This is a genomic window from Microbulbifer halophilus (genome assembly GCF_026183675.1).
Taxonomy (GTDB): domain Bacteria; phylum Pseudomonadota; class Gammaproteobacteria; order Pseudomonadales; family Cellvibrionaceae; genus Microbulbifer; species Microbulbifer halophilus.
In genome coordinates this window covers 1-54480 of record NZ_JAPIVK010000023.1, presented here as the reverse complement: position 1 = coordinate 54480, position 54480 = coordinate 1, and the positions used below count along the sequence as shown (strand labels likewise).

The 54480-nt window shown below is 62.5% G+C and carries 67 protein-coding genes (1 of these 67 only partly in view); 14 read left to right on the top strand and 53 right to left on the bottom strand.

Features of this window, described 5'->3' with window-relative positions:
• The 8 genes from pilV to murJ all read right to left on the bottom strand — a co-directional run.
• On the bottom strand, positions 1 to 397 hold the 5' portion of the coding sequence (pilV, locus tag OQE62_RS12965) for a type IV pilus modification protein PilV (protein ID WP_265722467.1). Its footprint begins 71 nt before the window's first position; 397 of the gene's 468 nt are visible here — the first part of the coding sequence; it begins with the start codon at positions 395 to 397; its stop codon lies off the left edge, out of view.
• An 11-nt stretch (positions 398 to 408) separates the two neighbouring features.
• Positions 409 to 936, bottom strand: coding sequence for a GspH/FimT family pseudopilin (locus OQE62_RS12960; RefSeq protein WP_265722466.1), 528 nt, complete (start codon positions 934 to 936; stop codon positions 409 to 411).
• 146 nt (positions 937 to 1082) lie between these two features.
• Positions 1083 to 2015: a 4-hydroxy-3-methylbut-2-enyl diphosphate reductase gene (ispH, locus tag OQE62_RS12955; RefSeq protein ID WP_265722465.1), complete on the bottom strand. Its 933-nt coding sequence runs from the start codon at positions 2013 to 2015 to the stop codon at positions 1083 to 1085.
• 73 nt (positions 2016 to 2088) lie between these two features.
• The gene (gene fkpB, locus OQE62_RS12950) at positions 2089 to 2529 is read right to left on the bottom strand and encodes an FKBP-type peptidyl-prolyl cis-trans isomerase (protein WP_265722464.1); all 441 of its coding nucleotides are present in this window, start codon (positions 2527 to 2529) and stop codon (positions 2089 to 2091) included.
• Positions 2530 to 2534: 5 nt separating this feature from the next.
• Complete coding sequence (gene lspA, locus OQE62_RS12945) at positions 2535 to 3092, bottom strand: signal peptidase II (protein WP_265722463.1); 558 nt, start codon at positions 3090 to 3092, stop codon at positions 2535 to 2537.
• Positions 3085 to 5889, bottom strand: coding sequence for an isoleucine--tRNA ligase (gene ileS, locus OQE62_RS12940; protein WP_265722462.1), 2805 nt, complete (start codon positions 5887 to 5889; stop codon positions 3085 to 3087). The genes lspA and ileS overlap by 8 nt, the downstream gene beginning before the upstream one ends.
• A 57-nt stretch (positions 5890 to 5946) precedes the next feature.
• Positions 5947 to 6918: a bifunctional riboflavin kinase/FAD synthetase gene (gene ribF, locus OQE62_RS12935; protein WP_265722461.1), complete on the bottom strand. Its 972-nt coding sequence runs from the start codon at positions 6916 to 6918 to the stop codon at positions 5947 to 5949.
• 289 nt (positions 6919 to 7207) lie between these two features.
• Positions 7208 to 8833 carry a murein biosynthesis integral membrane protein MurJ gene (gene murJ / locus OQE62_RS12930; protein ID WP_377558692.1) on the bottom strand — a complete coding sequence of 542 codons (1626 nt, stop codon included), beginning with the start codon at positions 8831 to 8833 and terminating at the stop codon, positions 7208 to 7210.
• A 149-nt stretch (positions 8834 to 8982) separates the two neighbouring features.
• On the opposite strand from murJ, the gene OQE62_RS12925 reads away from it, so the two are divergent.
• The 5 genes from OQE62_RS12925 to rpsT all read left to right on the top strand — a co-directional run bounded on the left by OQE62_RS12925 (position 8983) and on the right by rpsT (position 13517).
• A complete protein-coding gene (locus OQE62_RS12925) occupies positions 8983 to 9123 on the top strand; it encodes a hypothetical protein (RefSeq protein WP_265722460.1) in 141 nt (46 codons plus the stop codon).
• Positions 9124 to 9295: 172 nt separating this feature from the next.
• Positions 9296 to 9991 (top strand): OmpA family protein, encoded by a 696-nt coding sequence (locus OQE62_RS12920; protein WP_265722459.1) that lies wholly within the window; start codon positions 9296 to 9298, stop codon positions 9989 to 9991.
• A 244-nt stretch (positions 9992 to 10235) separates the two neighbouring features.
• A complete protein-coding gene (gene pdsR / locus OQE62_RS12915) occupies positions 10236 to 10925 on the top strand; it encodes a proteobacterial dedicated sortase system response regulator (RefSeq protein WP_265722458.1) in 690 nt (229 codons plus the stop codon).
• A gap of 31 nt (positions 10926 to 10956) precedes the next feature.
• The gene (locus OQE62_RS12910) at positions 10957 to 13014 is read left to right on the top strand and encodes an ATP-binding protein (protein ID WP_265722457.1); all 2058 of its coding nucleotides are present in this window, start codon (positions 10957 to 10959) and stop codon (positions 13012 to 13014) included.
• A 236-nt stretch (positions 13015 to 13250) separates the two neighbouring features.
• Positions 13251 to 13517 (top strand): 30S ribosomal protein S20, encoded by a 267-nt coding sequence (gene rpsT, locus OQE62_RS12905; protein ID WP_265722456.1) that lies wholly within the window; start codon positions 13251 to 13253, stop codon positions 13515 to 13517.
• A 66-nt stretch (positions 13518 to 13583) separates the two neighbouring features.
• Here rpsT and OQE62_RS12900 read toward each other — a convergent pair whose 3' ends face one another.
• From OQE62_RS12900 to rplU, 8 genes are all read right to left on the bottom strand, one after another.
• On the bottom strand, positions 13584 to 14321 hold the full coding sequence (locus tag OQE62_RS12900) for an SDR family oxidoreductase (RefSeq protein ID WP_265722455.1): 738 nt from the start codon (positions 14319 to 14321) through the stop codon (positions 13584 to 13586).
• Positions 14322 to 14360: 39 nt separating this feature from the next.
• Entirely contained in the window at positions 14361 to 14981 is a 621-nt protein-coding gene (locus OQE62_RS12895) for a Crp/Fnr family transcriptional regulator (RefSeq protein WP_265722454.1), read from the bottom strand.
• A gap of 17 nt (positions 14982 to 14998) precedes the next feature.
• Positions 14999 to 15595 carry a DUF899 family protein gene (locus tag OQE62_RS12890; protein WP_265722453.1) on the bottom strand — a complete coding sequence of 199 codons (597 nt, stop codon included), beginning with the start codon at positions 15593 to 15595 and terminating at the stop codon, positions 14999 to 15001.
• Between the two features lie 139 nt (positions 15596 to 15734).
• Positions 15735 to 16355 carry a hypothetical protein gene (locus OQE62_RS12885; RefSeq protein WP_265722452.1) on the bottom strand — a complete coding sequence of 207 codons (621 nt, stop codon included), beginning with the start codon at positions 16353 to 16355 and terminating at the stop codon, positions 15735 to 15737.
• A gap of 46 nt (positions 16356 to 16401) precedes the next feature.
• Complete coding sequence (gene proB / locus OQE62_RS12880; RefSeq protein ID WP_265722451.1) at positions 16402 to 17535, bottom strand: glutamate 5-kinase; 1134 nt, start codon at positions 17533 to 17535, stop codon at positions 16402 to 16404.
• A gap of 52 nt (positions 17536 to 17587) precedes the next feature.
• Positions 17588 to 18787 (bottom strand): Obg family GTPase CgtA, encoded by a 1200-nt coding sequence (gene cgtA, locus OQE62_RS12875; protein WP_265722450.1) that lies wholly within the window; start codon positions 18785 to 18787, stop codon positions 17588 to 17590.
• A gap of 169 nt (positions 18788 to 18956) precedes the next feature.
• A complete protein-coding gene (rpmA, locus tag OQE62_RS12870) occupies positions 18957 to 19214 on the bottom strand; it encodes a 50S ribosomal protein L27 (RefSeq protein WP_265722449.1) in 258 nt (85 codons plus the stop codon).
• A gap of 18 nt (positions 19215 to 19232) precedes the next feature.
• Positions 19233 to 19544 carry a 50S ribosomal protein L21 gene (rplU, locus tag OQE62_RS12865; RefSeq protein ID WP_265722448.1) on the bottom strand — a complete coding sequence of 104 codons (312 nt, stop codon included), beginning with the start codon at positions 19542 to 19544 and terminating at the stop codon, positions 19233 to 19235.
• Between the two features lie 275 nt (positions 19545 to 19819).
• On the opposite strand from rplU, the gene ispB reads away from it, so the two are divergent.
• Positions 19820 to 20782 (top strand): octaprenyl diphosphate synthase, encoded by a 963-nt coding sequence (ispB, locus tag OQE62_RS12860; RefSeq protein ID WP_265722447.1) that lies wholly within the window; start codon positions 19820 to 19822, stop codon positions 20780 to 20782.
• A gap of 127 nt (positions 20783 to 20909) precedes the next feature.
• Here the strand turns inward: ispB and OQE62_RS12855 are convergent, their stop codons facing one another.
• Together OQE62_RS12855 and galU are read right to left on the bottom strand one after the other, a co-directional pair.
• Positions 20910 to 22274 (bottom strand): phosphohexomutase domain-containing protein, encoded by a 1365-nt coding sequence (locus OQE62_RS12855; RefSeq protein WP_265722446.1) that lies wholly within the window; start codon positions 22272 to 22274, stop codon positions 20910 to 20912.
• Complete coding sequence (gene galU, locus OQE62_RS12850) at positions 22275 to 23123, bottom strand: UTP--glucose-1-phosphate uridylyltransferase GalU (protein ID WP_265722445.1); 849 nt, start codon at positions 23121 to 23123, stop codon at positions 22275 to 22277.
• 367 nt (positions 23124 to 23490) lie between these two features.
• On the opposite strand from galU, the gene fabA reads away from it, so the two are divergent.
• Both fabA and fabB read left to right on the top strand, forming a co-directional pair.
• On the top strand, positions 23491 to 24015 hold the full coding sequence (gene fabA / locus OQE62_RS12845; RefSeq protein ID WP_265722444.1) for a 3-hydroxyacyl-[acyl-carrier-protein] dehydratase FabA: 525 nt from the start codon (positions 23491 to 23493) through the stop codon (positions 24013 to 24015).
• Positions 24016 to 24071: 56 nt separating this feature from the next.
• Positions 24072 to 25295: a beta-ketoacyl-ACP synthase I gene (fabB, locus tag OQE62_RS12840; RefSeq protein WP_265722443.1), complete on the top strand. Its 1224-nt coding sequence runs from the start codon at positions 24072 to 24074 to the stop codon at positions 25293 to 25295.
• Between the two features lie 75 nt (positions 25296 to 25370).
• Here the strand turns inward: fabB and OQE62_RS12835 are convergent, their stop codons facing one another.
• From OQE62_RS12835 to OQE62_RS12820, 4 genes are all read right to left on the bottom strand, one after another.
• Positions 25371 to 26231: a sugar nucleotide-binding protein gene (locus OQE62_RS12835; RefSeq protein WP_265722442.1), complete on the bottom strand. Its 861-nt coding sequence runs from the start codon at positions 26229 to 26231 to the stop codon at positions 25371 to 25373.
• Between the two features lie 18 nt (positions 26232 to 26249).
• On the bottom strand, positions 26250 to 26831 hold the full coding sequence (gene ssb, locus OQE62_RS12830) for a single-stranded DNA-binding protein (RefSeq protein ID WP_265722441.1): 582 nt from the start codon (positions 26829 to 26831) through the stop codon (positions 26250 to 26252).
• 107 nt (positions 26832 to 26938) lie between these two features.
• Complete coding sequence (locus tag OQE62_RS12825) at positions 26939 to 28102, bottom strand: MFS transporter (RefSeq protein ID WP_265722440.1); 1164 nt, start codon at positions 28100 to 28102, stop codon at positions 26939 to 26941.
• 239 nt (positions 28103 to 28341) lie between these two features.
• Positions 28342 to 29748 (bottom strand): mannose-1-phosphate guanylyltransferase/mannose-6-phosphate isomerase, encoded by a 1407-nt coding sequence (locus OQE62_RS12820; protein WP_265722439.1) that lies wholly within the window; start codon positions 29746 to 29748, stop codon positions 28342 to 28344.
• A gap of 350 nt (positions 29749 to 30098) precedes the next feature.
• Between OQE62_RS12820 and uvrA the strand changes: the two genes are divergently transcribed.
• From uvrA to OQE62_RS12800, 4 genes are all read left to right on the top strand, one after another.
• Positions 30099 to 32924 (top strand): excinuclease ABC subunit UvrA, encoded by a 2826-nt coding sequence (gene uvrA / locus OQE62_RS12815; protein WP_265722438.1) that lies wholly within the window; start codon positions 30099 to 30101, stop codon positions 32922 to 32924.
• A gap of 358 nt (positions 32925 to 33282) precedes the next feature.
• A complete protein-coding gene (locus tag OQE62_RS12810; RefSeq protein WP_265722484.1) occupies positions 33283 to 34047 on the top strand; it encodes a helix-turn-helix domain-containing protein in 765 nt (254 codons plus the stop codon).
• Between the two features lie 53 nt (positions 34048 to 34100).
• Positions 34101 to 35576 carry a serine hydrolase gene (locus tag OQE62_RS12805; RefSeq protein ID WP_265722437.1) on the top strand — a complete coding sequence of 492 codons (1476 nt, stop codon included), beginning with the start codon at positions 34101 to 34103 and terminating at the stop codon, positions 35574 to 35576.
• 370 nt (positions 35577 to 35946) lie between these two features.
• Positions 35947 to 37401, top strand: a complete 1455-nt coding sequence (locus OQE62_RS12800) for a pectin acetylesterase-family hydrolase (protein ID WP_265722436.1) — start codon at positions 35947 to 35949, stop codon at positions 37399 to 37401.
• Between the two features lie 140 nt (positions 37402 to 37541).
• Here OQE62_RS12800 and OQE62_RS12795 read toward each other — a convergent pair whose 3' ends face one another.
• The 30 genes from OQE62_RS12795 to rpsJ form a co-directional block, all read right to left on the bottom strand.
• The gene (locus OQE62_RS12795; RefSeq protein ID WP_265722435.1) at positions 37542 to 38168 is read right to left on the bottom strand and encodes a hypothetical protein; all 627 of its coding nucleotides are present in this window, start codon (positions 38166 to 38168) and stop codon (positions 37542 to 37544) included.
• A gap of 132 nt (positions 38169 to 38300) precedes the next feature.
• Positions 38301 to 38549, bottom strand: coding sequence for a YeaC family protein (locus OQE62_RS12790; protein WP_265722434.1), 249 nt, complete (start codon positions 38547 to 38549; stop codon positions 38301 to 38303).
• 117 nt (positions 38550 to 38666) lie between these two features.
• Complete coding sequence (gene rplQ / locus OQE62_RS12785) at positions 38667 to 39059, bottom strand: 50S ribosomal protein L17 (RefSeq protein WP_265722433.1); 393 nt, start codon at positions 39057 to 39059, stop codon at positions 38667 to 38669.
• Positions 39060 to 39185: 126 nt separating this feature from the next.
• The gene (locus OQE62_RS12780; RefSeq protein WP_265722432.1) at positions 39186 to 40190 is read right to left on the bottom strand and encodes a DNA-directed RNA polymerase subunit alpha; all 1005 of its coding nucleotides are present in this window, start codon (positions 40188 to 40190) and stop codon (positions 39186 to 39188) included.
• 47 nt (positions 40191 to 40237) lie between these two features.
• Positions 40238 to 40858 (bottom strand): 30S ribosomal protein S4, encoded by a 621-nt coding sequence (gene rpsD / locus OQE62_RS12775; protein WP_265722431.1) that lies wholly within the window; start codon positions 40856 to 40858, stop codon positions 40238 to 40240.
• 15 nt (positions 40859 to 40873) lie between these two features.
• Positions 40874 to 41263: a 30S ribosomal protein S11 gene (rpsK, locus tag OQE62_RS12770; RefSeq protein WP_265722430.1), complete on the bottom strand. Its 390-nt coding sequence runs from the start codon at positions 41261 to 41263 to the stop codon at positions 40874 to 40876.
• Positions 41264 to 41341: 78 nt separating this feature from the next.
• Complete coding sequence (gene rpsM, locus OQE62_RS12765) at positions 41342 to 41698, bottom strand: 30S ribosomal protein S13 (protein WP_265722429.1); 357 nt, start codon at positions 41696 to 41698, stop codon at positions 41342 to 41344.
• Positions 41699 to 42076: 378 nt separating this feature from the next.
• Positions 42077 to 42193: a 50S ribosomal protein L36 gene (gene rpmJ / locus OQE62_RS12760; protein WP_265722428.1), complete on the bottom strand. Its 117-nt coding sequence runs from the start codon at positions 42191 to 42193 to the stop codon at positions 42077 to 42079.
• A 41-nt stretch (positions 42194 to 42234) separates the two neighbouring features.
• On the bottom strand, positions 42235 to 43581 hold the full coding sequence (gene secY, locus OQE62_RS12755) for a preprotein translocase subunit SecY (RefSeq protein WP_265722427.1): 1347 nt from the start codon (positions 43579 to 43581) through the stop codon (positions 42235 to 42237).
• 12 nt (positions 43582 to 43593) lie between these two features.
• Entirely contained in the window at positions 43594 to 44028 is a 435-nt protein-coding gene (gene rplO / locus OQE62_RS12750; protein ID WP_265722426.1) for a 50S ribosomal protein L15, read from the bottom strand.
• A 1-nt stretch (position 44029) separates the two neighbouring features.
• Positions 44030 to 44215 (bottom strand): 50S ribosomal protein L30, encoded by a 186-nt coding sequence (gene rpmD / locus OQE62_RS12745; RefSeq protein ID WP_230435652.1) that lies wholly within the window; start codon positions 44213 to 44215, stop codon positions 44030 to 44032.
• Positions 44216 to 44251: 36 nt separating this feature from the next.
• Positions 44252 to 44758 carry a 30S ribosomal protein S5 gene (gene rpsE, locus OQE62_RS12740; protein WP_265722425.1) on the bottom strand — a complete coding sequence of 169 codons (507 nt, stop codon included), beginning with the start codon at positions 44756 to 44758 and terminating at the stop codon, positions 44252 to 44254.
• Between the two features lie 10 nt (positions 44759 to 44768).
• On the bottom strand, positions 44769 to 45119 hold the full coding sequence (rplR, locus tag OQE62_RS12735; RefSeq protein WP_265722424.1) for a 50S ribosomal protein L18: 351 nt from the start codon (positions 45117 to 45119) through the stop codon (positions 44769 to 44771).
• A 13-nt stretch (positions 45120 to 45132) separates the two neighbouring features.
• Positions 45133 to 45666, bottom strand: a complete 534-nt coding sequence (gene rplF, locus OQE62_RS12730; protein ID WP_265722423.1) for a 50S ribosomal protein L6 — start codon at positions 45664 to 45666, stop codon at positions 45133 to 45135.
• 13 nt (positions 45667 to 45679) lie between these two features.
• Entirely contained in the window at positions 45680 to 46072 is a 393-nt protein-coding gene (gene rpsH / locus OQE62_RS12725; protein WP_265722422.1) for a 30S ribosomal protein S8, read from the bottom strand.
• 39 nt (positions 46073 to 46111) lie between these two features.
• Positions 46112 to 46417 carry a 30S ribosomal protein S14 gene (rpsN, locus tag OQE62_RS12720; RefSeq protein WP_265722421.1) on the bottom strand — a complete coding sequence of 102 codons (306 nt, stop codon included), beginning with the start codon at positions 46415 to 46417 and terminating at the stop codon, positions 46112 to 46114.
• Between the two features lie 9 nt (positions 46418 to 46426).
• Positions 46427 to 46966: a 50S ribosomal protein L5 gene (gene rplE / locus OQE62_RS12715; protein ID WP_265722420.1), complete on the bottom strand. Its 540-nt coding sequence runs from the start codon at positions 46964 to 46966 to the stop codon at positions 46427 to 46429.
• An 18-nt stretch (positions 46967 to 46984) separates the two neighbouring features.
• Entirely contained in the window at positions 46985 to 47302 is a 318-nt protein-coding gene (gene rplX / locus OQE62_RS12710) for a 50S ribosomal protein L24 (RefSeq protein WP_265722419.1), read from the bottom strand.
• 23 nt (positions 47303 to 47325) lie between these two features.
• Positions 47326 to 47694, bottom strand: a complete 369-nt coding sequence (rplN, locus tag OQE62_RS12705; protein WP_265722418.1) for a 50S ribosomal protein L14 — start codon at positions 47692 to 47694, stop codon at positions 47326 to 47328.
• A gap of 34 nt (positions 47695 to 47728) precedes the next feature.
• Positions 47729 to 47992, bottom strand: coding sequence for a 30S ribosomal protein S17 (gene rpsQ / locus OQE62_RS12700; protein WP_265722417.1), 264 nt, complete (start codon positions 47990 to 47992; stop codon positions 47729 to 47731).
• A 2-nt stretch (positions 47993 to 47994) separates the two neighbouring features.
• The gene (rpmC, locus tag OQE62_RS12695) at positions 47995 to 48201 is read right to left on the bottom strand and encodes a 50S ribosomal protein L29 (RefSeq protein WP_265722416.1); all 207 of its coding nucleotides are present in this window, start codon (positions 48199 to 48201) and stop codon (positions 47995 to 47997) included.
• Positions 48201 to 48614 carry a 50S ribosomal protein L16 gene (gene rplP / locus OQE62_RS12690; RefSeq protein ID WP_265722415.1) on the bottom strand — a complete coding sequence of 138 codons (414 nt, stop codon included), beginning with the start codon at positions 48612 to 48614 and terminating at the stop codon, positions 48201 to 48203. The genes rpmC and rplP overlap by 1 nt, the downstream gene beginning before the upstream one ends.
• A gap of 11 nt (positions 48615 to 48625) precedes the next feature.
• Positions 48626 to 49306: a 30S ribosomal protein S3 gene (gene rpsC, locus OQE62_RS12685; protein WP_265722414.1), complete on the bottom strand. Its 681-nt coding sequence runs from the start codon at positions 49304 to 49306 to the stop codon at positions 48626 to 48628.
• A 19-nt stretch (positions 49307 to 49325) separates the two neighbouring features.
• The gene (rplV, locus tag OQE62_RS12680; protein ID WP_265722413.1) at positions 49326 to 49658 is read right to left on the bottom strand and encodes a 50S ribosomal protein L22; all 333 of its coding nucleotides are present in this window, start codon (positions 49656 to 49658) and stop codon (positions 49326 to 49328) included.
• Positions 49659 to 49673: 15 nt separating this feature from the next.
• On the bottom strand, positions 49674 to 49952 hold the full coding sequence (gene rpsS, locus OQE62_RS12675; RefSeq protein WP_078084421.1) for a 30S ribosomal protein S19: 279 nt from the start codon (positions 49950 to 49952) through the stop codon (positions 49674 to 49676).
• A gap of 38 nt (positions 49953 to 49990) precedes the next feature.
• On the bottom strand, positions 49991 to 50815 hold the full coding sequence (gene rplB / locus OQE62_RS12670; RefSeq protein WP_265722412.1) for a 50S ribosomal protein L2: 825 nt from the start codon (positions 50813 to 50815) through the stop codon (positions 49991 to 49993).
• 17 nt (positions 50816 to 50832) lie between these two features.
• Positions 50833 to 51135 (bottom strand): 50S ribosomal protein L23, encoded by a 303-nt coding sequence (gene rplW, locus OQE62_RS12665; protein ID WP_265722411.1) that lies wholly within the window; start codon positions 51133 to 51135, stop codon positions 50833 to 50835.
• Positions 51132 to 51746 carry a 50S ribosomal protein L4 gene (gene rplD / locus OQE62_RS12660; RefSeq protein WP_265722410.1) on the bottom strand — a complete coding sequence of 205 codons (615 nt, stop codon included), beginning with the start codon at positions 51744 to 51746 and terminating at the stop codon, positions 51132 to 51134. Before rplD ends, rplW begins: the two co-directional genes overlap by 4 nt.
• An 18-nt stretch (positions 51747 to 51764) precedes the next feature.
• On the bottom strand, positions 51765 to 52400 hold the full coding sequence (rplC, locus tag OQE62_RS12655; RefSeq protein WP_265722409.1) for a 50S ribosomal protein L3: 636 nt from the start codon (positions 52398 to 52400) through the stop codon (positions 51765 to 51767).
• A gap of 110 nt (positions 52401 to 52510) precedes the next feature.
• A complete protein-coding gene (rpsJ, locus tag OQE62_RS12650) occupies positions 52511 to 52822 on the bottom strand; it encodes a 30S ribosomal protein S10 (protein WP_067087062.1) in 312 nt (103 codons plus the stop codon).
• A 200-nt stretch (positions 52823 to 53022) separates the two neighbouring features.
• Here rpsJ and OQE62_RS12645 point away from each other — a divergent pair, with 200 nt between their 5' ends.
• Positions 53023 to 53499, top strand: coding sequence for an aminoacyl-tRNA deacylase (locus OQE62_RS12645; protein ID WP_265722408.1), 477 nt, complete (start codon positions 53023 to 53025; stop codon positions 53497 to 53499).
• A gap of 82 nt (positions 53500 to 53581) precedes the next feature.
• Positions 53582 to 54103: an alkaline phosphatase PhoX gene (locus OQE62_RS12640; RefSeq protein ID WP_265722407.1), complete on the top strand. Its 522-nt coding sequence runs from the start codon at positions 53582 to 53584 to the stop codon at positions 54101 to 54103.
• 226 nt (positions 54104 to 54329) lie between these two features.
• Here OQE62_RS12640 and OQE62_RS12635 read toward each other — a convergent pair.
• Positions 54330 to 54480 (bottom strand): EF-Tu C-terminal domain-related protein (locus OQE62_RS12635; RefSeq protein WP_456152496.1); only part of this gene is annotated, 151 nt, incomplete at its 5' end.

Below are 54480 nucleotides of genomic sequence, written 5' to 3'. Positions count from 1 at the left end.
TATGCTGTTCCTCCCAGCTCACGGTAAAGGTGACGATATCGCCGTTGCGTACGATTTTTCCGTTACCCGATGGGAGGTTGGTTTCAATCACCTGACCCCAGTCATACAGATCCATGGCGGCGAGCTGACGCGATGTACAGCCGGTGCTGCAGTCCTGGGCGGCTTCAGAGCCATCCACTTCCTTATCGTCGTAGCTCCCCAGGGAAACGCCGTCCGGGTTGGCCCGCATGCGCTCGGCCATCTCCTGCGACGCCAGCGCCGCCAGGTAGCGGTGATGGGAATTGTTGCCGTTCTTCAGGCTCATCATCTGGGTGGAGGAGAGCCCCAACAGCCCCACCGCCAGGATCAGGATGGTGACCAGCACCTCGATCATTGTCGCGCCCGACTGCTTCTTCATGGAATCCTCCCCTAACTGCAGGTGACACTGGAAGTGAGCCGCAGGACACCCGTAGCGAGCAGGCTGAGTTCCTTGCCGTAATCGCCGTTGCGGTCGTCACAGAGTGTCAGCTTGAACTGGTTGCCACCGCCGCCGACGGACCCGCGCGCGCTGTAGCTCAGGCTGATATCGGTTTTCGTCGAGCCGTCCACATCGCCCTCGACATCGAAATCGGCGGAAGAAGACAGGCGCACCAGACGCAGCTCTTCGGAATCGTCATCGTCAAAGTTGCCGTCGCCATCGGCGTCGAACCAGACTCGCAGGCCGTTGGATAGGTCGCCGGAAAGGGCGTCCACCTGTACCGCGCGCCCGCGGCGGACCGCTTCGGAGCGGGCATAGTTCAACGCCCCGGAAAGATCGTTCACCGCGGCCGTCAGCCGGTTGTTCTTGATCATGGTATTGAACGACGGCACGGCGATGGAGGCGACGATGGCCGTTATCGCCACCACAACCATCAACTCCACGAGCGTGAAGCCACCAGACCGGATGGAGGTATTCATTACTTATCCTTATGGGATTCGAGCTGGCACACTTATATCAATCTGCGGCGGGGATGTAAGTGACGGGAGGCAGGGTTCAGGGGGGCAGGCGACGAGTGGCGCGGCGTGAGCGACAGGCGGAGCGCCGCGCCCCCGGGAAGCGGGAGTCAGCGCAACTCCCTGGGCAGGGAAAAACTGATATTCTCTTCCCGCCCCACCATCTCCTGCGGCAACTCGGCTCCCAGCCCCTGCAGCCGCTCGATCACCTCGCGCACCAGCACCTCGGGCGCGGAGGCGCCGGCGGTGATGCCGATGGTGCGGCTGCCTGCCAGCCAGGCGGGATCGATATCGTCGGCGCCGTCGATCAGCCTGGCGGCGGCGCCGCAGCGTTCGGCCAGTTCGCGCAGGCGGTTGGAGTTGGAGCTGTTGGGGCTACCCACCACCAGGACCATGTCGCACTCCAGAGCCAGCTGCTTGACCGCATCCTGGCGGTTCTGGGTCGCGTAGCAGATATCGTCCTTGCGCGGGCCGCGGATATGGGGGAAGCGGGCGCGCAGGGCGTCGATGACCCTGGCGGTGTCGTCCATCGAGAGGGTGGTCTGGGTCACGAAGGTCAGGTCCTTCTCGTTTTTCACCTGCAGGTCGGCCACATCCTGTTCGTTCTCGACCAGATAGATGGCGCCGCCGTTGGCGGTGTCGTACTGGCCCATGGTGCCTTCCACCTCCGGGTGTCCCTGGTGGCCGATCAGGATGCACTCGCTGCCGTCGGTGCTGAACTTGCTCACTTCCATATGCACTTTGGTCACCAGCGGGCAGGTGGCATCGAAGACCTGCAGGCTGCGGTCGGCGGCCTCCCGCTGTACCGCCCTGGAGACGCCGTGGGCGCTGAAGATGACGATCACGTCGTCCGGCACCTCGCTGAGTTCGTCCACGAACACGGCACCGCGCTCGCGCAGGCTGTCGACCACGAACTTGTTGTGTACCACTTCGTGGCGCACGTAGATGGGTGCACCGAACACGTCCAGGGCACGATTGACGATATCGATCGCGCGGTCGACGCCGGCGCAGAAGCCGCGGGGGTTGGCGAGTCGGATTTGCATAGTCAGTTCACTGCTCTCTTTGAAGCGGAGCTGGAGCCTTCAGCGCCAATAAGAGGCTCCGCGGTCCCGGCACCTACTGGATGGAGTCAACGGAGATAATCTTTACGCGGAAATTCAATGTCTGGCCGGCCAGCGGGTGGTTGAAGTCGACGGTGACCTCATCCTCGCCGATGTCGCGCACCACGCCCGGCAACTCGCCGCCGCCGTTGTCGAACGAGACTACCAGACCCGGCTCCAGCTCGATATCCGGGGAGAAGTGGTCGCGGCGCACCTTCTGGATATTTTCCGGGTTGCGCTGGCCGAAGCCGGCCTCGGGCTGAATCTCGATCTCTGCCTCGTCGCCGGCCGCGAGCCCGAACAGCGCCTTTTCGAAACCGGGCAGCAAGCTGCCGTCGCCGACACTGAACGTGGCCGGATCGCCCTCGAAAGTGGAATCCACCTCGGTGCCGTCGTCCAGTTGCAGGCTGAAATGCAGGGTTACGCGGCTGTGTTCGCCGATCACATTGTTGGCCATATTCTCTAAACTTCCGCGTCTTTTTCCCGGGGCGACTTGTCCCCGGCGCTGTCCCTGTCGGAAAAGAACAGCAGTTCAATTACCAGCATGGCGGCGCCGACGCTGATCGCCATATCCGCCACATTGAAAACCGGAAAGCTCCAGCTTCCGTAGTAGACGGAAATAAAATCCCGCACATAGCCGAGCACCATGCGGTCCCAGAGGTTGCCCAGCGCACCGCTCAGGATCAGCGCCAACGCCAGCGGCTCCCAGCGCCTGTTCGCCGGCAGGCGCCACAGCCAGATGCTGATCATGACACTGAAGCCCAGCGCCACGGCGCCGAAGAACCAGCGCTGCCAGCCGCCGGCATCGGCGAGAAAGCTGAAGGCGGCACCGTAGTTCTCTGCATAGGTGAACTGCAACAGCCCGGGAATAATCTGCAGCGGCGGCCCGTAGCGGAACTGTTCCACCGCCCACACCTTGGTGGCGATATCCAGGCCGATCATCACCAGCGCCAGCAGGTACCAGCGCCAGGGGTGGGCGAACAATTTCAATCCGCGACTGAGCCCACCATTATTACGCATAGTGCCGCTCCTCGCCTGCACCGGAAATATTCTCCACGCAGCGGGAACAAATCTCCGGGTGTTCGGGATCGGCACCCACATCTTCGCGGTAGTGCCAGCAGCGCGCGCACTTGGGGTGATCCACCTTGCGCACGTCCACTTTCAGGCCCTCGAGCTCGGTGGCGTGGGCGCCGGCGGCGTCGCTGAGGCGCTGCACCGAGGTGGAGGAGCAGATCAGCACGAAACGCAGCTCGTCCTGCAGCTCCGACAGTTTCTCGCGCAGGTCGTCGTCCGCGTAGAGGGTGACCGCCGCCTGCAGGGAGCCGCCGATATTGCCGGCGCCGCGCTGTTCCTCCAGCACCTTGTTCACGGCGGTTTTCACATCGGCGATGGCCGCCCAGTAATCCGCACCCTTGTCGGTGCCGGCGGGCAGCTTCGGCAGCGCGTACCACTCGGCCAGGAAGACGCTCTCGGCTTTCTCTCCGGGAAGCTGCTGCCAGACCTCCTCGGCGGTAAAGCTGAGGATGGGCGCGATCCAGCGCGCGAACGCCTGCACGATATGGTAGAGCGCCGTCTGTGCCGAGCGGCGCGGGACGCTGTCACCCTTGGTGGTGTACTGGCGGTCCTTGATGATATCCAGGTAGAAACCGCCCATTTCCACCACGCAGAAGTTGTGCAGCTTCTGGTAGATCTGGTGGAACTGGTAGTTGTCGTAAGCTTCGATGATTTCGTCCTGCAGCCGCGACGCCCTGTCCAGCGCCCAGCGGTCCAGCGCCAACAGTTCGCTCTCCGGCAGCAGATCTCTGGCGGGATCGAAACCGGCCAGGTTGGAGAGGAAGAAGCGCGCGGTATTGCGCAGGCGGCGGTAGGAATCCGCGGTGCGCTTGAGGATTTCGTCGGAGACGGCCATTTCGCCGCTGAAGTCGGTAGCCGCCACCCACAAACGCAACACGTCGGCTCCCAGCTTGTTGATGACGTCCTGGGGCGCGACGGTGTTGCCGATGGATTTGGACATCTTGCGCCCCTGAGCATCCACGGTGAAACCGTGGGTCAGCACCTGTCTATAGGGCGCGCGCTCGTTGATGGCGATGGAGGTCTTCAGCGAGGACTGGAACCAGCCGCGGTGCTGGTCGGAGCCTTCCAGGTACAGGTCCGCCGGCGAGCGCAAGTCCTCGCGGCGCTCCAGCACGGCGAAGTGGGTGACGCCGGAATCGAACCAGACATCCAGGGTGTCGGTGACCTTCTGGTAGTGATCGGCATCGCTGCCCAGCAGTTCGCGCGGGTCCAGGTCGAACCAGACATCCATGCCCTCGGCATCGATTTTTTCCGCCACTTTCTCCATCAGTTCCGGGGTATCCGGGTGGATCTCGTGGGTTTCCTTGTGCACGAACAGCGCGATGGGCACGCCCCAGGTGCGCTGGCGGGAGATACACCAGTCCGGGCTGGCATCCAGCATGGCGTCGATACGCGCCTTGCCCCAGCCGGGGATCCACCGCACTTTATCCGCGGCCTTCTGCGCGTGATCCAGCAGGTCGTTCTGCTGCATGCTGATAAACCACTGCGGCGTGGCGCGGTAGATCAGCGGCGTCTTGGTGCGCCAGCAGTGGGGATAGCTGTGTTCCAGCTTGTCCTTGTGCAGCAGTACGCCCTTCTCTTCCAGCACCTCGACAATCCTGTCGTCCACCTTGTAGACGTGCTCGCCGGCGAACAGCGGCACGCTGTCGCGGAAGACGCCGTTGTCGTCGAGGTAATTGAGCGTCTCGATACCGTAGCGCTGGCCCACCAGGAAGTCGTCCGGGCCGTGGTCCGGCGCCGTGTGGACGCAGCCGGTACCCGCGTCGGTGGTGACATGGTCGCCGAGTACGATCGGCAGTTCCTTGTCGTAGAAGGGATGGCGGATCTTCAGGTGCTCTAGCGCCGCACCGCGGATACGGCCCACCACTTCTCCTTCGAGTCCCGCGCGCTCCAGTACCGTGTCTTTCAGGTCTTCCGCCACCAGGATGCGGCTGTCGCCCGTCTGCACCACCACGTATTCCAGCTCCCCGTTGACGGAAACCGCCTGGGAGGACGGCAGTGTCCAGGGTGTGGTGGTCCAGATCACCACCGACAGCGGGCCGTCACCGGCGTGGCCGCCGGCGGCGTCGGCGATTGCCAGCGCCGTCTCCTCGGTGACCGGGTAGCGTACATCGATGGAAAACGAGGTCTTGTCCCGATATTCCACTTCCGCCTCGGCCAGCGCCGAGCCGCCCACCACGCTCCAGTAGACCGGCTTGAATCCGCGCGCCAGGTGGCCGTTTTGCACGATGCGGCCCAGGGCGCGCACTATGTCGCCCTCGAACTGGAAGTCCATGGTGCGGTAGGGATTGTCCCACTCGCCGAAGATGCCCTGGCGGATAAAGTCTTTCTTCTGCCCTTCCACCTGTTTCGCGGCGTACTCGCGACACTTCTGGCGGAAGGTCCCGTGGTCCACCTTGGCGCCGGCCTTGCCGATTTTCTTCTCCACCCGGTGCTCGATGGGCAGGCCGTGGCAGTCCCAGCCGGGCACGTAGGGCGCGTCGAAACCGCTCAGGGTCTTCGACTTGACGATGATGTCCTTGAGGATCTTGTTGACCGAGTGACCGATATGGATATCGCCGTTGGCGTAGGGCGGGCCGTCGTGCAGGATAAACTGCTCGCGCCCGGCGCGGGCCGCGCGGATCTTTTCGTAGAGCCTGCCCCGCTGCCACTGCTGCAGCATCTTGGGTTCCCGCTGCGGCAGGTTGCCGCGCATGGGGAAATCGGTATGGGGCAGGTTGAGCGTCGCTTTGTAATCGGTCATTGAATGTCTGCTTGCATCAAACGTCTGTAAAAGTTCCGGGTCGGTGTCGGCCCGACACTACGGGTTCTGCGCGAACCAGGCCTTGGCGTCCTCGATATCCTGCGCGATCCGCGCTTTCAGGATTTCCAGCGAATCGAACTTCTCTTCGTCGCGCAACTTGTGACAGAACTCCACCGCCAGCTCGCGGCCGTAGAGATCGCCACTGAAATCGAACAGATTCACCTCCAGCAGCGGTTGCGCGCCCTCGCCTTCCACCGTGGGACGGAAACCCACATTGGCAACGCCGTCGACCACCTGGCGTCCGGGCGCCATATCGCTGCCATCGGTGGCGCGGGTGCGCACGGTATAGACGCCCACCAGCGGCGAGCGGTAGCGGTGCAGGCGCACATTGGCCGTGGGCGCACCCAGCTGGCGACCCAGCGCGCGGCCCGGCGCCACCCGGCCGGTAATGCGGTAGGGTTTGCCCAGCAGCGCCTCCGCCAGCTCGAAATCGCCCGCCTCCAGCGCGGCGCGGATGCGCGTGCTGCTGACCCGCTCGCCGCGAATCTCCACCGTGGCCGTATCCTCGACGGTAAAGCCGGTATCGGCACCGACCCTCTGCAGCAGGCGGTATCCGCCACTGCGATCGCAGCCGAAACGGAAGTCGTCCCCCACCACCAGATGGCGGATATCCAGGCCGTCCACCAGCACCGTGCGGATAAACGCCTCGGCGCTCAGGCCGCGCAGCCTCTCGTTGAACTGCAGGCACAGTACCCGATCCACGCCGGCCTCGAACAGCGACAGCACCTTCTCCTTGAAACGCATCAGCCGCGCCGGTGCCCTTTCGCCGGAAAAGAACTCGTGGGGCTGGGGCTCGAAGATGATCGCTACCGACGGCACCCCGTGCTCGTCGGCCCGCTGCTTCAGCTGTGCAATGATCGCCCGGTGCCCGAGATGGACACCGTCGAACGAGCCGATGGTGGCCACGCAGTCGCGGTGGCGGGGACGCAGGTTGTGCAACCCGCGGATCAGTTCGCGTTCAGGGGCCAATGCGGTCTTCCCATCCTCACAAAATCGAGCGGCGCAGTATAGCGGATTCGAGGGTAGTGGTCAGTGCTCGGAAAGATCAACAAAGTCCGACGCGAAGGTCCTGCTGCCGGGGGCTGTTTGCGGGACTGTCGGCGAGAGGGACCTCGCCGACAAACTACGACCGCCACGGATGGCGGAAGTGCAGTTTTTGCAGGAGCAAAAAACTGCCAGGGATGTATTTACGGCGTGTCCCGCAAACAGCCCCCGGCAGCAGGACCGCCCCGATCTAGCTTACGACTCAATCCCCGGTTCACGAAGTCGCACGGAAATGGCGTGGCCGCAGGCCCGAGGCCAGCAACACCAGGCCGTAGGCGCCGCCGCCACCGGCCACCATCGCCCCCATACGCCAGGCGCGCTGCCACCAGGACCAGTCGCTCCACTCCGGCCACAGGTACAGGGCCCCGAACAGCAGCGCCACCATGGTCGCATTCGCCGCCAGCAGTCGCAGCAGGTAGGCGCCCCAGCCCGCCTCGGGTTTGTAGACATCGTCGCGGCGCAGGCCGCGATACAGCAGCCAGGCATTGATGGCCGCCTGGCAGGCGGTGGCCAGCGCCAGGCCCATATGGCCGAGCCGGAAGTAGTGGTGCAGCGGAATCACGAAGGCCAGGCTCAACACCATCTTGGCACCGATGGCGATCAGGCCGAAACGCACCGGCGTATAGGTGTCCTGGCGGGCGAAATAGCCCGGCGCCAGCACCTTGATCAGCATGAAGGCCAGCAGCCCCAGGGAGTAGGCGCGCAGCGACCAGGCCGCCATTTCCATATCCCGCGGCTCCATGCGGCCGTACTGGAACAGCGTGGTCAGCAGCGGCTCCGCCAGCACCAGCAGCGCCACCGCCGCCGGCAGGGATATCAGCGTGACACTGCGCAGCGCCCAGTCCAGCGTGTGGCGGAAGCGGCGCGGATCGCCGCCGGCGTGCTGGCGCGACAGGTTCGGCAGGATCACCGTGCCCACCGCCACGCCGAACACCCCCAGCGGCAACTCGGTCAGCCGGTCGGAGAAATACAGCCAGGACACGCTGCCGCTGGGCAGGAAAGAGGCCAGCACCGTATCCAGCACCAGGCTGATCTGGGTGACCGAGACGCCAAAAATGGCCGGCGCCATCAACCGCAGAATCTTGCGCACCCCCGGGTAGTTCCAGTCCCAGCGCGGCCGCGGCAACAACCCCCGGCGCATCAGGAAGGGGATCTGGAACAGCAACTGCACCACACCGGCGGCCAGGACGCCCCAGGCCAGCCCCATGATCGGCGGCTCGAACCAGCCGGTGGCGGTGGTCGCCGCCGCGATCAGCATCAGGTTCAGCAGCACCGGTGTCAGCGCCGGTACCGCAAAGCGATCGAAACTGTTCAGCATCGCGCCGGCAAAACCGGTGAGGGAAATCAGCATCAGGTAGGGGAAAGTGATCCGCAGCATCTCCGTCGCCAGATCGAACTTCTCCCGCTCGCTGCCATCCCACCACCAGCCGAATGCAAAAATTCCCGCCACCAGCGGTGCGCAGAGCACGCCCAGCAGGGTCACCAGCAGCAGGGTGCCGCCCAGGGCCCCGGCGACGCGATCGTTCAGCGCCCGCGCGGCGGCGATACCGCCCTCCTGCCGATACTCCGCCAGCACCGGCACGAACGCCTGGGCGAAGGCGCCCTCGGCGAACAGGCGGCGGAAAAAATTGGGAATCTTGAAGGCCACAAAAAAGGCGTCGGCGGCATCGCCGGCACCGGCAAAACGGGCTAAAACCATATCCCGGGCCAGCCCCATGACCCGGGAGAGCATGGTGGCGCCGCCGACCACAGAGCTGCCGCGCAGCAGACCGGCGGCACCGGATTTTTCCCGGGGGGTTTCCTGACTGGCGGGCGATGGCGGCAAAACGGTGACTCCCAAACGGTGATTCGCAGTTGAATGGCTGGCAAGTCTATCGCACTTCGCCGCCCCCACGGCAGCAATCGACCTACCGGCACGGGTGCCGGAAACTATACTCAAAGTGAGCAAGTGGCGCGCCGCAAAGGACTGACGGCGTAAGGAGATGACGGATGACCATCAACGCACTGATTATCGCACTGGCACTGGCAATCCTGCTGTACGCCGCGGTAGCGCTCGGCCCCCGCCCGCAACGCGTGCGGGTGCGGATAGATGCCCCGCGCGACCGCCGCTACCGCCGGCGCCACCGGTAATCGAGTGAGCACTGCGGCGCAGTTGCCATATTTCGCCACAATTGCGCTGCAATCTGCCCCACTGGCGCCACGCCAGTGCCCCCTTGCGGTTGTTAAATGACTCTCGACCGGGCCGGAAACGCCGAAACGGAACAGGCCCGAACCGAGAGACAAAACCGCAAGGAGAAGGACTGTGAAAAAAGTACTGATGGCTGTAACTCTGGGCTCCCTGATCGCAAGCGGCGCTCAGGCCGACGAACAAAACGAGTTTCGCGGATCGAAACTGACTCCGGCCAAGCAGGCCACTGTATTCACCGGCGCCGCTGTAGCGGGTGCCGCAGTGGGTGGCCCGGTCGGATTCATCGCCGGTGCCCTCGGCGGAGCCTGGCTGGGCGAGCAGATTGAAGAAGCAGAAGAGGCAGATATGCTGGCATCACAACTGACCGACAGCCGCACCGAACTCAGCAACCTGGCCCGCCAACTGGACGACGCGCGCCTGTCCGCCAACGACGCCAACGAACTGGCCGCCGATTCACTGCAATTCCAGCTGCTGTTCACCACCGGCGACGACCAGTTGCAGGAGGGCCAACTGCGCCAGGTGGCCGCGCTGGCCGACTTCCTCAACCGCCACCCGCAACTGCAGATCCAGCTCGAGGGCCGTGCCGATCCCCGCGGCAGCGACGGCTACAACAATGTGCTGTCCGACCAGCGCGCCCTGAGCGTGCAGCGCGCCCTGGAGACCCACGGCGTCGACGCCTCCCGCATCAGCCGCCGCGCCCTGGGCGCCAGCCAGTCCAACGCCCCCCGCGGCGATGTGGACGCCTACGCCATGGAGCGCCGGGTGGACATCCACTTCAACCTGTCCGAATCCGTGGCCGGTACTTTCTAGCCGGGACCCCGTCGGGAGCGCGGAGCTCCAGCTCCGCTTGCGGGCCACAGGCCCGCCCTTCGGGGCCCCGGAATTCACCGCATAGGACTGCAAATCCCACCACCCAATACCCTCCTGTGCCAACCCTGTTGTACTTGATGTACTTGGCGGGCCCTGCCAATGCCCGCTTTTTTTGGTTTTATCCGCCCAATTGAGGCATGATTCAGCGCCGGGACACTCGTATAAAAATCATTCGGATTGCGCCATGTCAGCCACCATCGCCATCGTCGAAGACGAAGTCGCCATCGCCGAAAACTACCGCGACGCCCTGCGCCGCAGCGGCTACACGGTCAACCTGTACAGCGCCCGCCCCGAGGCCCTGGAGGCTTTCCAGCAGCGGCTGCCGGACCTGGCGGTGATCGACGTGGGCCTGGGCGCCGAGGTGGAGGGCGGTTTCGAACTGTGCCGAGAGCTGCGCGCCATGGCCCCGAGCCTGCCGATCCTGTTCCTGACCGCCCGCGACTCGGAACTGGACATCATCTCCGGCCTGCGCCTGGGCGCCGACGACTACCTGACCAAGGATATTTCCCTGCCGCACATGCAGGCGCGCATCAACGCGTTGCTGCGCCGCGTCAGCGTGCTCAGGGACCAGAGCGCGGAATCGGAAACCCTGACCCAGGGCGACCTGGAACTGGATATCTCCCGCCTGCACTGCCACTGGCGCAACCTACACGTCGACCTGACGGTGACCGAGTTCTGGATAGTGCACGCCCTGGCAAAACGCCCCGGCCACGTGAAATCCCGCAGCCAGCTCATGGAGGCGGCTCGCGTGGTACTGGACGACAACACCATCACCTCCCACGTAAAGCGCATCCGGCGCAAGTTCCAGGCGCTGGACGGGGAGTTCAATGCGATAGGCACGGCCTACGGGATGGGGTACCGGTGGCAGGTTTAATTCGGACGGGACCCGGGTCCCGAAATTCCCCATGAACCTCCGCCGCCAACTCCTCCTCGTCAGCCTCGTCGCCCTGGCCCTGCCCTGGGCCGGCTGCCAGTACCTGCGGCAGGTGGACGGGGCCCTGGCGCAGGGGCAGATGCAGGCCCTGGAGGCCACTGCCAGCGCCGTGGCCGCGCGGCTGGCCAGCGCGCCGGAACTGATAGCCCCGGATCCCGAGCGACTCGGCCGCCCCGACGGCGCCCAGCTGTATCTCAACCCCCTGCCCCGGGCGCCGATGCTGGACGGCTACGGCGACGAATGGCGCAGCTGGGAGCTGAAACCGCGACCGCTCGCGGACGACAGCGGCCAACAGTTGGGGCAGGTCACACTGGGCCGCCGCGGGCAGCGGGTCTACCTGTTGCTGACCGTGGCCGATGACACGCCCGCCTACCGGGATCCGCGCACCGGCCTGCTGGCCAGCGGCGACACCGTCGAGCTCTACACCGGCAATCGGCACTACACCCTGCCGGTAGCCAGCCAGGGCGCCGCCCGCGCCCACTGGTACAACGCCCGCAGCGGCGACTACCAACGCGAGCTGCGCCTGCGCGGCCGCTGGACCACCTCGCCGGACGGCTACCAGTTGGAACTGGCGCTGCCCTACAGCCTGACCGGCGGCGAACTCTCGCTGACAGTGCTCGACCGGCACTTCAGCGATGGCGGAGAGCCGGCCCGCAGCGCCGGCACCCTGCCCCTGGACGGCCAACCGGGCAAACTGGTGCAGCCGCTGGAGGCACTGCAGGCGGAACTGGACCACTTCGCGCGACCGCACCTGCGCCTGGCCGTCGTGGACAAGGAGGGCTTCCCCATCGCCAGCAGCGGCCGTATAGACGTCGAGCCGGCCGCGGAGTCCGGGGAGGAGCCCTGGCTGCGCAACTGGATCTACCGCCGGCTGCTGGAACGGCAGGCGCTGCCACCGATGCCGGAGCGGGGGCTGCCGGAGATGCCGGTCGCCGACCGCGCCCCCGTTGAACAGTGGTTCCGCACCCCGCTGGCGCGCCGCGTGGGCGCCGTCAGCGTACCGGTGATCACCCGCGCCGACGAAATCGTCGAGCGTCCACTGCTGGGCCGCGTCATCGCACTGCAGTCCGGCGAGGCCCTGCAATCCCTGACCCAATCCGCCGCCCACCGCCTGTGGCTGACCAGTTGCGCCGCCGCCGGCGTGGCCCTGCTGCTGTTGCTCGGCTATGCCAGCTGGCTGTCCTGGCGCATCCGCCGCCTGCACCGCGCCGCGCGCAACGCGGTGGATGCCAGCGGCAAGCTGCGCGGCGGCTTTCCCCGCTCGCGCAGCAACGACGAGCTGGGCGCCCTGAACCGCGCCTTCGCCAGCCTGCTGATGGAGCTGGACCAGTACCACCAGTACCTGCGCACCCTCGCCGGCAAGCTGTCCCACGAGCTGCGCACACCGCTGGCAGTAGTGCGCTCCTCTCTGGACAATCTCGCCGCGGGTGCTCTGGACACCCCCGGCGCCGGTGACCTGAACGAGCAGAATGACCGCTACCTGGCGCGGGCCACGGACGGCGCCGCGCGATTGTCCGGCATCCTCAACAGCCTGTCTGCCGCCAGCCACCTGGAGGCCAGCATCCAGCGGGCGGAAAAGGAAGATTTCGATCTGGCGGACCTGCTGCAGGTACTGGTACAGAGCTATGGCGACGCCCAGCCGCAGCACCACTTCGCGCTGGACAAGCCCGGCGGCGAACTGCCGCTCCACGGCGCGCCGGAACTGCTGGCGCAACTGCTGGACAAGCTGGTGGACAACGCCTGCAGCTTTGCGCCGGCCGGCAGCGAGATACGGCTGGCAGTGGCTTCGGAGGGTAAGCGCTACCGGATATCGGTCGAGAACGACGGACCGCCACTGCCGGAAGGCTATGTCCACAAGCTTTTTGACTCACTGGTGTCGGTACGGGACGACGGCGGCAAGGCCGGCCACCTGGGCCTGGGGCTGCATATCGCCCGCTTGATCGCCGATTTCCACCGGGGGCGGCTGAGCGCCGCCAACCGGGAGGATGGCAGCGGGGTCATTTTCACCCTGGAGCTGCCGCTGCACTGATTCTTCCGGTGGAATATCCCTCCCCAATGCGGGCTACACAACTCCCCTCTCCCCAACCCTCTCCCGGAGGGAGAGGGGCAACTTCCGGCGACAGGCGGTCCCGCGACCCGTAAGCCGAGCCGGGGCCGGACGCTCCCCGCGGTTGACAAACAACCAATCGTGGCGATAATGTCGCGTCCCGATCGGGCCCCGGCCCGTTAGTTACAGATTTACTGAGATTCCTACAGGAGCAACCGGTGGCCAACACACCTCAAGCGAAGAAGCGCGCGCGCCAGAACGACAAGCGCCGTATCCACAACGCCAGCCTGCGCTCCATGGTGCGTACCTACATCAAGAAGGTAGTTGCGGCCATCGATGCAGGTGACGCGGAAAAAGCCAAGACAGCCTACGCAGCAGCCGTTCCGGTCATCGACCGTATGGCGGACAAGGGCATTATTCACAAGAATAAGGCCGCCCGTCACAAGAGCCGCCTGAACTCACAGGTCAAGGCACTGGCTGCCTGAGCGTCGACAACTCAAAAGACGCCTGCGAAAGCCCCGCCAGATGCGGGGCTTTTTTGTGCCCGCCCCTCAGCCATTCACCGCCGCCAGGCCGCGGCGGGGTGCCAGGAAATCCAGCCAGCGCGCCAGCGCCGATTTCCCGGGGCGCAGTTCCGGCGCGCCGCGCAGCATGCCCTTCAGGGCCAGCCGCGCCGCCCGCTCGGCGCTGATCGCGGGGATATTCTGCGGCAGCCTGCCGCGGTGGAAATTGGTATCCACCAGCGGCAGCAACACCTCGTACACCTCGACCGACGCTCCTCGCAGCGCCCAGCGCAGGCTGCGGCTGTAGGAGTGCAGCGCCGCCTTGGCCGCACAGTAAAATGCCAGCTCCGCCTTGGGCAGGTACACCAGGCCGGTGGTGATGTTGACGATCGCCGCGCGGGGCCGGGCGCGCAGTCGCGGCAACAGCCGGGTGGCCAGCTCGGCCGGTGCGGTAAAATTCAGGGCCATATCGGCGTGCAGTGCGATTTCTGCAGCGGCGGGATCCAGTGGATCGACCGGATGTCCGCCGCCGGCGTTGTTGATCAGGATATTGAGCTCCGGAAAGTCGTGCTCGATGGCGGAGAGCAGCTCTCCCCGCTGGTTAGCATCGGTAATATCGCAGACCCGGGTATGCAGCTCCGGCACCTCCGATTGGGCCCGGCGCAGTTTCTCTTCACTGCGCCCGCAGACGATCACCCGGTTATGGTCCACCAGCGCGCGGGCCAGCGCGAAACCGACCCCCTCGCTGCCGCCGGTGACCAGGATGGTATTGCCTCTCAGATTCATTCGCGCATCTCCCTGCTGATAAAGAGATGCAGCTTCGGCTCAGCCCACTACCGGGTCATTAACCCCGGTTAATTTCAGACGCCTGCGAATACGCGACAGGGCCACTTCGGTAATGCCGAGGTAGGAGGCGATATGGTAGTTGGGAATGGCGTCGGCGATGGCGGCATGCTCGCGCAGGAACTGCCGGTAGCGCTCCGCGGCGGGCAAGCGCAGGAAGTCCGCCTCGCGGCGCTCCTTCTTGATCACCAGTTGCTCCAGCAGGCGCAACTGCAACTGCCGCCACGCGGGAAAAGACTCCGCCAGTCCGAGATAATCCCGGTATCCCATCGCCAGCGACCGCACAGGCAACAGCGCCTGGATGAAAAATGGCGACGGCGTTCCGGTTACCAGGGAGGAGACGCTGGTCACCACCAGCCCCTCGCCAGCAAAGCTCTTGTTGTATTCGCGCCCCTGCGCATCCAGGTAATAGAAACGGACCAGGCCTTCGGTCAGGAAAAACAGGGTCTCCGTCGACACACCCGCCTCCACGAGATGTGCCGCCGCGCCGAACGGGCGCGACACAAAAAGAGGGCGCGCCGCTTCCCAGGCCGGATCCGGGATCGTCACTATCCGGCTCAGGAGCATGCGCAACCGCTCCTGTTGTACGGCGGAATCCGTCATCGACAATATCCCCGCGTTCAATCGGCCGGGCCGGCGTCACCGTCGCCGAGTTTCTGCGGGCTCTGCCCATAGCTGAACTGCGGTGTCCAGTCCTCCTCCCCGAGCCCCGCCAGCCCCAGCAGACTCCACATGGCGCAGTAAATATCCCCGGGCCCGAAAACGCAGCCGTTCTTGCGGAAAATGGTATCCCCTTCGCGCTCGTAGACCACCGCACCGGGCGTATTGCCCTCCCCCGGTACCACGGACTGCTCACGGATATAGTCGCCGCCGCCGTGGGAGGCGAGACGGAAGCGCCAGCCGCGGCTGTTGGCAAACTGGCGCTGCACATCCGGGGCATCTTTCGACACCAGCACCACGGACATCGCCGATTCGAGGTGCGGCAGCAGGCCATTGAAACCATCGGCCCACAGGGTGCAGTAGCGACAGCCCCGGCCCATGTTGTGGATCAGCAGAAGCCGCTTGTGGTCGGCGAACAGGTCCAGCATCGGGACCTCGCCATCCAGGGTACTGAAGAGATAGTTGTGCACCGCCTTGCCGCAGTGCTTTTTGCGCAGCGCATTCAGCTTCCCGATCAGCTCGGTAATCTGCCGCTCTGTCTGCTGTATTTCATCCATTGCACATCCCTCGCACAGTCCCTGGCCGATGAGACAAGAGGCTAACCCACAACCGACGGCAGGCAGGGTTTTCCAGCGCCAATATTTGGTGCGGGCTGCAACCGGTGACTCTCCCTCTACAAAACGCCCGCGCCAAGAGTTATTTCAGGGCGACCTTTTTCTGCCCCCCGGGCCCCTCTTCGGCGTAGTGGTCGAGAAACTCTTCGTACTGCGGCAACAATTCCCTCGACCATCGCAGTTGCTGCGTCATGATCGCCTCGGAAATGTTCAATGCGGTTGCCGCTGCGTCCGGCGAGACAAAGGTTTCCGAGTAGACAAAATTCTGAATCTGGCCGTTCAACTGGTCGAAGCGCCTGTTGACCTTGTACAGCGCGAAGGCCTGCTGCAGCAGATCCGGGTCTACCGAATCCGCCAGGGCACTGCGGGACAGGTACTCCCAGGACGACGCATTCAACTCGACCACCCAGTAGCCGTGGAAGCGATCCACCAGCTCTCTCAGACTCTTATCGGCCGGCAGCTCTTCGCGCAGTTCACGCAGAGCCAATAACCGCCGCTGCGTCACCTCGCGGGTATCGCGCAGCGCTTCTGCGTTATCCGCCACCTCCTGCACCAGACGCGCCGTGGCGCCCCGCGCGGCCTGCTTCGCCATGATGTCCTCGCGGACATTGTTCAGCACCAGCGCCGCCAGCACACCGATCAACACCACCAGGGTGTCCACCAACAGCCTTCGCCATTCCCCCCTGAAAAAATCCAGGCTCATATTCCCCTCCGTATCGCCATCGTATTCGCCAGGAGACGCCCAGCCCCTAAAGCAGAATCAGGTTGTCGCGGTGAATCAGCTCGTCGTCGTCGCGGTAGCCCAGCAGCTCTGCAAAACGCTCGGAGGAGCAGCCGAGAATTCTCGCGGTCTCGCCACAGTCGTAATTGGCCAGGCCGCGGGCGATCTCCCCGCCTTCGGCATTGCAGCAGGACACCAGGTCGCCGCGACGGAAGCGACCGTCGACCGCTGTCACACCGACCGCCAGCAAGCTCTTGCCCTGTTCCCGCAGCGCCCGCTCGGCGCCGGCGTCCAGTGTCAGGCGACCGCGCAGCTGTAACTGGCCCGCCAGCCAGCGCTTGCGCGCGGTCAGCGGGTCCGCCTCCGGCAGCAGCAGCGTGCCCAGCGGCTCGCCGGCGCAGATGCGCTCGATAACGTCCTCCCGCGCACCGCCGGCGATCGCCGTGCAGGCACCGGAGCGGGCCGCCAGTTGCGCCGCGCGCACCTTGGTACTCATGCCGCCGCGGCCGAGGCCGCTGCGGGAGCCGCCGGCCATGGCCATCAGCGACGGGTCGATGGCCGAGGCCTCGCCCACCAGCTCTGCGTCGGGATTGTCGCGGGGATCCCGGGTGAAGAGGCCGTCGGCATCGGTGAGGATCAGCAGTGCGTCCGCCTCCACCAGGTTCGCCACCAGTGCCGCCAGGGTGTCGTTGTCACCGAAGCGGATCTCGTCGGTGACCACGGTGTCGTTTTCGTTGACGATCGGCAGGGCGCCGAGGGACAGCAGCGTGCGCAGGGTGCTGCGGGCGTTCAGGTAGCGAGTGCGGTTGGAGAGGTCGTCGTGATCGAGCAGGATCTGCGCGGTGCGGCAATCGAACTGGCCGAAGGCGTGCTCGTAGACCTGCACCAGGTGACTCTGGCCTATGGCGGCGGCGGCCTGCAACTGGTGTACGGATTCCGGGCGACGGCGCCAGCCGAGGCGGTCCATACCGGCGGCGACGGCGCCGGAGGAGACCAGGATCACCTCGACACCCCGATCGCGCAGCGCGGCGATCTGCTCCACCCAGTTGAAAATCGCGGCGCGGTTGACCCCGCGCCCGTTGTCGGTCAGCAGGGCGCTGCCGATTTTGATGACCCAGCGTCTGGCGGTGGCAAGCTGCTGGCGAGACGATGCGGAGTCCATTTTCCCCTTCCCCCAGCCCCTCCCCCGCAAGCGGAGAGGGGAGCATGATGAATCAGTGGCGGTATTCTACCTCGACGTCGTAGTCATCGTCGTCCCAGTCGTCATCATCGTCATCGTGCGCGGCCCGCTTTTTGCCGCGCTGGACATCGCGCAGTTCCTGGATGCGCTCGCGCGCCTCGCGCTGCATCCGCCGCTGATCCTCCAGCTCCGCCTCGGCCAGTTCCGGGTTCGCGGCCTCTTCCCCCCGGCGCTCTTCGAGATAGTCCATCAGGCGCCCGGCGAGCACATCGGTGCCCTGGCCGCGGATGGCGGCGACGCGGAACACCGGCCCCTGCCAGTCCAGCGCCTCGACGACGGCGCTGCATCGTTCCTCCAGCTCTTCCGCCGGCACCAGGTCGGTCTTGTTCAGCACCAGCCAGCGCTCGCGCCCGGCCAGGGTGGGACTGAAGTCCGCCAGTTCGCGCTCGATGGCGCGGGCGTTCTCCACCGCCTCGGTGCCGTCGAAGGGCGCCAGGTCCACCAGGTGCAACAGCACGCGGCAGCGGGTCAGGTGCTTGAGGAAGCGGATACCCAGGCCCGCGCCCTCGGCGGCACCCTCGATCAGACCGGGAATATCGGCGATCACGAAGCTGCGGTGTTTCTGCACCTGCACCACCCCCAGGTTCGGCACCAGGGTGGTAAACGGGTAGTTGGCGACCTTGGGCCTGGCGGCGGACACGGCGCGGATAAAGGTGGACTTGCCGGCATTGGGCAGGCCCAGCATGCCCACGTCTGCCAGCACCTTGAGCTCCAGTTTGAGACTGCGCTCCTCGCCCTCGGTGCCGTTGGTGGTCTGGCGCGGCGCGCGGTTGGTGCTGGACTTGAAGCGGGTATTGCCGAGGCCGTGCCAGCCACCCTGAGCCACCAACAGGCGCTGGCCGGCCTCAGTCATATCGCCGAGGGTCTCGCCGGTATCCACATCGATTGCGGTGGTGCCCACCGGCACTTTCAGCACCAGGTCCTCGCCCTTGGCACCGGTGCAGTTGCGGCCGCGCCCCTGCTCACCGCTCTCGGCGCGGTAGCGGGGCTGGTAGCGGTAGTCCACCAGGGTGTTCAGGGACTCGTCGGCCTGCAGGTAGACGGAGCCGCCGTCGCCGCCGTCGCCGCCGTCGGGGCCGCCCTTCTCGACAAACTTCTCCCGGCGGAAGCTCAGGCAGCCGTTGCCGCCCTTGCCGGCCCGGACGTGGATGGGGGCTTCGTCTACGAATTTCATGGTGATTCCAGTTTGGTTTCGGGTTGCAGATGGCTGCTGGGCCCGGGGGATCGCGGGCTGCGCTCCACAATGATAATTATCGAACCGGTTGAGCGGTGCACTTTTCCCGGGCCCCGATACAAAAAAACCCCGCACTGGGCGGGGCTTTCGGACTGACCTTCAGAACCGCTCAGGCAGTTTCGATGGAAACATACTTGCGACTCTGGGGGCCCTTCACTTCGAACTTCACAACGCCGTCCGCGGTGGCGAACAGGGTGTGGTCCTTGCCCATGCCAACGTTGACGCCGGCGTGGAACTTGGTGCCGCGTTGACGCACGATGATGTTGCCTGCCACTGCAGACTGGCCGCCAAAGCGCTTCACGCCCAGGCGTTTACTCTCGGAATCGCGCCCATTGCGCGTACTACCGCCAGCTTTCTTGTGTGCCATGAGTCGTTACTCCTCTACTTATGCCTTGATGCCAGTGATTTTAACTTCGGTGTACCACTGACGGTGGCCCTGACGGGTCATGGAGTGCTTGCGGCGGCGGAATTTGATGATCTTCACCTTATCGCCGCGCGCGTGGTTCACCACTTCGGCAGTCACTTTAGCGCCGTCTACGACCGGGGCACCGATGTCAATCTTGTCGCCGTCGACAACCATCAGCACCTTGTCAAAATCGATGGATTCGCCGGTGGCGACTTCCAGCTTCTCCAGGCGAAGTACTTCGCCCTCTTCCACGCGGTGCTGCTTGCCACCGCTCTCAATTACAGCGTACATATTCTCTATGCTCCGGGATGGACGACACGAAGCAGCGGGAGGACGCCGGCGTACCGGTCAGTCACTGCTCCGCATTTCGGGAGCTTGCGCCGTGTAGTTAAAACTATCCGCCCCCGACCAATCCCCACACGTGGGAGCCGGCCAAAGCGGGGCGCAGATTCTAATCAATTCGCGAGATTGATACAATAGCGCACTGTTTAGCGCTCAATGACACCCTCGCCGCCCGGACGACATCGCCGGAGCGGCGCCCAGCAAGTAGTATAAGGAACCCTCGAATGCTGCCTTTCCACCGGGTCGCGGCCGACGACTTCGCCGCAGTCAACCAGCGGATCATCGACCAACTGCACTCGGACGTTCCCCTGGTCGAGAATATCGGCCACTACCTGGTCGAGGCGGGCGGCAAGCGCCTGCGGCCGCTGCTGGTACTGCTGTGTACCCGCGCCGCGGGCTATTGCGGCCGCGATCATATCGACCTGGCGGCGATCATCGAGTTCATCCACACCGCCACGCTGCTACACGACGATGTGGTGGACACGTCCGACATGCGCCGCGGCCGTATCACCGCCAACGCCAGGTGGGGCAATGCGCCGGCGGTGCTCGTGGGAGACTTCCTCTACTCCCGCGCCTTCCAGATGATGGTGGCCCTGCGGGATATGGACATCATGTCGATCCTGTCCGAGACCACCAACACCATCGCCGAGGGCGAGGTGCAGCAACTGGTCAACGCCGGCGACCCGGCAGTGAGCGAGGACAATTACTTCAGGGTGATCCACAAGAAGACCGGCGCCCTGTTCGAGGCCGCCTGCGAGACGGCGGCGGTACTGGCGGGCTGTACCGACGGGCAGCGCAACGCCCTCAAACTCTACGGCCGCCACCTGGGACTGGCCTTCCAACTGGTGGACGACGCCCTGGACTACCGCGGCAATGCCGAGGAGCTGGGCAAGAATGTCGGCGACGACCTGGCCGAGGGCAAGCCCACCCTGCCGCTGATTTACACCATGGCCAATGGTTCCGGGACCCAGGCGGCACTGGTGCGCGAGGCGATCGAGCAGCGCAGCGCCGACAGGCTCACAGAGATTGTCACGGCCATTGAGGAATGCGGAGCGCTGGAGTACACCATGGAGCGGGCGCGGGCGGCGGTGGACAACGCCAGGGACCAGCTGGCCCTGCTGCCCGACAGTGATCAGAAAACGGCACTGCAACAGCTGGCGAGTTTTGCGGTGGAGCGGACGGTTTAGGGGCTTCGGTAACCGCCCTCTCCCCCAACCCCTCTCCCGATGGGAGAGGGGAGCTATGTTAGAGAGGCAAGTGTCAGGCCCCAGCACGGGATTCTTTCCCTGCACCGGGTATACCCTGGGCGCGGCGTCAGCCGCGAATCAGCTTCAATAATTCCCCGGTCTTTTCCTGCATCAGCGCCTCGTCCCCACGGGACTCGACATTCAAACGCACCACCGGTTCGGTGTTGGACATACGCAGGTTGAAGCGCCAGTCCGCGAAGGCGACGCTGAGACCGTCCACGTGTTCGATGCTCTCTGCATCCGCCCCATACCGTTTCCCGGCTTTTTTCAGCAGCGCCGCCGGATCTTCCACCTTGGAATTGATCTCGCCGGAACAGGGGAAGGCGGCCATGCGTTCGCTCACCAGTTGCGACAGGGGCTTGCCGCTGCGGCTGACCAGCTCCGCCACCAGCAGCCAGGGAATCATACCGCTGTCGCAGTAGGCGAAATCGCGGAAATAGTGGTGCGCACTCATCTCGCCACCGTAGATGGCGTTTTCCTTGCGCATGCGCTCCTTGATAAACGCGTGGCCGGTCTTGCTCTCGATCGGCTCGCCGCCGTTGGCGCGAACGATATCCTGGGTGTTCCACACCAGGCGCGGATCGTGCACGACCTTGCTGCCCGGCTGCTTGAGCAGGAAGGCCTCGGCCAGCAGCCCCACCACATAGTAACCCTCGATAAAATCACCGTTTTCATCGAAGAAGAAGCAGCGATCGAAATCGCCATCCCAGGCGATACCGAAATCGGCACCGCTTTCCTTTACTGCCCTCGAAGTGGACTCGCGATTTTCCGTCAGGATGGGATTGGGAATGCCATTGGGGAAGCTCCCGTCCGCCTCGTGGTGTACGCGCACAAACTCGAACGGCAGCTGCGGGGCCAGCGCATCCACCACGGCACCGGCGCCGCCGTTGCCGGCGTTGACCACCAGTTTCAGCGGTTTCAGTTTGTCGGTGTCGACATAGCCCAGCAGGTGTTTGACGAAATCTTCGCGGTGCGCGTAGTCCCGCAGTTTGCCGCGCTTTTCAACCGGGGCGAAGTCGTTGTCCTCCGCCAGGCGCCTGATATCCCTGAGCCCGGTATCGCCACTGATCGGGCGGCTGCCGGAGCGCACGAACTTCATGCCGTTGTAATCCATCGGGTTGTGGCTGGCGGTCACGCAGATACCGCCGTCGGCCTTTTCTCCCGAGAAGTGACCATGGAAGGTGGCAAAGTAGACCTCTTCGGTGCCGCACTCGCCGATATGGAATACATCCGCACCGGCATCGCGCAGCCCCTCGGCCAGGGCATCGGTCAGCTCGCCGCTGGTCAGGCGGATATCGTGACCCACGACCACGCGCCGGGCTCCCAGAAACTGCGCAAAGGCGCGCCCCACCCGGTAGGCGACATCGGTGTTCAACTCATCGGGCACGCGGCCGCGCAGGTCGTAGGCCTTGAAACAGGTCAGCTCGGTCACTTACTTCTTCTCCAGTTCGGCCTGCTTCGGCAGGTAGACATTCTCGTAGACAAAATTGGTGGCCTCGATAAAGCCGTCGACGGAACCGCAGTCGAAACGGCGCCCCTTGAAGTTGTATGCCAGCACACAACCGCGCTGGGCCTGGGTCAGCAGGGCATCGGTGATCTGCACCTCGCCGTTCTTGCCCGGTGGGGTTTCGCGGATCAGGTCGAAAATGTCCGGAGTGAGGATATAGCGACCGATGATCGCCAGATTGCTGGGTGCGTCCTCGGCGGCCGGCTTCTCCACCATATCGGTCACCTGGTGCAGTCCCGGCTTGATCTCGTTGCCGGCGATAACCCCGAACTTGTGGATATGCTCCCGCGGCACTTCCTCCACCGCAACGATGCTGCAGCGGAACTGTTTGTACAACTGCACCATCTGCCCCAGCACGCCCAGGCCGTCGTTCAGGCACAGGTCATCCGCCAGCACTACGCCGAAGGGCTCGTCGCCCACCAGGCGCTGCCCCTGCAGGATGGCATCGCCCAGGCCGCGCATTTCCCCCTGCCGGGTGTAGGAGAAGTTCGCCTCGTCGATGACCTTGCGCACACTGTCCAGGTACTTTTCCTTACCGGTTCCGGAAATCTGGTGCTCCAGCTCGAAATTGGTATCGAAATGATCCTCGATGGCGCGCTTGCCGCGGCCGGTCACGAAACCGATCTCGCCCAGGCCGGCCTCGATGGATTCCTCGACGCCATACTGTACCAGCGGCTTGTTGACCAGCGGCAGCATCTCTTTGGGCATGGCCTTGGTGGCAGGCAGGAACCGGGTGCCATAACCGGCAACCGGGAAAAGACATTTTCTAAGCATTTTTTCCCCAATTCATCTTGTTTGAATGCAGCGCTCCCCGCGCTAGGCCGGAAACGGTATCGCACCCGGACCGCGGTATCCGCGGTTAACGCGGCAACTTATCACAAATCGGTTACAGCTATCACTTACACGCAAAAACAGCCGGCAAGCCGCGCCGGGCAGGGGCAAACAGGGACCAGCAACCCGTGTGCCAACCGGCTCTTCCACTGCGACGGGTGGTCGTGGCACAGTTGGGACTAAAGTAACAACTGCGGGTCACAAAAAGGACAGTGACCGACTGGACAAGCTATCCTCAGTCTTTAGAATGCCCGCTCTTGCAAAAACGCCCAGTCCCTGTGGCGCGAACACCCAAAAAAATGGGAATAAGATGAGTAACTTCGTTCAAAAAAGCAGCTACGACAAAGAAGAACTGCTGGCCTGCTCGCGCGGCGAGATGTTCGGCCCCGGCAACGCGCAGCTGCCCGCACCCGATATGCTGATGCTCGACCGCATCACTCATGTATCCAAGGAAGGCGGTGCCTATGGCAAGGGCGAACTGATCGCCGAGCTCGATATTCACCCCGACCTGTGGTTCTTCGACTGCCACTTTCCCGGCGACCCGGTGATGCCCGGCTGCCTGGGCCTCGACGCCATGTGGCAGCTGCTCGGTTACTTCCTGGCCTGGAAGGGCAACCCCGGCCGCGGCCGCGCCCTCGGCTGCGGCGAAGTGAAGTTTACCGGCCAGATTCTACCGACCAACAAAAAGGTCACCTACCATATCCAGATGAGCCGGCTGGTCGAGCGCAGGCTGGTAATGGGCATCGGCGACGGCACGGTTTCCGTAGACGGCCGCGAAATATACAGTGCCAGGGATCTGCGCGTGGGTCTGTTCGCCCGCACCGACAACTTCTGACGCTCCAGAACAATAACAAAGTACACTGTCGAAAAGCTTTTCAGTTGGAGATCACTATGCGACGGGTCGCTGTCACCGGAATGGGTATCACCTCCTGTATCGGTACCGATGTCAACAGTGTCACTGCCTCCCTCAGAGAGGGTCGCAGCGGCATCCGTTTCCAGGAGGAATACAAGGAACTGGGCCTGCGCAGCCAGGTCGGCGGCGAGGTGGATATCGACTTCAAGGAGCATATCGACCGCAAGCAACTGCGCTTTATGGGCGACTCCGCGGCCTACGCGTATATCGCCATGCAGCAGGCGATCGAGATGTCCGGCCTGGAGGAGAGCGATGTCTCCAACCCGCGCACCGGCATCGTCATGGGTTCCGGCGGCACCTCCACCCGCGAGATCATCGACGCCGCACAGGTACTGAAGGAAAAGGGCGTGCGCCGCGTGGGCGCCTTCCGCGTGCCGCAGGTGATGGGCAGCACCGTCTCCGCCTGCCTGGCCACGCCGTTCAGGATCAAGGGCATCAACTACAGCATCTCCTCCGCCTGCGCCACCAGCGCCCACTGTATCGGCAACGGTGCCGAGCAGATCCTGATGGGCAAACAGGACATCGTTTTCGCCGGCGGCGGCGAGGAACTGGCCTGGAGCCTGACCCACCTGTTCGACGCCATGGGCGCCCTGTCCACCAAGTACAACGACGCCCCGGACAAGGCCTCGCGCCCCTACGACGCCGACCGCGACGGCTTCGTGATCGCCGGCGGCGGCGGCTGCCTGGTACTGGAGGAAATGGAACACGCAAAGGCTCGCGGCGCCAGAATCTACGCCGAGCTGACCGGTTACGGCGCCACCTCCGACGGCTACGATATGGTCGCCCCCAGCGGCGAGGGCGCCGAGCGCTGCATGAAGCAGGCGCTGGCCGGCCTCGACGGCCAGGGGCTGGAAGGCGACGTGGGTTATATCAACACCCACGGCACCTCCACACCGGTGGGCGACGTGGCCGAACTCAAGGCAATGCGCGCCGTCTTCGGCGACAAGGTGCCGGCTTTCGCCTCCACCAAGTCCCTGACCGGCCACTCCCTGGGCGCCGCCGGCGTACAGGAAGCCATCTACTGCCTGCTGATGATGCAGAACGACTTTATCGCCGCCTCCGCCAATGTGGACAACAAGGATGAAGAGGCAGCGGGAATGGATCTGGTGACGGAAGTGCGCAACACCGGCATTGAGCGCGCCATGTCCAACAGCTTCGGCTTTGGCGGTACCAATGCGTGCCTGGTGTTCGACAAGGTCTAAGCCGTCGGCCGCCGCCATCGATGCGTAAGGGCAAACCTTGTGTTTGCCCTTACAGATCACCCTCGCGGCTGGCAGTTATGCCCGGTCGCTTCCCTTCTCAACCGCCTCCAGCCAGAGCTCTACCTGCCGCGTGAGGCCCTGCCGCCAGCTGCGCTGCTGGATTCCGAAGACATCGCGCAATTTGCTGCAGGCGAGCACGGCGCTGCCGGTATTTTCCGTTTCCGCCTCCGGCAGCGCCGACAGTTCCGGGGCAAAATCCTCGTCGTAGAATGACTGCGCCCGCTCCACCACTTCCCGGGCGAATTCCAGCGCGGTGCAACTGTCCGACGAGCCGTAGTGGTAGATGCCGGTGCCGGACGCACCACTGGCCAGTTGCTGTGCCACCGCCACCGCCACCCGGACCAGGTCCGCCACGGTTACCGGGCTGCCGCCGCTGCGGTCGTCCAGGGCGATCGGCCTGTGTGCCACCAGGCCGCGCAGGATTCTGCCCAGCAGCGCGTCGTCGCTGCGATCCACCATCCAGCCGAAGCGCAGCAGGGTGAGGTTCTTGCAATCCAACAGCGCCTGCTCGCAGGCGAGCCACTGCAGCCCCGACTCCGTCACCGGCGCCGGCTCGTCCTCCTCGTCGTAGCGCTTGCGCTCGCCGCCGGCGAACACCCGGTAGGACGACAGGTGTACCAAATGGCTGCAGTCCTTCTGCGCCAACGCCAACTCGCGGCACACCTTCAGCGCCTTCGACATGCCGTCGTTGCCGGCGCAGGCGGAGGCGTTGATGGCGATGGCGCCGGGGCGCAGCTCGTCGAGCTGCTCCGGCGCCAGCAACTGCACGCGAAAGCCGACACGCTGCAGGCGTTTCTGCAGCGCGCTGTCGATGCGGTTGCCGGCGCCGATCACGGCGACGGTATCGGGGATATACCCGGTATGAAGCTCAGGCACGCTCGAACCCGGCCCGACCTAGAAGGGGATGTCGTCGTCGAAGCTGTTGTCGAAGCCGCCGGCCGGAGCCTGGTTCGGCTGGCCCGGCGCCTGGCCGCCGCCGGGCTGGTTGGAGGGCGCCATCGGCGAGGGGGCCGTGCGGCCCTGGGCGTAGGGATCCTGCTGCTGGCCGCCCTGCTGGAAACCGCCGCCCTGCGGCTGCCCCCCCTGTTGGAAGCCGGCGCCCTGGCCGCCGCCGAAGCCGCCCTGGTCCCCACCGCCGCGGCTGTCGAGCATCTGCATTTCGTTGGCGACGATCTCGGTGGTGTAGCGGTCCTGGCCGTTCTGGTCCTGCCACTTGCGGGTCTGCAAGCGGCCCTCGACATAAACCTTGCTGCCCTTGCGCAGGTACTCGCCGACGATCTCCGCCAGGCGGTTGAAGAAAACCACCCGGTGCCACTCGGTGCGCTCCTGCTGCTGGCCGGTCTGCTTGTCACGCCAGCTGTCGGAAGTGGCCAGGCTCACGTTGGCCACCGCCACGCCGCTGGGTGTAAAGCGGGTCTCCGGGTCCACGCCCAGATTGCCGATCAGAATGACTTTGTTGATACCCCTAGTGGCCATGGGCCTCTCCTCTCGTTCAGGTTCGGAAAATACTTCCGCTAATTTGAATGCGTCAATTGTGGATATTTATCCAGCAGCATACAAGAGCCGCCGCCGGTTGGTAAGCGCTAGCCCCGGGTGCGCCCGAGCGTCAGCAGCCACAGCAGCAGCCATAGTACCGATACCGCCAGGCCCAGCAGCGCCACTGCCGGGGCGCCGCCGAGACCGAACAGGTAACCGCCGAGGCTGCCGCCGAAGAAGGCCCCCAGGAACTGCAGGGTCGCATAGAGGCCGGACGCCGCACCGCGGGACTGCGCCGGCGCCGTGCGCGTCAGCTGGGCCGGCAGCAACGCTTCCAGCAGATTGAAGATGATAAAGAATACCGCCAGCAGCGCCACCAGCGCAGTGCCGCCCCCCCAGGGCATCAGGAGCGCGGCGCTACCGCCCCCCAGGCCGAGCATACCCAGCAGCAGCGCCTGCGACACCCGACCGCCGCGCTCCACCGCGCGCATCAGCGGCAGCATCAGCAGGAAGGCGCCCACCATCAACGGGCCGTAGAGCTTCCAGTGGTCGGCGCTGGGCAAGTCGAGCCTGGCCACGATTTCCAGCGGCAGGGGGACAAACAGTGCGGTCAGCAGCAGGTGGGAGAAAAACACCCCGCCCACCAGCCGCCAGGTGGTACCGCTTTGCAACAACCGGCGGAAGTCGCCGCGCTGCAGGCCGGCTCGCGGGTTCGCCCGCGGGGTGGGCACCAGCCGCCAGACCAGCAGCGCGCCCAGCAGCGCCAGCGCCGCAGTGACCCAGAAAATCGCCGCCAGGCCACCGAGCCCGGCCAGCGCCGGCCCCAGGATCATCGCCAGCATAAAGGCGATCCCGATGGCGGCGCCGATCGCGGCCATCGCCAGGCCGCGCTTCTCGTCGCGGGTCAGGTCCGCCATCAGCGCCATGGTGGCCGCGGCAATGGCGCCACAGCCCTGCAGCAGGCGCCCGGCGATCAGGCCGTAGACCGACTCCGTCATGGCGGCGACCACGCTACCCAGCGCGAATACCGCCAGTCCCATGAAAATCACCGGTTTGCGCCCGATGCGATCCGACAGCATCCCCAGCGGTATCTGCAACAGCGCCTGGCTCAGGCCGTAGGCACCCAGCGCCAGGCCCAGCAGCGCCGGGGTGCTGCCGCGGTAGTCGGCGCCGTAGACCGACAGCACCGGCAACACCATAAACAGGCCCAGCATGCGGAAGACGTACAGGGAGGCCAGGCCCGAGAGGGCGCGGCGTTCGGTGGAGTTCATGGAATGCCCGGGACAGCCAAAACTGGGCGCGCATTGTAACAGGCAAAACCTCTGGCTGTAGGGCCGAAGGCGCCGTGAATACCTGGAGCGGCCGGGACACCTCGCAGACAAGCCTCCAGGGATGGATTCACGGCATATCCCGAAACCTTTCCCCGGCAGCAGGGCCGCCACGGAGTCAGCTTAGTGACACCAGTCGGGACGAAGCGCCCAAGTCGAAAGGGCGAACACAAGGTTCGCCCCTACGCGCGCCCATATGTGTCGTCGAAGCGGACGATATCGTCTTCGCCCAGGTAGCTGCCGGACTGCACCTCGATCAGCTCCAGTTGGATGGTGCCGGGGTTTTCCAGGCGGTGGGTGACGCCGAGCGGGATATAGGTGGACTGGTTTTCGGTCAGCAGCAGCTCCTCGTCACCGCGGGTCACTTTGGCAGTGCCGCGCACCACGATCCAGTGCTCGGCGCGGTGGTGGTGCATTTGCAGGGACAGCTTGCAGCCCGGCTTGACCACGATGCGCTTGACCTGGAAGCGCGGCCCGCCGTCCACCGAGTCGTAGTAGCCCCAGGGGCGGTAGACCTTGCGGTGATTCTGCGCCTCACTGCGCTCGCTGCGCTTGAGCTGTGTCACCAGCTTTTTGACGTCCTGCACACGGTGCTTCTCGGCGACCAGTACCGCGTCGTCAGTGTCCACCACCACCAGGTCGCGCACCCCCAGCAGCCCCACCAGGCGGCTGTCCGCGCGCACCAGACAGCCTTCGCTGTCCTCGGTCAGCACGTCGCCCAGCAGCAGGTTGCCGTCGTCGTCCTTGTCCGCCAGCTCCCAGAGCGCGGACCAGGAGCCCACATCGCTCCAGCCGGCATCCATGGGCACAACGATGGCGGACTCGGTCTTTTCCATCACGGCGTAGTCTACCGAATCCTCGGGGCAGGCAGCGAAGGCCTCTCCGTCGATACGGGTGAAGTCCAGGTCCCGCGCAGCGCCGGCGAAGGCCGCGCGGCAGGCCTCGAGTATCTCCGGCCGGTGTTGTGCCAGCTCCTCGATATAGCGCGAGGCCCGGAACAGGAACATGCCGCTGTTCCAGGCGTAGTCGCCGCTGGCGAGATATTTTTCAGCGGTGGCCAGATCCGGCTTCTCGACAAATTCCGCCACTTTCCAGGCGCCATCGCCGATCCCCTCACCGCGGCGGATATAACCGTAGCCGGTCTCGGCGCAGCTGGGCACTATGCCAAAGGTCACCAGGTTGCCCTGCTCCGCCAGCCCCGCGGCGGGCGCCACCGCCGCGCGGAAGGCCTCGGTATCGGCGACCGCGTGGTCCGCCGGCAACACCAGCAATAGCGGGTCGTCACCGCCCTCGAGCGCGGCCAGCGCCGCCAGCGCGATGGCCGGTGCCGTATTGCGGGCACAGGGCTCCAGCAGTATCGACTGGGCGGCGCGGTCTATCTCCTGCAACTGCTCGGCGGCGGCGAAACGGTGCTCCTCGTTGCAGACCAGAATCGGGGGCCGCAGGCCCGGCAGGCCGTCCAGGCGCAGCGCCGTGGCCTGCAGCATGGTGTCGCTACCGGCCAGGGACAGGAACTGTTTCGGATAGGCTTCGCGGGACAGCGGCCACAGGCGCGAGCCGGTGCCGCCGCAGAGGATGACGGGGATCATAGGTGTCGATCGGTTGCTGACATTTTCTGGCGGGCAATTTTGGCACAGTTGACGACGGGATTATACTTGGCTGCTTTTCCGGCGGCGCAACCGCTCCCGGCCTCCCGACTGGCATCTCAAAACTCAAGTTTCGGAGTTCATGGTGTCTGCGGGGGGCACAAGCTGGAGCGGGGGGGCGCCTTTCTGGGACTGTCTGCGAGAGGGGCCGAAGGCGCCGTGAATACCTGGAGCGGCCGGGACACCTCGCAGACAAGCCTACAGGGACGTATTCACGGCGTGTCCCAGAAAGGCGCACCCCGCTCCAGCTCCCTGAACTGAACCCCGAAACTTGAGTCAAAAGAAGGTAGAGCGTGGATACGATTTATGTAAGGGGTGCGCGCACCCACAACCTGAAGAATATCGATCTGGATATTCCCCGCGACAAGCTGATCGTGATCACCGGCCTGTCCGGTTCCGGCAAGTCCTCGCTCGCCTTCGACACCCTGTACGCGGAGGGGCAGCGCCGCTATGTGGAGTCGCTGTCCACCTACGCGCGGCAGTTCCTGTCGATGATGGAAAAGCCGGACGTGGACACGGTGGAGGGCCTGTCGCCGGCGATCTCCATCGAGCAGAAGTCCACCTCCCACAACCCCCGCTCCACCGTGGGTACCATCACCGAGATCTACGACTACCTGCGCCTGCTGTTCGCCCGTGTGGGCGAGCCCCGCTGCCCGGATCACCACGAGGCGCTGCAGGCACAGACGGTGAGCCAGATGGTAGACCAGGTGCTGGCGCTGCCCGAGGGCAGCAAGATCATGCTCCTGGCGCCGATCGTGCGCGACCGCAAGGGCGAGCACCTGCACGTGTTCGAACAGCTGCGCCGCGACGGTTTCGTGCGCGCACGTATCGACGGCGTGGTCTGCGACCTGGACGACACCCCCAAACTGGACAAGCGCAAGAAACACACCGTCGAGGTAGTGGTGGATCGCTTCAGGGTGCGCGAGGATCTGGCGCTGCGCCTGTCGGAATCCTTTGAAACCGCGCTGGCGCTGACCGACGGCATCGCCTCCATCAGCTATATGGAGGGCGAAAAAGAAGACCACCTATTCTCCGCCCGCCACGCCTGCCCGGTATGCGACTACTCCCTGGACGAACTGGAGCCGCGCCTGTTCTCGTTCAACAACCCCGCCGGCGCCTGCCCCAGCTGCGACGGCCTGGGCGTAAAGCAATTTTTCGACGAGGACAAGATGATCCTCGACCCGGAGAGCAGCCTTTCCGAGGGCGCCATCCGCGGCTGGGACCGCCGCAATATCTACTACTTCCATATGCTCGACTCCCTGGCCGAGCACTACGGTTTCGACCTGGACAAGCCGTGGAAGAAACTGCGCAAGGCGCACAGACAGTTGATACTGCACGGCAGCGGCGACGAGGTAATCGACTTCAGCTACGTCAACGCCCGCGGCGATGTCACCGTGCGCCGCCATACCTTCGAGGGCATCATCCCCAACTTCCAGCGCCGCTACCGCGACACCGAGTCCCAATCGGTGCGCGACGAGCTGGCCAAATACCTGAGCACCCAGAGCTGCCCGGAATGCGAGGGTACCCGCCTGCGCCGCGAGGCGCGCAACGTCTTCATCGACGACCGCACCCTGTCACAGGTTACCGAGCTGCCGGTGGGCGATGCCTTTGATTACTTTGCCCACCAGGTCCGTTTCGACGGTGCGCAGAAGGAGATCGCCGACAAGATCCTCAAGGAGCTGCGCGACCGCTTCCGCTTCCTGGTGGATGTGGGCCTGAATTACCTGAGCCTGAACCGCAGCGCCGAGACCCTGTCCGGCGGCGAGGCCCAGCGCATCCGACTGGCCAGCCAGATCGGCGCCGGGCTTGTGGGCGTGATGTACATTCTCGACGAACCCTCCATCGGCCTGCACCAGCGGGACAACGAGCGACTGCTGGGCACGCTGACGCACCTGCGCGACCTGGGCAATACCGTGATCGTGGTGGAGCACGACGAAGAGGCCATCCGCAGCGCCGACTTCATCGTCGATATCGGCCCCGGTGCCGGCGTCCACGGCGGCGAGGTGGTGGCGGCCGGGCCGGCGGAGAAGATCGCCGCCTGCGAGCGCTCACTCACCGGCCAGTACCTGGCAGGCGTAAAGGAAATCGCCGTACCGGAGGAACGCTACCTGCCCGACCCGGACTACTGGCTGCGCATCGAGGGCGCCAGTGGCAATAACCTCAAGGCCGTCGACCTGGAGATTCCGGTGGGCCTGCTCACCTGCGTCACCGGTGTCTCCGGCTCCGGCAAGTCGACACTGATCAACGCCACCCTCTACCCACTGGCGGCCACGGCGCTGAACAAGGCCAGCACCCTCAAGGCCGCGCCCTACGGGGCGGTGGAAGGCCTGGATCACTTCGACAAGTGCGTGGATATCGACCAGAGCCCCATCGGCCGCACACCGCGCTCGAATCCGGCCACCTACACCGGCATCTTCACTCCCATCCGCGAACTCTTTGCCGGCACCCAGGAGGCCCGTTCGCGGGGCTACAAGCCCGGGCGTTTCAGCTTCAACGTCAAGGGCGGCCGCTGCGAGGCCTGCCAGGGCGACGGCGTGATCAAGGTGGAAATGCACTTCCTGCCGGATATCTACGTGCCCTGCGACACCTGCAAGGGCCGGCGCTACAACCGCGAGACCCTCGAGGTGCGCTACAAGGGCAAAAACATCCAGGAAGTACTGGAGATGACCATCGAGGAAGCGCGGGAATTCTTCGACCCGGTCCCCTCCATCGCCAAGAAGCTGCAGACACTGATGGATGTGGGCCTGTCCTATATCAAGCTGGGCCAGGCGGCGACCACCCTGTCCGGCGGCGAAGCGCAACGGGTCAAGCTGTCCCGCGAGCTGTCCAAACGCGATACCGGCCAGACGCTGTACATCCTCGACGAACCCACTACCGGCCTGCACTTCGCGGATATCCAGTTGCTGCTGGACGTACTGCACCGGCTGCGCGACCACGGCAACACCATCGTCGTGATCGAACACAACCTGGATGTGATCAAGACCGCCGACTGGATCGTCGACCTGGGACCGGAAGGCGGTTCCGGCGGCGGCGAGATCATTGCCACCGGCGCGCCGGAGGAAGTAGTTGAGGTCGAGGCCTCCCACACCGGACGCTTCCTGAAGCCGATGCTGAGCTGACGAAGGGCGAAACAGCCGGTGGCTTAGGGTGGGCCCAGCAAAACCCAACTCATCCGATATCAACAGGGCGGGCCGCTCCGGTTTCGCCCTTTTTTGTGTCCGAGTTTCTATTCACCAACGGCCACGCAACTAATTACTGCGTGATATTTAAAAGCCGGGGCTGCAGCACGAGAGGCAGGTCTGTTCAAGCCTGACCGAAGTGCATCTGGACCTATACGCAACTGCGTCTAGTAAAACGTAGGGTTCCGACCACAGATGATCCGAAAGAGGCTGCCCCCTGTCTACTACTAACGCTCATTCCCGGGACAAGCCGGCAAAGTTTCAGGTCCTGCACGAAACACCGGGCAACGGCTTGTCGGTGCGACTGGTTCACTACGCAGCGGGTTACCGGCAAAGACGACACAGCCACAGCCATCACGGCATCAGCTTCCTGATCGCCGGCAGTTTGCGCGAACAGGTTCGGCGGCGCGAGGAAACCGCCGCGCCATTCAGCCTGGTTATCAAACCGGCGGAGGTGTCCCACACCGATTGGGTGGGGCCGGAGGGAGCCCGACTGTTACAGATCAAGTTCGACGCCGACAACCGGCTCTGGCATGAATCCGGCATCGACGGGCACGATAACTGGCGCTGGATGCACAATGGTCCCGGACTCCGGCAGATGGTAGCCTTGCTCGCGCGGCTGCAATCGACCTCCGGTGCGCCCACCACCTCCATCGAGGAGGCGGTGATCGACCTGCTTGCCGAACTGACGAGGACGGAAGAACCTGGCCGGGACGCGGCCCCCGCCTGGTTGCGCCCGATCAAAGAGCAGTTGGACGACGCCGCGGAGGAATCCCTCTGCGTACAGCGGCTCGCCGAGCTGGCCGGCGTCCACGCCGTATCGCTGTCGCGCGCCTTCCGACGCCACAACGGTGTCTCCGTGGCCCAATACCGCAAACTCGCACGTTTTCGCCGTGCGATCGCCGCCCTGACCGGTTCCAGCCACAATCTGTGCGAAGTTGCCCACGCCTGCGGCTACACCGACCACTCCCACTTCTGCCGCGATCTGCGCACCCTGGCGGGAGTAAGCCCCGGAGCAATCCGGGACTTGGCTTCCCGGGTTTCATTTGTACAAGAAAAATGACCAGCGATGCCCCTAGACTGGCTCCGGATAATGTCGACAACGGAGTTTTCGGGATGATACTTGAGAGAGTAATTGGCTTTGCACTGACCTGGGCAGTGGGGCTGTCTGCCCAGGCCGCGGACTGGCGGGCAGAAGTCACGGATTTCGGTGAGCGCCTGGTGGCACTGCGCGCGGTACCGGGCATGGGTATCGCGGTGATTCGGGGCGACCGAATAGTACACCAGCGCAGCTTTGGTATTGCAGATGCAAACACCGGCCGAACGGTGAACAACGATACATACTTCTACATCGCCTCCAGCACCAAGGCCCTGACAGCCTCGGCCGTTGCCCTCCGGGCCGCCCGCGGCGAACTCGACCTGGATGCACCACTCGTGGACTACCTGCCAGAACTCGAAGGCGCTACCTGGGATGCACAGGGAGTCACTCTGGATGAGTTACTGGCCATGCGCCACGGCATGGAAGATCGCTGGCCGATAGTGCTTCGCACAGCCTACAGCGGGGACTTTACCCGCGCCAAGCTGGTGGCACTGCTCAAGGATTACCAGCCCTCTGAAAACGGCAAAACCTTTGACTACAACAACCTGGGCTACAACCTCCTCGGCCTGGTACTCGGCCGAGAAGGGGTACACGGCTGGAAGCGGGCAGTGGAAGCGGAAGTGCTGGCGCCACTGGGCATGGCGCAGACCACAGCACAAGTTTCGGAGCTGGCGGAGGAGCGCATAGCACTGCCGCACAACCTAGCCACAGCAACGATCAGCCGTATCCCGCTACTCAAGGCAGATGCGAACCTGCACGCCGCGGGCGGCCATTTCTCCACTGCCTCCAGCCTGGCACGCTTTGTAGCCGCGCATATCGCCGGTGGAAACATGGAAGGTGAACGCTTCCTGCCCGAAGCGCCGCTGCTGCTAACGCAACAGCGGCACTCCAGACAGGACCGGCAATTCGGCGACTACCATCGCACCGGCTGGGGATACGGCTGGGATATCGGCGACTATGAGGGTGAGCCTCTGCTGCACCGCTTCGGCGCCTTCTCCGGATACCGCACGCACATGTCCTTTATGCCGGAGCGCGATATCGGTGTGGTGGTGCTCGCCAATGCCACCACGCCCGCAGTGGACTTGATGGCGAACTATATCTACGAATGGTTGCTGGATCGAGATGAGGTAACGAAACGCTTTGCCCACAGGCTGAAAGACATGAAGCAGCGACTGGCGGCCTATCGAGAGCGCTACGCGAAACATTTACGGGAGCGCAAACAGCGCGCATCCCTCCCGAACCATCCGCTGGAAGCCTATGCCGGCATCTATGAAAACAACGAACTCGGCACTATGGAGTGGCGCCTGGGCGAGGAAGGACTGGAAGTGCGCCTGGGTGTGGCGCACTCGTCCGCCGAAATTTACGACGCCGGGGACAATGCCTTTCGTATCGAAGTGAACGGCGGGGGGAGTGTGGCGCACTTCCTGGTCGACGAGTCCGGCGATGTCAGCGGGGTACGCTTCCTGGAGCGGGAGTTTACAAGGCGGCCTTGAGCGGGCACTTCGGCAGAGACTCTGTGGGGATAGCTTCCCCACCCTCTCGCTTTCAATATTTCCTCAACCGAGAACCGATAGAGGCGGGACGGCTTTTCCTCCCTGATTTCGTGACGCAGTTTTACTGGCGACCGTCTCGACTGGTACGTCTATGATGACCGATTGGTTTTGCCGGGAAATCCTCTGGACCACTCCGGGTTTCTTCACTAGGCTCAGGGCGTTTTACCGAAAAAGCGATCTGGAAGTGTGTCCAGGCTTTGTCGGTCGAGATAGGGAATGAGTCTGTATCGTTGTCCCCTGCGGTACGGCCCGTCGCATGCCTGGCGACGCAGTCCAGAGAGAAACTCCGTTCCATTCAAGGGGATCAATAATGATAAAAACCCTCCGCCATTCATTGCTGGCCCTCGTCGCCAGCTCGGCACTATTCAGCGCTAACCTCTACGCAGAACCGGGCGATTACGGTTTCTGGGAAACCCTGGGCAATCTTGTCTCGCCGGCACAACCGGACAACAAGGTCTCCGCCGACCAGGCCAGCGGCATGTATCCGCTGACCCCGGACGACCCGGCCTTCGACGACGACTTCGACCCCGCCGATTACGACAACTGGCAGAAAGTCGATGTCCCCATCAGTAGCGGGGCCATGTGCGGCAACGGTTCACCCTACAAGTTTTTTGTCAGTCGCGTGCCGGATACCAGCAATACCGCTATTTATTTTGAGGGCGGTGGCGCCTGCTGGGATTACGCCAGTTGCACGGGGCAAACCGGTATTCGCGGGGCCCGCAACCCCAATGGGATTCCCGACAACTATGTTCAGAACATCAACCTGCTAGACTTCGAAAACTCCGCCAACCTGGCCACGGCGGCGGTATCCCCGCTGATTTACACCCACCATCCCTACAACCAGTTCAAGACCGGCGAGTGGAACCTGGTCTATGTCCCCTACTGTACAGGCGATATCTACGTGGGCGACAAGACCCAGATCTACGAGGACCCCACTGGGGAAAACCCGGACCTGGTCTGGCACCACAACGGCCTGCGCAATGTTCAGTCGGTAATATCCTGGATCAAAAACAATCTGCAGAAACCCGAGCAGATGCTCACGGCGGGATGCAGTGCCGGCAGTATCGGCGCCCTGCTGAATTACTCCAAACTGCGCGCGGATATGGATGTGAATCACGGTTACCTGATCGACGATTCCGGCCCGCTGTACCATGCCCCGCTGGACAGCGACGACCCGGTAGCTTATCCCTCGCTGCCGCTGCACCGGGAAGTATTGAATTCCTGGACCAGCTTTACCCCCGGCAATGATCCGGAGGCGGTGAACCCGATCAACATGCTCTCCAGTATCACCCCCGGCTTTGACGACAACCAACTGGCTTCACTCTACGCGGCGCTGTCGGACAAGTTTCCCGGGGACCGGCTGGGTATCACCCACTTCCTCGCCGATGGTAATTTCTCGTCCTACTCCTATGAGCGTTTCCACGAGGATATCCACAGCGACCCCGACCCGGAATCCCGCCTGGATAAACTGCGGCAGAAGTGGCAACAGGATACGCACCAGAACCTGATCCCGCTGCTCGAACAGACGAGTAACTGGGGCTACTATTTTCCCATGTACCGGAACTTCAACGAGAGCCACTGCACGACGATTCTCGACCTCGAGTACGGCGAAATCGCAGAGCACGGCCTGGTGTTGCGGGACTTCCTCGACAATATCGTCAACCACCAGGGCGGCGGCATGATGCGCGCCTACGAAACCGACGAGGTATCGGATTTCGAAAACAACCACAACTGGTTCTACGATCTGGTGGGGGGACTGCTCTGATTCAATAAACAGTTAACAACTCATGCTTCGGGGTTCAGTTCCAGGAGCCGGCTGATATATCCAACTCCGAAACCTGGATGAACAGATAACAATGACCAATGGGAAAGCCTCGACACCCCATTGGTCATTGCCTTCGCTGTTCAATTCCCGCTATTCGAATAGGCTTTTTCCCGCGCCGCCTGCAGTTGCTGCCGCAGGTACTCCTGGCGACTCGCGCCATCGGGGAAACTGTCCATCGCCTTCACCCGCTCGATGATACGTTGCTCCGCCCGCTTGTATTCGGCAAAGCCGGGTACATCTTCGTAGGGATCGTACTCCCGCGCGCTGGACTCCGCTTCCCGGCGGTATTTTTCCATCAATTCCCGCGCCGCGGCATCGAATTCAGCCTTACTGGCACTATTGCGCTCCAGCCAGGCGAGTTTCAACGCCAGGCCCTCGTAGGCCATCACCCGTCCCTCGCGCTCGACAGCCTCGATCAGTTGCCATATTTCTTCGTTGGTATGGTCGCCGCCATCGCCATTGAAATAGGCCTCGAGTGCCCCCTTGTCCTCCTCGCGCTGCAGATACTTCTCCACGCGGGGATCAGACAGCAAGGCGCGCAGATCGTCTCCGTCGGGAGTATCCGGCCTTTCGGCGGCAACTTCCTGCTGCTGAACAGGGGGCGACTGGCCGGGAGAGGAGGCAGGAAAGGGGACATAGCGCCAAATTGCGGCACTCGTGCCCAGGGCCAGCAGGAGGATTACAGACAGACGGGCTTTATTATGCATTTTTGCCGCTTCCGTTATCGGGGTAACGGAAGCAGTGTAACCAGCCGGGGAGAATCAGCAAACCGGCTTCTTTACGGCTATGGCTCGGGGCGAGGCTATCCTGCGGGGACGAGCGGGCCATAGCTTTCCGGACTAGACCCAGTTGAGCTCCTGCTCCTCTTCCTCCCGGTCGCCGCAGGGCGTCTCTTTCGGCGGCACATGACCTACATGGGCCTCCGCCGGCAGATGGGCGCGCTCCCAGTTGGCCACGGCCTCGGCACACAGCCGGCGCTGCTCAGCGGTAATCGCGACACCATTGGGCCATTTGCCCAACTCGATGGCCCGCTTCAGGCTGCCGACGATCTGCGGGTTGAGATTGCGAAGCAATTCTTCAAATGACATGCGGGACCCTCTACGCGGAAACGGGCGGCCCGTTTTACGCAGGTGCGGACAGCCCTTGGGCTCGAATAAAAAAGGCCGGTCAATGACCGGCCTTTTTCGTGTGCGGAGCGCCGGTGCTTACGCCTCGGCGGCTTCGCTCTCTTCGTCCGCGACGGGACGATCCACCAGTTCGACATAGGCCATGGGGGCCTTGTCGCCGGCGCGGAAACCGCACTTGAGGATGCGGATATAACCGCCCGGACGGGCTTCGTAACGGGGACCCAACTCGTCGAACAGCTTCTTGACCGCGTCCTTGTCGCGGATACGGGCAAAAGCCAGACGGCGGTTGGCGACACTGTCTTTCTTGGCCAGGGTAATCAGCGGCTCCGCAACGCGGCGCAGCTCCTTGGCTTTGGGCAGTGTAGTTTTGATCAGTTCGTGCTCTACCAGAGAGGCGGTCATGTTTTTGAACATGGCCTTGCGGTGAGCGCTGGTACGGCTGAATTTACGGCCACTATAGCGATGACGCATGACTCAATTCCTTACGACCTCAGTTGCTGTCTCAGCAAGTCGTGCTGGAGCGGTGTCTCGCCAGAAGTCGTGGCACCGCTCGGGTTCTTTCTACTAGGCGCGGCGGTAGCCGCACCTGCCAAGTGCTTACAGGGGGCTCAGCTTGCTGTCGCCCTTGAGGCTGGCCGGCGGCCAGTTCTCGAGGCGCATGCCCAGGGACAGACCGCGGGAGGCCAGAACGTCCTTGATCTCGGTCAGGGACTTCTTGCCCAGGTTCGGGGTCTTCAGCAGTTCTACTTCGGTGCGCTGAATCAGGTCGCCGATGTAGTAGATGTTCTCTGCTTTCAGACAGTTGGCCGAACGCACGGTCAGTTCCAGATCGTCCACCGGGCGCAGCAGCACCGGATCGACTTCCGGTTCCTCGGACTTGGGTTGGGCTTCCTTCTCGCCGTGCAGGTCCACGAACGCTGACAGCTGCTGCTGCAGGATGGTGGCGGCGCGGCGAATCGCCTCTTCCGGATCCAGGGTACCGTTGGTCTCCAGGTCCAGCACCAGCTTGTCCAGGTCGGTGCGCTGTTCCACACGCGCGGACTCAACGGCGTAGGACACGCGGCGAACCGGGCTGTGGGAGGCATCCAGTTGCAGACGGCCGATGGAACGGGTCTCTTCCTCGTCTTCGCGACGGGCGTCGGCGGGCTGGTAGCCGCGGCCGCGCGCAACGGTCAGACGCAGGCTCAGTTCCACGTCACCGGTGATATTGGCGATCACGTGCTCGGGATTGACAATCTCGATATCGTGATCCACCTGGATATCTCCGGCGGTCACCGCACCCGGGCCCTTCTTGCTCAGGCTCAGTACGGCCTGATCCTTGCCGTGCATGACAACGGCGATATCCTTCAGGTTCAGCAGGATTTCGATTACATCTTCCTGCACACCTTCGATCGCGCTGTACTCGTGCTCGACACCGTCGATTTCCACTTCGGTGACGGCGCAGCCCGGCATGGAGGACAGCAGGATGCGACGCAGTGCGTTACCCAGAGTGTGGCCAAAACCACGCTCCAGGGGCTCCAGAACCACTTTGGCGTGGTTCGGGTTGTACTCGGTGACGTCAATACGACGCGGTGTCAAAAACTCGTTGACAGCAGTCTGCATAGCCATACCTGTTTACAGTTGCATTCCTTAAAGTGGGTGAGCCTTACTTACTTGGAGTAAAGTTCCACGATAAGGTTTTCATTGATCTCTGCCGGCAGATCCACACGATCCGGAATGCGCTTGAAAGTGCCTTCCAGCTTGGTCGCGTTGACGTCTACCCACTCGACATCGCCACGCTGGGCGGCGAGGGAAACGGAATTCTGGATACGCATCTGCTTCTTGGCTTTCTCGCGTATAGAAATGACATCGCCCTCTTTCACCTGGTAGGAGGGGATGTTCACAGTGCTGCCATTAACCAGAATCGCCTTGTGGGCAACCAGCTGACGCGCTTCGGAGCGGGTCGCACCGAAGCCCATGCGGTAAACCACATTGTCCAGGCGTTTCTCCAGCAGTTGGAGCAGGTTTTCACCTGTCGCACCTTTCAGGCGCGCCGCTTCCTTATAGTAGTTGCGGAACTGCTTTTCCAGTACGCCGTAGATGCGGCGAACCTTCTGTTTCTCGCGCAGCTGTACGCCGTAGTCGGACAGGCGTCCTCGTCCGGAGCCATGCTGGCCGGGCTTGGATTCCGCGCGACACTTGGAGTCGTGCGGACGAACCCCGCTTTTCAGCTGCAGATCGGTACCTTCCCGGCGGGAAAGTTTACATTTTGGTCCAATATAACGTGCCATTTTGTCAGCCCCCTCTTACACGCGACGTTTCTTGGGCGGACGACAACCATTGTGCGGGATCGGCGTCACGTCGGTGATATTGGTGATCTTGTAGCCGCAGTTGTTCAGAGAGCGAACAGCAGATTCGCGTCCCGGGCCGGGGCCCTTAACTTCGACATCAAGGTTTTTCAGGCCGTATTCCTGCGCCGCAGTACCTGCGCGCTCGGCGGCCACCTGGGCTGCAAACGGCGTGCTCTTGCGAGAGCCGCGGAAACCGGAACCACCGGCGGTGGCCCAGCTGAGAGTGTTGCCCTGGCGATCGGTGATGGTCACGATCGTGTTGTTAAACGATGCGTGGACATGGGCAACACCGTCGACAACGGTCTTTCTGACCTTTTTTCGAACAGTAGTTTTTGGCTTAGCCATACCTGTATCCTAAATCCTGTATCAAGTCCCCTGGGGGAGCTGTTAAACCGCGGATTCGAGCCCTATCTGAATAGGAGCTTACCGGCGAATCGGCTTGCGCGGACCCTTGCGGGTACGGGCGTTTGTCTTGGTGCGCTGGCCGCGCAGCGGCAGGCTGCGGCGATGGCGCAGACCGCGGAAGCACCCCAGGTCCATCAGGCGTTTGATGTTCATGGACACTTCGCGGCGCAGGTCGCCCTCCACAGTGAGCTTCGAGAGTTCACCGCGGATGGATTCGATCTGCTCTTCGGACAGGTCGCGGACTTTGGTGGATTCAGCGATACCAGTCGCTGCCAAAATAGACTTGGCCGTGGTGCGACCGACCCCGTAGATATGGGTCAGGGAGATCACGGCGTGCTTGTGGTCTGGTACATTGACACCAGCAATACGTGCCATAGAGGCGTACTCCACGTATTGGGAGCCACTACTTATAGAATAAAGAGTGTGACTCAGCTTCGAATACGGCGCTGACAGCGACTAAAAAACCGGCGGCGCCACCAAAAAGGCGCGCAAGAATAGCTTTTCAGACACCAAATTGCAATAGCCCACGCCCCCTTCGGCCAACCGAAGAGGAGGTGGACGACAGTCAGCGCCCCCTGTTTGAGACCGGCTAGTTCTGACTTTCCGATCTCCACCGCGCCCCCTGGCGGGGTTGCGGTGCCGCCGCCTGTCGCGGGGGCCGCGACAACCGACTGATTCTTCCTGTAGGAGCGGGCCTTGCGGCCCGCAAGCGGAGCCGGAGCTCCGCGCTCCCGGGATCAGCCCCGAGAGAGTTTAGCCCTGCCGCTGCTTGTGGCGCGGGTCGGTGCTGCAGATTACCCGCAGAATGCCCTTGCGACGCACGATTTTGCAGTTACGGCAGATCTTTTTAACAGAAGCGCGTACTTTCATGACCTTACCTCAATTCATTCAAACTGCGAGCGGGTGACGCCTCAGCGACGACCGTAGCCTTGCAGATTGGCCTTTTTCATCATCCCTTCGTACTGGTGTGACAGCATGTGCGACTGCACCTGCGACATGAAGTCCATCACTACCACCACAACGATCAGCAGCGATGTGCCCCCCAGATAGAAGGGGATATTCAGTCCCACCACCAAAAATTGCGGCAGCAGGGAAACCAGCGCGATATAGCAGGCACCCACCAGGGTCAGACGGGTCAGCACGCTGTCGATATAGCGCGAGGTCTGCTCACCGGGCCGGATGCCGGGCACATAGGCGCCGGACTTCTTCAGGTTATCCGCCACTTCGTTCGGGTTGAACATCAACGCCGTGTAGAAGAAGCAGAAGAAACCGATCAACAGGGCGAACAAAATAATATTCAGCGGCTGGCCCGGCCCCAACTGCAGTGCCATCCACTGCAGAATCTGCGCGCCAATACCTTCACCGCCCTCGCCGAACCACTGTGCAAGTGTCGCCGGGAACAGCAGGATACTGCTGGCGAAGATCACCGGAATCACACCGGCCATGTTCACCTTCAACGGCAGATGGCTCGACTGCGCGGCCGGGGCCGCGGAGTAGCGCCCTGCCTGGCGCCGCGCGTGATTGATGGTAATGCGGCGCTGGCCGCGCTCCATCACCACCACGAAGTAGACCACTGCTATGGCGACAAAACCGATGGCCAGCAGCATCAGAATATGCAGCTCGCCCTGGCGCGCCTGCTCGAACGCCTGGCCGATGGCACCGGGCAGACCGGCGACGATACCGGCGAAGATCAGCATGGAGATGCCGTTGCCGACGCCCCGCTCGGTGATCTGCTCACCCAGCCACATCATGAACACAGCTCCGGTCACCAGCGAGATCACAGCCACAAAGTAGAAACCGAAGGCCGGTTCTGCCGAGTAGGCCAGATTCTGGCCGGCGAGACCAAAGGTCATGCCGATCCCCTGGATCAGCGCCAGCACCACCGTCAGGTAACGGGTGTACTGGTTGATCTTGCGCCGCCCGGCGTCCCCCTCCTTCTTCAACGCTTCCAGAGAGGGCGTCACCGCGGTCATCAACTGCATGATGATCGACGCGGAGATGTAGGGCATGATGCCCAGCGCCAGAATGCTCATCCGCTCCAGAGCACCGCCGGAGAACATGTTGAACAGCCCCAGGATGGTGCCCTGGTTCTGGTTAAACAGGTTCGACAGCTTTTCCGGGTCAATACCGGGCACCGGAATATGGGTGCCCAGGCGATAGACGAGTATCGCGATAAACAGAAAACGAAGGCGAGCCCAGAGCTCGCCCATTCCCTTGCTGTTTCCCGGGGTGTTTACGCCGGTTCCTGGTCGTGCCATTGGGGCCTCGATTTAGTCTTCTACTTTACCGCCGACGGCTTCGATGGCCGCTTTTGCTCCCTTGGAGACACCCAGACCTTTAACGGTAACCGCTTTGGTCAGTTCGCCAGAAAGGAACACTTTGGCGCGTTTTACGTGGCTGCCGATAATATCGGCATTCTTCAGCGCTGCCAAATCAATTGTGTCGGCGTCTACCCTATTCAGCTCGCCCAGGCGCACCTGAGCGGCAAAACGGGCGCTGTAGGCACTGAAGCCGTACTTCGGCAGGCGCTTCTGCAGCGGCATCTGGCCACCCTCGAAACCCGGGCGCACAGAACCGCCGGAACGGGACTTCTGGCCCTTGTGGCCGCGGCCACCGGTTTTGCCCAGGCCGCTGCCCATACCGCGACCGACGCGCTTGGCACTGTGCTTGTGGCCCTCTATGGGAGACAAATCGTTCAAACGCATGTTATGCCCCCTCTACCTTGAGCAGATAGTTCACTTTGTTGATCATGCCACGCACGGAGGGAGTGTCTTCCACTTCCACGGTGTGGCCGATCCGACGCAGGCCCAGACCCGCAACGCATGCCTGATGGTTTTTCAGGCGTCCGGCGATGCTTTTGATCTGGGTCACTTTGATGGTCTTCTTAGCCATGGTAATAACCCACTGATAACCTTATCCCCGGGGCGATCAGCCCAGGATCTCTTCAACTGATTTGCCGCGCTTGGCCGCAACATCTTCCGGGCTCTGCATCTGCTCCAGGGCCGTGAAGGTCGCGCGCACTACGTTCACCGGAGTGGTGGAACCGTAGCACTTCGCCAGTACGTTGTGCACACCGGCCATCTCCAGCACGGAGCGCATGGCACCGCCGGCGATGATGCCGGTACCGTCGGACGCGGGCTGCATGTACACCTTGGAACCACCGTGGCGACCGTTGGTGGCATACTGAATGGTCTCGCCGTTCAGGTCCACCTGGATCATGTTGCGACGCGCCGATTCCATTGCCTTCTGGATAGCAACCGGTACTTCACGGGCCTTGCCGCGGCCGAAGCCGACGCGGCCGTTGCCGTCGCCAACTACCGTCAGTGCGGTAAAGGTGAAGATACGACCACCTTTAACAGTCTTGGCAACGCGATTGACCTCGACCAGCTTCTCCTGCAGGCCTTCGTCGTTGCTTTTGTCTTTCTCTCTAGCCATAACTCAACCCTTAGAATTTCAGACCGGCTTCGCGGGCAGCGTCAGCCAGAGCCTTGATGCGGCCGTGGTACTTGAAACCGCTGCGATCGAAGGCAACTTGCTCGACACCGGCGGCCTTGGCGCGCTCAGCGATCAGGTTGCCAACAGCTTTGGCGGCATCGGCGTTACCGGTTTTACCTTCGCGCAGATCCTTGTCCAGAGTAGAGGCGGAAGCCAGTACCTTGCTGCCTTCGGCAGACAGGACCTGTGCGTAAATGTGACGCGGCGTGCGGTTCACGGTGAGGCGAACAGTGCCGAGCTCGCGAATCTTGGCGCGGGCACGGCGTGCACGACGCAAGCGAGATTGCTTCTTAACGTTCATTTCTATGCCCTACCTACTTCTTCTTGGCCTCTTTGCGGAACACGCGTTCGTCGGCGTAGCGGATACCCTTACCTTTGTAGGGCTCCGGCGGACGGAATGCGCGGATCTCAGCGGCCACTTGGCCCAGCAGCTGTTTGTCGCTGCCCTTGAGTACGATTTCAGTCTGGGTCGGCGTTTCCGCAGTCACACCTTCCGGCAGCTGATAATCGATCGGGTGGGAGAAGCCCAGGGTCAGGTTCACGGACTTACCGGACGCCTTCGCACGGTAACCAACACCGTTGAGCTGCAGCTTCTTCTCGAAGCCCTGGCTGACACCTACCACCATGTTGCTGACCAGAGCGCGCGTGGTACCCGCCAGCGCTATGGCCTTTTTGGATTCATCCCGCGCCTTGAAAGTCAGCTGGCTTTCCGCCTCGGCCACTTCCACGTCGCTGTGGACTACCATGTTCAGATCGCCGTTACCGCCTTTTACCGCGATATCCTGGCCTTTCAGATCGACGGTAACGCCTGCGGGGATCTTTACCGGATCATTTGCTACTCGAGACATAATCAACCCCCGCTTAGAATACGGTGCAGAGCACTTCGCCGCCGATGCCGGCCTGACGCGCAGAGCGATCGGTCATCACACCCCTGGAGGTGGAGACGATAGCAATGCCCAGACCGCCGCGAACGGACGGCAGAGACTTCTTACCAGCGTAAGAGCGCAGACCCGGGCGGGAAACGCGGCCGAGTTCAGCGATAACCGGCTTGCCCTGGAAGTATTTCAGGGCGATGGTCAGCTCCGGTTTGGCGCTTTCGTTTACGCTGTAATCGTTGACGTAGCCTTCCTCTTTCAGGACCTCGGCTACAGCCACTTTCAGTTTTGATGAAGGCAGGGTGACGTCCGCCTTTCCGCGCCCCAGGGCGTTGCGGATGCGGGTCAGCATATCTGCCAACGGATCTTGCATACTCATTTATTTAGACTCCTCAAGCCTTTTTACCGGCTGGACTTCTTACCAGCTGGACTTGACCAGACCGGGCACATCACCGCGCATGGCCGCTTCGCGCAGTTTGTTACGGCACAGGCCGAACTTGCGGTAAACAGCATGGGGGCGACCAGTAATACGGCAGCGGCGTTGCTGGCGTACCGGGCTTGCATCGCGCGGCATTTTCTGCAGCTTGAGCTGAGCCTCCCACTGCTCTTCTTCAGAAGCAGTGGTACTGGCGATGATCGCCTTCAGCTCTGCGCGCTTCTGCGCGTACTTAGCTGCGGTTCGAGCGCGCTTTTCATCGCGCGCAATCATGGATTTCTTCGCCATGGAATCCTCTTAACCCTTGAAAGGGAAGTTAAACGCTTTCAGCAGCGCGCGACCGTGGTCGTCGTTAGCTGCTGTTGTGGTAACACAAATATCCAGACCGCGGAGTTTGTCGACTTTGTCGTAGTCGATTTCCGGGAAGATGATTTGTTCGGTTACGCCCATAGAGAAATTACCGCGACCGTCAAACTGCTTCGGGCTGATACCGCGGAAGTCGCGGACACGCGGAATGGCGATGTCGATCAGGCGCTCCAGGAACTCGTACATGCGCTCACCGCGCAGAGTCACCTTGCAGCCGATCGGCCAGCCGTCGCGGATCTTGAAGCCCGCAATCGACTTGCGCGCCTTGGTCACGATGGGCTTCTGACCGGTAATCGCCGTCATGTCACTGACAGCGTTTTCCAGTACCTTCTTGTCACCAACAGCTTCGCCGACACCCATGTTGACGGTAATCTTGGTGATGCGAGGCACTGCCATCACATTGTCGACACCCAGCTCTTCCTTCAGCTTGGGCGCGAGTTCTTTAACGTAGAGCTCTTTCAGCTTTGCCATGATAGTTACCCAACCTGCTTATGCGTCGACGGCTTCGCCGCTGGATTTGAAGACGCGAATCTTGTTGCCGTCTTCCAGTACTTTGAAGCCTACCCGGTCAGCTTTCTGGGTATTCGGGTTGTAGATGGCAACGTTGGAAGCCTGGATAGCGGCCTCCTTTTCCACGACGCCACCGGCAACGCCCAGCTGCGGGTTTGGTTTCTGGTGTTTCTTGATCATCTGAACACCGGCAACGATCAGTCGGCCGTCGTTCAGTACCTTGCGTACTGAACCGCGCTTGCCTTTGTCGCGACCGGCGATAACGATCACTTCGTCGTCACGCTTGATCTTGCGCATAACTCTATCTCTCCGCTTTGGGCTTAGATAACTTCCGGTGCCAGCGAGATGATCTTCATGAACTTCTCACCGCGCAGCTCGCGAGTTACCGGGCCAAAAATACGGGTGCCGACCGGCGCATTCTGCGGGTTCAGCAGTACCGCTGCGTTTTCGTCAAATTTGATCAGGGAGCCGTCTGTACGACGCACACCTTTTCTGGTGCGAACAACAACGGCGTTCATCACCTGACCTTTTTTCACTTTACCGCGGGGAATGGCTTCCTTGACGGTCACCTTGACAATATCACCCACGCCAGCATAACGACGATGGGAGCCGCCCAGCACCTTGATGCACATGACGCGGCGAGCCCCACTGTTGTCAGCTACTTCTAAGTAGGATTCCGCTTGAATCATCGTCTCTCTCCGAAACTCTTCAATGCGCTAGGGGTTAAACCTTCGCCGCACGCTCTACAATTTTCTGCAAAGCCCAGGACTTGCTCTTGGACAGCGGACGAGACTCTTCGATGGTTACAACATCACCGATGCCGCAATCGTTGTTCTCGTCGTGTGCCTTGAGCTTGGTGGACTTGCTCACAATTTTGCCGTAGATCGGGTGCTTAACACGGCGCTCGATCAAAACGGTGATGGTTTTATCCATCTTGTCACTCACGACTTTGCCAGTCGCAGTACGCTTGAGTTTTGCTTCTGCCATGATTAGTTACCTGCCGTCTCTTGTGCTGCCCGTTCAGTCAACACAGTCTTGATGCGAGCAATGTCGCGACGAGTCTGCTTCAGCAGATGAGTCTGAGTCAGCTGACCGGTGGACTTTTGCATGCGAAGCTTGAACTGAGCCTCGAGCTGGTTCAGCAGTTCCTGGTTCAGCTCTTCAACTGACTTTTCGCGTAGATCTGCAGTCTTCATTACATCACCGAACGCTTAACGAAAGTTGTCTTCACAGGAAGCTTGGACGCTGCGAGCTCGAAAGCTTCGCGAGCGAGATCCTCGGAAACACCCTCCATCTCATAGAGGACCTTGCCCGGCTGGATCTGGGCTACCCAATATTCTACGTTACCCTTACCTTTACCCATCCGAACTTCGAGGGGCTTACTGGAAATGGGCTTGTCCGGAAACACTCGAATCCAGATCTTGCCGCCACGTTTAATGTGACGGGTCATGGCGCGACGAGCCGCTTCGATCTGGCGCGCAGTAATGCGTCCGCGACCGATGGCCTTGAGGCCGAACTCGCCAAAGCTCACTTTGGAACCGCGATCAGCCAGACCGCGGTTGCGGCCCTTCTGTACCTTGCGGAATTTTGTACGCTTTGGTTGCAGCATCTGCGTACCCCTTATTTAGCAGCTTTCTTGCGGGTCTTCTTCGGCTGTTCATCGGGCATTTCGTCGCCGATGACTTCGCCTTTGAAGATCCAGACCTTCACACCGATGATGCCGTAAGTAGTGCTGGCTTCAGCGGTGGCATAATCGATATTCGCGCGCAGGGTGTGCAGCGGCACACGACCTTCGCGATACCATTCAGAACGGGCGATCTCGGCACCGCCGAGACGACCGCCAACCTGAATCTTGATGCCCTGGGCACCCTGACGCATGGCGTTCTGAACCGCGCGCTTCATGGCGCGACGGAACATGACACGGCGCTCCAGCTGCTGGGCCACGTTCTGGCCAACCAGGGCCGCGTCCAGATCCGGCTTGCGCACCTCTTCGATGTCGACATGCACCGGAACGCCCATCTGCTTGCTGACTTCGTTGCGCAGACGCTCTACGTCTTCACCTTTCTTGCCGATCACGATACCCGGGCGGGCGGTGTGAATGGTCACACGCGCGGTGTTCGCCGGGCGCTCGATCTCGATACGGCTCACAGAAGCGTGAGCCAGCTTCTTGCGAATGTAATCGCGAACTTTCAGATCCGTGTACAGCTTGTCTGCGTACTCGTCGCTGCCGGCATACCAGACGGAGGTATGCTTTTTAACGATACCCAGACGAATGCCGGTAGGATTTACTTTTTGTCCCATGGTTATCTCGCCTGCTCTCTTATTTCTCGGCCACTTTCACAGTGATGTGACAAGTACGCTTAAGAATACGGTCGGCACGACCCTTGGCGCGCGGCTGAATGCGCTTCATGGTCATACCTTCATCCACGAATATCGTGGCAACCTTCAGCTCGTCAACGTCTGCACCGTCATTGTGCTCGGCGTTGGCAATGGCCGACTCCAGAACTTTCTTGACGATCGCCGCACCCTTTTTCTGGCTGAACGCCAGGATATCCAGGGCTTCCTCGACACCTTTGCCGCGAACCTGATCAGCTACCAGTCGCGCCTTTTGCGCCGACAGACGAGCGCCGCGTAATTTTGCTGCTACTTCCATCGTTTTAACCTCGGCTTAGCGCTTCTTCGCTTTCTTGTCCGCAGCGTGACCGCGGTAGGTGCGGGTAGCAGCGAACTCGCCCAGCTTGTGACCAACCATTTCTTCGTTGATCAGGACGGGCACGTGTTGACGACCGTTGTGAACGGCAATCGTCAGGCCCACCATTTCCGGCATTACCATGGAACGGCGGGACCAGGTTTTAATCGGTCGACGATCATTCTTTTCAATCGCCGCCTCCACCTTCTTGATCAAATGCAGATCAATAAAGGGACCTTTCTTCAATGAGCGTGGCACTGTCGATTCCTCTTTAGCTGCTCAGACATCGCACCGGCTTATTTGCCGCGACGACGTACAATCATATTGCTGGTGCGCTTGTTCTTGCGCGTTTTCTTGCCCTTGGTAGGCACGCCCCACGGGGTAACCGGGTGACGGCCACCGGAGCTGCGCCCTTCACCACCACCGTGCGGGTGGTCTACCGGGTTCATCGCCACGCCGCGAACGTTCGGGCGAACACCGCGCCAGCGCTTGGCACCGGCCTTACCCAGCTTGCGCAGGCTGTGCTCGGAGTTGCTCACTTCACCCAGGGTGGCGCGGCACTCGGACAGGACCTTGCGCATTTCGCCGGAACGCAGACGAATAGTCGCGTACTGACCTTCGCGCGCCACCAGTTGCACAGAGGCACCAGCGGAACGGGCCAGCTGGGCGCCTTTGCCCGGCTTCAGCTCGACACCGTGAATCACGGCACCGACCGGGATGTTGCGCAGCGGCAGGGCATTGCCCATGCTGATCGGCGCAGCGTCACCGGACTGAATCACAGCCCCCACTTTCAGGCCTTTCGGGGCCAGGATGTAGCGACGCTCGCCATCTGCATAACAGATCAGGGCGATATGCGCACTGCGGTTGGGATCGTACTCCAGACGCTCGACCTTGGCGGTAACGCCGTCTTTGTTGCGCTTGAAATCGATCTTGCGATAGTGCTGCTTGTGACCACCGCCAATATGGCGGGTGGTGATGCGGCCACCGTTGTTGCGGCCACCGCTCTTGCTCTTGCTCTCTACCAGCGGTGCATAGGGAGCACCTTTGTGCAGGTCGGGGTTTACAACCTTGACCTGATGGCGACGGCCGGCAGAGGTCGGTTTACTTTTTACAATCGGCATTGCAACTGTCCCCTTACTTACGCCGTTACGTCGGCATCTTCAAAGTTGATGTCGCTGCCTTCGGCCAGACGAACATAGGCTTTTTTCCAATCGTTACGCTGGCCCATGCCGAAACGCGTGCGCTTGGTTTTGCCTTTCACACTCACGGTGCGAACCCGCTCAACGGTAACGTTGAACAGTTTCTCCACCGCGGCCTTGATTTCAGCTTTGCTGGAATCGGTGGTGACCTTGAAAACCACCTGGTTGGCGGAGTCCGCCAGCCCTGCAGCTTTTTCGGAAATTACCGGGCCCAACAGTACCTTGTAGAGTCGCTCATTCATCCCAGCACCTCTTCAATTTTCTTGAGCGCCGCAACGGTAACCACGACCTTGTCAAAGCGGATCAGGCTGACCGGATCGATGCCCTGCACGTCGCGAACGTCGATCTTGTGCAGATTGCGCGCCGCCAGGTAGAGGTTCTCGCTCACTTCTTCGGTGATGATCAGCGCATCGGCCAAGTCGAACTGGGCCAGCTTGCTGACCAGCTGCTTGGTTTTCGGCGCCTCGACGTCGAAAGACTCGACTACCACCAGGCGCTCCTGACGGGTCAGCTCGGACAGGATGCAGCGCAGCGCAGCGCGGTACATCTTCTTGTTCAGCTTGACGCTGTATTCGCGCGGCTCGGCGGCGAAGGTAACGCCACCACTGCGCCACAGCGGGCTGCGGATAGTGCCGGCGCGGGCGCGACCGGTACCTTTTTGACGCCAGGGCTTCTTGCCGCCGCCGGAAACGTCAGCGCGATTCTTTTGCGCCTTGGTACCCTGGCGGGCGCCGGCCATAAAGGCCACTACCGCCTGGTGCACCAGGTCTTGATTGAATTCACGACCGAAAGTCACTTCAGAGACAGCTACAGTGCCTTTGGCGCCTTCGGGAGTAGCGATATTCAGTTCCATATCTATTTCCCCTCAGACTTAGGCTTTAACTGCCGGACGAACAATCACGTCACCGCCGGGCGCGCCGGGAACGGCACCCCTAACCAGCAGCAGGTTGCGTTCGGCGTCGACACGAACCACTTCCAGGTTCTGCACGGTTACACGCTCGGCGCCCATGTGGCCGGCCATCTTCTTGCCTTTCCATACGCGACCGGGCGTCTGGCACTGGCCGATGGAGCCGGGAGCGCGGTGGGCGAGGGAGTTGCCGTGAGTGGCGTCCTGGGTGCGGAAGTTCCAGCGCTTAACGCCGCCCTGGAAGCCTTTACCCTTGGAAGAGCCGGTTACATCGATCTTCTGGCCGGCTTCAAAGCCGGACACAGTGATCTCAGAACCAATTTCGAAAGTTTCGTCGGAACCGTCAGTGCGCAGTTCGAAGAGACGGGAGCCGGCCTCTGTATTGGCCTTGGCGAAGTGGCCCGCTTCGGGCTTGGAGACACGGGAGGACTTCCGGTTGCCCACAGTAACCTGTACTGCGGCATAGCCGTCAGTTTCCGCGGATTTCACCTGGGTGACGCGATTGGGGGCTACCTCAATAACGGTAACCGGAACGGACGCGCCATCTTCAGTGAAGATGCGAGTCATGCCGCTTTTGCGGCCGACAATACCTATAGTCATCGTTTCAACCTCTCAGTGCACGGGGCTTTAACCCACTGCGGCCGCCCAGTTTCAGAGCGTTACACTACCCGAACCTTTTTCGCCCGGGATTCGGTAGTTAATTTAAAGTGTTAGCCGAGACTGATTTGAACTTCCACACCGGCCGCCAGGTCGAGCTTCATCAGCGCGTCGACGGTCTTCTCGGTGGGCTCAACAATATCCAGCAAACGCTTGTGGGTACGGATCTCGTACTGATCCCGCGCGTCCTTGTTGACGTGCGGGGAAACCAGCACGGTGTACTTCTCTTTGCGAGTCGGCAGCGGAATCGGTCCGCGGACCTGCGCACCGGTGCGCTTGGCCGTCTCGACGATTTCCTGAGTCGACGTATCGATCAGCTTGTGATCGAACGCCTTCAGGCGAATTCGGATGCGTTGACCCTGCATGGAATCAAACTCCAACTTGGAAACTAAAGAACGTCCTTTTCCGCAGCCCCGAGGGCGGGCGAAAAGGAGCGCGAATTCTACGAGTGCTCCGCCCTCCTGTCAACTGCATTGCGCAGTTTCCCGGTGGCGGCCCGGTGATGCGGATTCCCCCCACGCCGAAACTACAATGGACACCGTGCAGCGAAGAGGAGGGACATGCCATGACCATTGCCGCCACAGTCAGTCAGTACCTGCGCGACCAATCGGTCGACTACCAGCTGGTACAGCACCCGCACAGCGCCACCAGCCGCGAGAGCGCCCACGCCGCCGATGTGCGCGAGGACCAGGTGGCCAAGGCCATACTCATGAGGGACGATCGCGGCTATGTACTGGCCGTGATTCCGGCCAGCAGCAGCCTGGATATGCGCGCCGTCCACGACGAAACCGGCCGCAACCAACTGGAGATGGTACCGGAAGACGAGCTGGGCCGGACATTCCCCGACTGCGAACTGGGCGCCCTGCCGCCGCTCGGCCAGGCTTACGGTATCACTACCCTGCTGGACAGCAGCCTGGGACACTGCGACACCATCTACTTCGAAGCCGGCGACCACGAGGAATTGGTGGAGATGGACGGCAGCCGTTTCGCGAAGCTGTTTGCCGGCAGCCACAGTGCGGACCTGAGCAAGGACTGGCCCTGAGCCAGCGCACGAATACCAGTGAGCCCCTACCGATAATTCGCCCGGCCGCTCCCGGCGGCCCGGGCGCCGGCGAGAGCCACCAGTGCAGCGCACGGGCGGCATGTACAACCCGGTCGAATACGGCGGCACCATCCGCAACTGCGCCGACGGCCCCACTCCCTGGCACTCCTGGGTTTCCTGCGAGGAGACCTTCCACCTCTGGGGCAGCCGCGACGACGGCTACAAACACGGCTATGTGTTCGATGTGCCGGCGTTCGGCACTGCCAGCGGCCGGCGGGTGCGGGCCGCCGGCGGCTTCAGCCAGGAGGCGGTAGCGGTGGATCCGCGCACCGGCATCCTGCACGAGACGGAAGACGCCAATCCCTGTGGCTTCTACAAGTATGTACAGCCGGGCACCAGCCACTGGCGAGGCGACCGCCGCCGCGGGAAAGGACCGTGTGACGGCGGCCTTTACGCGCTGGCCATCGCCGGGGAATCCGGAAGGGACCTGCGCGGCCGGGAATGGACCGGGGCCACCTTCTACGGCGACCGGCTGTTCGCCAATGTCCAGTCCGCCGGGGTGACCTTCGCGATCCGCGACCCCTGGCGCAAGGGCGGCCTCTAGTGGGCCGCTCGCAAAGTTAGGCAACAGTTCGCTTCGCCAAATCGTCCAGCTCTGCGTTGAGAAAGCTTGAAATAACGCTGCTATTCCAGCGCTTTCTCGCCTTGATCTGAACGATTTGGCTATGCTTCTTTGTTACCGAACTTTACAAGCGGCCCACTAGCCAACCATAAAAAAAGGCCGCAGCGTTTCCGCTGCGGCCTTCTTCAAGATCGATCGGGAATAGCGATTACTCGATGATCTTGGACACAACACCGGCGCCAACGGTACGGCCACCTTCGCGAACCGCGAAGCGCAGGCCTTCTTCCATGGCGATCGGGGCGATCAGGGTCACATTCATCTTGACGTTGTCGCCCGGCATTACCATCTCGGTACCTTCC

Excerpts from the sequence above, each read along its gene's own strand:
- OQE62_RS12960 (WP_265722466.1), bottom strand. The coding sequence starts at position 936 with ATGAATACCTCCATCCGGTCTGGTGGCTTCACGCTCGTGGAGTTGATG.
- ispH (WP_265722465.1), bottom strand. The coding sequence starts at position 2,015 with ATGCAAATCCGACTCGCCAACCCCCGCGGCTTCTGCGCCGGCGTCGAC.
- fkpB (WP_265722464.1), bottom strand. The coding sequence starts at position 2,529 with ATGGCCAACAATGTGATCGGCGAACACAGCCGCGTAACCCTGCATTTC.
- lspA (WP_265722463.1), bottom strand. The coding sequence starts at position 3,092 with ATGCGTAATAATGGTGGGCTCAGTCGCGGATTGAAATTGTTCGCCCAC.
- ileS (WP_265722462.1), bottom strand. The coding sequence starts at position 5,889 with ATGACCGATTACAAAGCGACGCTCAACCTGCCCCATACCGATTTCCCC.
- OQE62_RS12925 (WP_265722460.1), top strand. The coding sequence starts at position 8,983 with ATGACCATCAACGCACTGATTATCGCACTGGCACTGGCAATCCTGCTG.
- pdsR (WP_265722458.1), top strand. The coding sequence starts at position 10,236 with ATGTCAGCCACCATCGCCATCGTCGAAGACGAAGTCGCCATCGCCGAA.
- OQE62_RS12910 (WP_265722457.1), top strand. The coding sequence starts at position 10,957 with ATGAACCTCCGCCGCCAACTCCTCCTCGTCAGCCTCGTCGCCCTGGCC.
- OQE62_RS12900 (WP_265722455.1), bottom strand. The coding sequence starts at position 14,321 with ATGAATCTGAGAGGCAATACCATCCTGGTCACCGGCGGCAGCGAGGGG.
- OQE62_RS12895 (WP_265722454.1), bottom strand. The coding sequence starts at position 14,981 with ATGACGGATTCCGCCGTACAACAGGAGCGGTTGCGCATGCTCCTGAGC.
- OQE62_RS12890 (WP_265722453.1), bottom strand. The coding sequence starts at position 15,595 with ATGGATGAAATACAGCAGACAGAGCGGCAGATTACCGAGCTGATCGGG.
- OQE62_RS12885 (WP_265722452.1), bottom strand. The coding sequence starts at position 16,355 with ATGAGCCTGGATTTTTTCAGGGGGGAATGGCGAAGGCTGTTGGTGGAC.
- proB (WP_265722451.1), bottom strand. The coding sequence starts at position 17,535 with ATGGACTCCGCATCGTCTCGCCAGCAGCTTGCCACCGCCAGACGCTGG.
- cgtA (WP_265722450.1), bottom strand. The coding sequence starts at position 18,787 with ATGAAATTCGTAGACGAAGCCCCCATCCACGTCCGGGCCGGCAAGGGC.
- rpmA (WP_265722449.1), bottom strand. The coding sequence starts at position 19,214 with ATGGCACACAAGAAAGCTGGCGGTAGTACGCGCAATGGGCGCGATTCC.
- rplU (WP_265722448.1), bottom strand. The coding sequence starts at position 19,544 with ATGTACGCTGTAATTGAGAGCGGTGGCAAGCAGCACCGCGTGGAAGAG.
- ispB (WP_265722447.1), top strand. The coding sequence starts at position 19,820 with ATGCTGCCTTTCCACCGGGTCGCGGCCGACGACTTCGCCGCAGTCAAC.
- galU (WP_265722445.1), bottom strand. The coding sequence starts at position 23,123 with ATGCTTAGAAAATGTCTTTTCCCGGTTGCCGGTTATGGCACCCGGTTC.
- fabA (WP_265722444.1), top strand. The coding sequence starts at position 23,491 with ATGAGTAACTTCGTTCAAAAAAGCAGCTACGACAAAGAAGAACTGCTG.
- fabB (WP_265722443.1), top strand. The coding sequence starts at position 24,072 with ATGCGACGGGTCGCTGTCACCGGAATGGGTATCACCTCCTGTATCGGT.
- ssb (WP_265722441.1), bottom strand. The coding sequence starts at position 26,831 with ATGGCCACTAGGGGTATCAACAAAGTCATTCTGATCGGCAATCTGGGC.
- OQE62_RS12825 (WP_265722440.1), bottom strand. The coding sequence starts at position 28,102 with ATGAACTCCACCGAACGCCGCGCCCTCTCGGGCCTGGCCTCCCTGTAC.
- OQE62_RS12820 (WP_265722439.1), bottom strand. The coding sequence starts at position 29,748 with ATGATCCCCGTCATCCTCTGCGGCGGCACCGGCTCGCGCCTGTGGCCG.
- OQE62_RS12805 (WP_265722437.1), top strand. The coding sequence starts at position 34,101 with ATGATACTTGAGAGAGTAATTGGCTTTGCACTGACCTGGGCAGTGGGG.
- OQE62_RS12800 (WP_265722436.1), top strand. The coding sequence starts at position 35,947 with ATGATAAAAACCCTCCGCCATTCATTGCTGGCCCTCGTCGCCAGCTCG.
- OQE62_RS12795 (WP_265722435.1), bottom strand. The coding sequence starts at position 38,168 with ATGCATAATAAAGCCCGTCTGTCTGTAATCCTCCTGCTGGCCCTGGGC.
- OQE62_RS12790 (WP_265722434.1), bottom strand. The coding sequence starts at position 38,549 with ATGTCATTTGAAGAATTGCTTCGCAATCTCAACCCGCAGATCGTCGGC.
- rplQ (WP_265722433.1), bottom strand. The coding sequence starts at position 39,059 with ATGCGTCATCGCTATAGTGGCCGTAAATTCAGCCGTACCAGCGCTCAC.
- OQE62_RS12780 (WP_265722432.1), bottom strand. The coding sequence starts at position 40,190 with ATGCAGACTGCTGTCAACGAGTTTTTGACACCGCGTCGTATTGACGTC.
- rpsD (WP_265722431.1), bottom strand. The coding sequence starts at position 40,858 with ATGGCACGTTATATTGGACCAAAATGTAAACTTTCCCGCCGGGAAGGT.
- rpsK (WP_265722430.1), bottom strand. The coding sequence starts at position 41,263 with ATGGCTAAGCCAAAAACTACTGTTCGAAAAAAGGTCAGAAAGACCGTT.
- rpsM (WP_265722429.1), bottom strand. The coding sequence starts at position 41,698 with ATGGCACGTATTGCTGGTGTCAATGTACCAGACCACAAGCACGCCGTG.
- rpmJ (WP_265722428.1), bottom strand. The coding sequence starts at position 42,193 with ATGAAAGTACGCGCTTCTGTTAAAAAGATCTGCCGTAACTGCAAAATC.
- secY (WP_265722427.1), bottom strand. The coding sequence starts at position 43,581 with ATGGCACGACCAGGAACCGGCGTAAACACCCCGGGAAACAGCAAGGGA.
- rplO (WP_265722426.1), bottom strand. The coding sequence starts at position 44,028 with ATGCGTTTGAACGATTTGTCTCCCATAGAGGGCCACAAGCACAGTGCC.
- rpmD (WP_230435652.1), bottom strand. The coding sequence starts at position 44,215 with ATGGCTAAGAAGACCATCAAAGTGACCCAGATCAAAAGCATCGCCGGA.
- rpsE (WP_265722425.1), bottom strand. The coding sequence starts at position 44,758 with ATGGCTAGAGAGAAAGACAAAAGCAACGACGAAGGCCTGCAGGAGAAG.
- rplR (WP_265722424.1), bottom strand. The coding sequence starts at position 45,119 with ATGAACGTTAAGAAGCAATCTCGCTTGCGTCGTGCACGCCGTGCCCGC.
- rplF (WP_265722423.1), bottom strand. The coding sequence starts at position 45,666 with ATGTCTCGAGTAGCAAATGATCCGGTAAAGATCCCCGCAGGCGTTACC.
- rpsH (WP_265722422.1), bottom strand. The coding sequence starts at position 46,072 with ATGAGTATGCAAGATCCGTTGGCAGATATGCTGACCCGCATCCGCAAC.
- rpsN (WP_265722421.1), bottom strand. The coding sequence starts at position 46,417 with ATGGCGAAGAAATCCATGATTGCGCGCGATGAAAAGCGCGCTCGAACC.
- rplE (WP_265722420.1), bottom strand. The coding sequence starts at position 46,966 with ATGGCAAAGCTGAAAGAGCTCTACGTTAAAGAACTCGCGCCCAAGCTG.
- rplX (WP_265722419.1), bottom strand. The coding sequence starts at position 47,302 with ATGCGCAAGATCAAGCGTGACGACGAAGTGATCGTTATCGCCGGTCGC.
- rplN (WP_265722418.1), bottom strand. The coding sequence starts at position 47,694 with ATGATTCAAGCGGAATCCTACTTAGAAGTAGCTGACAACAGTGGGGCT.
- rpsQ (WP_265722417.1), bottom strand. The coding sequence starts at position 47,992 with ATGGCAGAAGCAAAACTCAAGCGTACTGCGACTGGCAAAGTCGTGAGT.
- rpmC (WP_265722416.1), bottom strand. The coding sequence starts at position 48,201 with ATGAAGACTGCAGATCTACGCGAAAAGTCAGTTGAAGAGCTGAACCAG.
- rplP (WP_265722415.1), bottom strand. The coding sequence starts at position 48,614 with ATGCTGCAACCAAAGCGTACAAAATTCCGCAAGGTACAGAAGGGCCGC.
- rpsC (WP_265722414.1), bottom strand. The coding sequence starts at position 49,306 with ATGGGACAAAAAGTAAATCCTACCGGCATTCGTCTGGGTATCGTTAAA.
- rplV (WP_265722413.1), bottom strand. The coding sequence starts at position 49,658 with ATGGAAGTAGCAGCAAAATTACGCGGCGCTCGTCTGTCGGCGCAAAAG.
- rplB (WP_265722412.1), bottom strand. The coding sequence starts at position 50,815 with ATGCCGATTGTAAAAAGTAAACCGACCTCTGCCGGCCGTCGCCATCAG.
- rplW (WP_265722411.1), bottom strand. The coding sequence starts at position 51,135 with ATGAATGAGCGACTCTACAAGGTACTGTTGGGCCCGGTAATTTCCGAA.
- rplD (WP_265722410.1), bottom strand. The coding sequence starts at position 51,746 with ATGGAACTGAATATCGCTACTCCCGAAGGCGCCAAAGGCACTGTAGCT.
- rplC (WP_265722409.1), bottom strand. The coding sequence starts at position 52,400 with ATGACTATAGGTATTGTCGGCCGCAAAAGCGGCATGACTCGCATCTTC.
- rpsJ (WP_067087062.1), bottom strand. The coding sequence starts at position 52,822 with ATGCAGGGTCAACGCATCCGAATTCGCCTGAAGGCGTTCGATCACAAG.
- OQE62_RS12645 (WP_265722408.1), top strand. The coding sequence starts at position 53,023 with ATGACCATTGCCGCCACAGTCAGTCAGTACCTGCGCGACCAATCGGTC.